Annotated in this window: 50 protein-coding genes, 1 tRNA gene, 1 rRNA gene, 3 pseudogenes and 1 riboswitch (1 of these 56 running past the window's edge); of the genes and pseudogenes, 31 read left to right on the top strand and 24 right to left on the bottom strand. The window is 71.1% G+C overall.

Translation table 11 applies throughout. The features are described 5' to 3' along the window. From J7E91_RS34700 to J7E91_RS34660, 9 genes are all read left to right on the top strand, one after another. Positions 1–262 carry the end of a polyprenyl synthetase family protein gene (locus J7E91_RS34700; RefSeq protein WP_214911295.1) on the top strand. 833 nt of this gene lie to the left of the window's left edge, so only the last 262 of its 1095 coding nucleotides appear in the window; its start codon lies off the left edge, out of view; it ends in the stop codon at positions 260–262. A gap of 121 nt (positions 263–383) precedes the next feature. After that, on the top strand, positions 384–2417 hold the full coding sequence (shc, locus tag J7E91_RS34695; RefSeq protein WP_214911293.1) for a squalene--hopene cyclase: 2034 nt from the start codon (positions 384–386) through the stop codon (positions 2415–2417). Beyond that, positions 2417–3067: a 1-hydroxy-2-methyl-2-butenyl 4-diphosphate reductase gene (locus J7E91_RS34690; RefSeq protein WP_214911291.1), complete on the top strand. Its 651-nt coding sequence runs from the start codon at positions 2417–2419 to the stop codon at positions 3065–3067. Before shc ends, J7E91_RS34690 begins: the two co-directional genes overlap by 1 nt. Before the next feature lie 5 nt (positions 3068–3072). Then, positions 3073–4095, top strand: coding sequence for an adenosyl-hopene transferase HpnH (gene hpnH / locus J7E91_RS34685; protein ID WP_028815585.1), 1023 nt, complete (start codon positions 3073–3075; stop codon positions 4093–4095). Between the two features lie 4 nt (positions 4096–4099). Next, entirely contained in the window at positions 4100–5266 is a 1167-nt protein-coding gene (gene ispG, locus J7E91_RS34680; protein WP_214911289.1) for a flavodoxin-dependent (E)-4-hydroxy-3-methylbut-2-enyl-diphosphate synthase, read from the top strand. Positions 5267–5289: 23 nt separating this feature from the next. After that, on the top strand, positions 5290–7203 hold the full coding sequence (dxs, locus tag J7E91_RS34675; RefSeq protein ID WP_214911287.1) for a 1-deoxy-D-xylulose-5-phosphate synthase: 1914 nt from the start codon (positions 5290–5292) through the stop codon (positions 7201–7203). Next, positions 7200–8597, top strand: coding sequence for an aspartate aminotransferase family protein (locus J7E91_RS34670; protein ID WP_214911285.1), 1398 nt, complete (start codon positions 7200–7202; stop codon positions 8595–8597). The genes dxs and J7E91_RS34670 overlap by 4 nt, the downstream gene beginning before the upstream one ends. Before the next feature lie 57 nt (positions 8598–8654). Further along, on the top strand, positions 8655–9257 hold the full coding sequence (locus tag J7E91_RS34665; RefSeq protein ID WP_214911283.1) for a helix-turn-helix domain-containing protein: 603 nt from the start codon (positions 8655–8657) through the stop codon (positions 9255–9257). A gap of 1 nt (position 9258) precedes the next feature. Then, a complete protein-coding gene (locus tag J7E91_RS34660) occupies positions 9259–9411 on the top strand; it encodes a DUF6126 family protein (protein ID WP_214911281.1) in 153 nt (50 codons plus the stop codon). Between the two features lie 15 nt (positions 9412–9426). Here the strand turns inward: J7E91_RS34660 and J7E91_RS34655 are convergent, their stop codons facing one another. Next, the gene (locus J7E91_RS34655) at positions 9427–10251 is read right to left on the bottom strand and encodes a tyrosine-protein phosphatase (protein WP_308377563.1); all 825 of its coding nucleotides are present in this window, start codon (positions 10249–10251) and stop codon (positions 9427–9429) included. Positions 10252–10417: 166 nt separating this feature from the next. On the opposite strand from J7E91_RS34655, the gene J7E91_RS34650 reads away from it, so the two are divergent. From J7E91_RS34650 to J7E91_RS34640, 3 genes are all read left to right on the top strand, one after another. Then, positions 10418–12514: an alpha-galactosidase gene (locus tag J7E91_RS34650; RefSeq protein ID WP_214911277.1), complete on the top strand. Its 2097-nt coding sequence runs from the start codon at positions 10418–10420 to the stop codon at positions 12512–12514. 327 nt (positions 12515–12841) lie between these two features. After that, positions 12842–13014, top strand: a riboswitch (cyclic di-AMP (ydaO/yuaA leader). Positions 13015–13016: 2 nt separating this feature from the next. After that, positions 13017–13949, top strand: coding sequence for a LysM peptidoglycan-binding domain-containing M23 family metallopeptidase (locus tag J7E91_RS34645; RefSeq protein ID WP_214911275.1), 933 nt, complete (start codon positions 13017–13019; stop codon positions 13947–13949). Positions 13950–14129: 180 nt separating this feature from the next. Further along, a complete protein-coding gene (locus J7E91_RS34640; RefSeq protein WP_214911273.1) occupies positions 14130–14921 on the top strand; it encodes an SGNH/GDSL hydrolase family protein in 792 nt (263 codons plus the stop codon). On the opposite strand, the gene J7E91_RS34635 is transcribed toward J7E91_RS34640, so the two are convergent. The 6 genes from J7E91_RS34635 to J7E91_RS34610 are packed head-to-tail and all read right to left on the bottom strand — an operon-like array spanning position 14874 to position 21021. Continuing rightward, entirely contained in the window at positions 14874–15779 is a 906-nt protein-coding gene (locus tag J7E91_RS34635) for an STM4011 family radical SAM protein (protein WP_214911271.1), read from the bottom strand. The genes J7E91_RS34640 and J7E91_RS34635 overlap by 48 nt on opposite strands. A gap of 8 nt (positions 15780–15787) precedes the next feature. Next, positions 15788–17131 carry an STM4012 family radical SAM protein gene (locus J7E91_RS34630; RefSeq protein ID WP_214911269.1) on the bottom strand — a complete coding sequence of 448 codons (1344 nt, stop codon included), beginning with the start codon at positions 17129–17131 and terminating at the stop codon, positions 15788–15790. After that, positions 17128–17940, bottom strand: coding sequence for an STM4013/SEN3800 family hydrolase (locus J7E91_RS34625; protein WP_214911322.1), 813 nt, complete (start codon positions 17938–17940; stop codon positions 17128–17130). Before J7E91_RS34625 ends, J7E91_RS34630 begins: the two co-directional genes overlap by 4 nt. A 1-nt stretch (position 17941) precedes the next feature. Continuing rightward, positions 17942–19108 (bottom strand): STM4014 family protein, encoded by a 1167-nt coding sequence (locus J7E91_RS34620; RefSeq protein ID WP_214911267.1) that lies wholly within the window; start codon positions 19106–19108, stop codon positions 17942–17944. Further along, complete coding sequence (locus tag J7E91_RS34615) at positions 19089–20060, bottom strand: STM4015 family protein (protein WP_214911265.1); 972 nt, start codon at positions 20058–20060, stop codon at positions 19089–19091. The genes J7E91_RS34620 and J7E91_RS34615 overlap by 20 nt, the downstream gene beginning before the upstream one ends. A gap of 7 nt (positions 20061–20067) precedes the next feature. Further along, positions 20068–21021 carry an STM4015 family protein gene (locus J7E91_RS34610; protein WP_214911263.1) on the bottom strand — a complete coding sequence of 318 codons (954 nt, stop codon included), beginning with the start codon at positions 21019–21021 and terminating at the stop codon, positions 20068–20070. Between the two features lie 174 nt (positions 21022–21195). On the opposite strand from J7E91_RS34610, the gene J7E91_RS34605 reads away from it, so the two are divergent. Continuing rightward, complete coding sequence (locus tag J7E91_RS34605) at positions 21196–21522, top strand: hypothetical protein (RefSeq protein ID WP_214911261.1); 327 nt, start codon at positions 21196–21198, stop codon at positions 21520–21522. A 72-nt stretch (positions 21523–21594) separates the two neighbouring features. Continuing rightward, positions 21595–22596 carry a DUF6745 domain-containing protein gene (locus J7E91_RS34600; protein ID WP_214911259.1) on the top strand — a complete coding sequence of 334 codons (1002 nt, stop codon included), beginning with the start codon at positions 21595–21597 and terminating at the stop codon, positions 22594–22596. Between the two features lie 18 nt (positions 22597–22614). On the opposite strand, the gene J7E91_RS34595 is transcribed toward J7E91_RS34600, so the two are convergent. Next, positions 22615–23529 carry a carbohydrate kinase family protein gene (locus J7E91_RS34595; protein WP_308377562.1) on the bottom strand — a complete coding sequence of 305 codons (915 nt, stop codon included), beginning with the start codon at positions 23527–23529 and terminating at the stop codon, positions 22615–22617. 71 nt (positions 23530–23600) lie between these two features. Continuing rightward, entirely contained in the window at positions 23601–24221 is a 621-nt protein-coding gene (locus J7E91_RS34590; RefSeq protein ID WP_214911257.1) for a TetR/AcrR family transcriptional regulator, read from the bottom strand. Between the two features lie 189 nt (positions 24222–24410). Here J7E91_RS34590 and J7E91_RS34585 point away from each other — a divergent pair, with 189 nt between their 5' ends. From J7E91_RS34585 to J7E91_RS34580, 3 genes are read left to right on the top strand one after another with little or no spacing between them, the layout of a single operon-like run. Then, positions 24411–25526, top strand: coding sequence for an APC family permease (locus J7E91_RS34585; protein WP_308377561.1), 1116 nt, complete (start codon positions 24411–24413; stop codon positions 25524–25526). Beyond that, a complete protein-coding gene (locus J7E91_RS36605) occupies positions 25523–25981 on the top strand; it encodes a hypothetical protein (protein WP_308377560.1) in 459 nt (152 codons plus the stop codon). The genes J7E91_RS34585 and J7E91_RS36605 overlap by 4 nt, the downstream gene beginning before the upstream one ends. Positions 25982–26005: 24 nt before the next feature. Beyond that, positions 26006–26581 (top strand): hypothetical protein, encoded by a 576-nt coding sequence (locus tag J7E91_RS34580; protein ID WP_214911255.1) that lies wholly within the window; start codon positions 26006–26008, stop codon positions 26579–26581. Positions 26582–26864: 283 nt separating this feature from the next. On the opposite strand, the pseudogene J7E91_RS34570 reads toward J7E91_RS34580, so the two are convergent. The 5 genes and pseudogenes from J7E91_RS34570 to J7E91_RS34550 all read right to left on the bottom strand — a co-directional run bounded on the left by J7E91_RS34570 (position 26865) and on the right by J7E91_RS34550 (position 33553). After that, positions 26865–27680: pseudogene (locus J7E91_RS34570) on the bottom strand (SDR family oxidoreductase). Beyond that, the gene (locus tag J7E91_RS34565) at positions 27677–29845 is read right to left on the bottom strand and encodes an acetate--CoA ligase family protein (RefSeq protein WP_308377559.1); all 2169 of its coding nucleotides are present in this window, start codon (positions 29843–29845) and stop codon (positions 27677–27679) included. Before J7E91_RS34565 ends, J7E91_RS34570 begins: the two are co-directional and overlap by 4 nt. After that, a complete protein-coding gene (locus J7E91_RS34560) occupies positions 29842–31020 on the bottom strand; it encodes a Glu/Leu/Phe/Val dehydrogenase dimerization domain-containing protein (RefSeq protein ID WP_214911251.1) in 1179 nt (392 codons plus the stop codon). Before J7E91_RS34560 ends, J7E91_RS34565 begins: the two co-directional genes overlap by 4 nt. Then, positions 31017–32627: a thiamine pyrophosphate-dependent enzyme gene (locus J7E91_RS34555; RefSeq protein WP_214911248.1), complete on the bottom strand. Its 1611-nt coding sequence runs from the start codon at positions 32625–32627 to the stop codon at positions 31017–31019. Before J7E91_RS34555 ends, J7E91_RS34560 begins: the two co-directional genes overlap by 4 nt. Next, positions 32624–33553, bottom strand: a complete 930-nt coding sequence (locus J7E91_RS34550) for an acyl-CoA dehydrogenase family protein (protein WP_251016704.1) — start codon at positions 33551–33553, stop codon at positions 32624–32626. Before J7E91_RS34550 ends, J7E91_RS34555 begins: the two co-directional genes overlap by 4 nt. 274 nt (positions 33554–33827) lie before the next feature. Between J7E91_RS34550 and J7E91_RS34545 the strand changes: the two genes are divergently transcribed. Further along, the gene (locus tag J7E91_RS34545) at positions 33828–35030 is read left to right on the top strand and encodes an MBL fold metallo-hydrolase (protein WP_214911246.1); all 1203 of its coding nucleotides are present in this window, start codon (positions 33828–33830) and stop codon (positions 35028–35030) included. A 672-nt stretch (positions 35031–35702) separates the two neighbouring features. After that, positions 35703–36656: an NAD(P)/FAD-dependent oxidoreductase gene (locus tag J7E91_RS34540; RefSeq protein WP_308377558.1), complete on the top strand. Its 954-nt coding sequence runs from the start codon at positions 35703–35705 to the stop codon at positions 36654–36656. 207 nt (positions 36657–36863) lie between these two features. On the opposite strand, the gene J7E91_RS34535 is transcribed toward J7E91_RS34540, so the two are convergent. Beyond that, on the bottom strand, positions 36864–37190 hold the full coding sequence (locus tag J7E91_RS34535; protein ID WP_214911245.1) for a hypothetical protein: 327 nt from the start codon (positions 37188–37190) through the stop codon (positions 36864–36866). 151 nt (positions 37191–37341) lie between these two features. Here J7E91_RS34535 and J7E91_RS34530 point away from each other — a divergent pair, with 151 nt between their 5' ends. The 6 genes from J7E91_RS34530 (at position 37342) to J7E91_RS34505 (ending at position 44337) form a co-directional block, all read left to right on the top strand. Further along, positions 37342–40209: a BTAD domain-containing putative transcriptional regulator gene (locus J7E91_RS34530; protein WP_214911243.1), complete on the top strand. Its 2868-nt coding sequence runs from the start codon at positions 37342–37344 to the stop codon at positions 40207–40209. 252 nt (positions 40210–40461) lie between these two features. Further along, positions 40462–42312, top strand: coding sequence for a sensor histidine kinase KdpD (locus tag J7E91_RS34525; protein WP_214911241.1), 1851 nt, complete (start codon positions 40462–40464; stop codon positions 42310–42312). A gap of 67 nt (positions 42313–42379) precedes the next feature. Then, on the top strand, positions 42380–42814 hold the full coding sequence (locus J7E91_RS34520) for a roadblock/LC7 domain-containing protein (protein ID WP_214911239.1): 435 nt from the start codon (positions 42380–42382) through the stop codon (positions 42812–42814). Next, positions 42814–43188 (top strand): DUF742 domain-containing protein, encoded by a 375-nt coding sequence (locus tag J7E91_RS34515; protein ID WP_214911237.1) that lies wholly within the window; start codon positions 42814–42816, stop codon positions 43186–43188. The genes J7E91_RS34520 and J7E91_RS34515 overlap by 1 nt, the downstream gene beginning before the upstream one ends. Continuing rightward, a complete protein-coding gene (locus J7E91_RS34510) occupies positions 43166–43771 on the top strand; it encodes an ATP/GTP-binding protein (RefSeq protein WP_214911235.1) in 606 nt (201 codons plus the stop codon). The genes J7E91_RS34515 and J7E91_RS34510 overlap by 23 nt, the downstream gene beginning before the upstream one ends. Next, positions 43768–44337, top strand: coding sequence for a GAF domain-containing protein (locus tag J7E91_RS34505; protein ID WP_214911233.1), 570 nt, complete (start codon positions 43768–43770; stop codon positions 44335–44337). The genes J7E91_RS34510 and J7E91_RS34505 overlap by 4 nt, the downstream gene beginning before the upstream one ends. Positions 44338–44341: 4 nt before the next feature. Here J7E91_RS34505 and J7E91_RS34500 read toward each other — a convergent pair. Next, positions 44342–45208 (bottom strand): annotated as a pseudogene (locus J7E91_RS34500) (hypothetical protein); the annotation flags it as partial. A gap of 300 nt (positions 45209–45508) precedes the next feature. On the opposite strand from J7E91_RS34500, the gene J7E91_RS34495 reads away from it, so the two are divergent. Both J7E91_RS34495 and J7E91_RS34490 read left to right on the top strand, forming a co-directional pair. Continuing rightward, a complete protein-coding gene (locus J7E91_RS34495; RefSeq protein ID WP_214911231.1) occupies positions 45509–46435 on the top strand; it encodes an alpha/beta fold hydrolase in 927 nt (308 codons plus the stop codon). Positions 46436–46516: 81 nt separating this feature from the next. Then, positions 46517–46593, top strand: a tRNA-Pro gene (locus tag J7E91_RS34490). Positions 46594–46672: 79 nt separating this feature from the next. Here the strand turns inward: J7E91_RS34490 and J7E91_RS34485 are convergent. Genes J7E91_RS34485 through J7E91_RS34470 form a run of 4 tightly spaced genes read right to left on the bottom strand, consistent with a single transcriptional unit; the run spans position 46673 to position 49222 of the window. After that, complete coding sequence (locus J7E91_RS34485; protein ID WP_214911229.1) at positions 46673–47443, bottom strand: metallophosphoesterase; 771 nt, start codon at positions 47441–47443, stop codon at positions 46673–46675. Continuing rightward, positions 47440–47694, bottom strand: coding sequence for a hypothetical protein (locus tag J7E91_RS34480; protein WP_214911227.1), 255 nt, complete (start codon positions 47692–47694; stop codon positions 47440–47442). The genes J7E91_RS34485 and J7E91_RS34480 overlap by 4 nt, the downstream gene beginning before the upstream one ends. After that, positions 47691–48398, bottom strand: a complete 708-nt coding sequence (locus J7E91_RS34475) for a nucleotidyltransferase family protein (protein ID WP_374224827.1) — start codon at positions 48396–48398, stop codon at positions 47691–47693. The genes J7E91_RS34480 and J7E91_RS34475 overlap by 4 nt, the downstream gene beginning before the upstream one ends. Positions 48399–48418: 20 nt before the next feature. Then, positions 48419–49222 (bottom strand): VOC family protein, encoded by an 804-nt coding sequence (locus tag J7E91_RS34470; RefSeq protein ID WP_214911225.1) that lies wholly within the window; start codon positions 49220–49222, stop codon positions 48419–48421. A gap of 283 nt (positions 49223–49505) precedes the next feature. Between J7E91_RS34470 and J7E91_RS34465 the strand changes: the two genes are divergently transcribed. Next, positions 49506–49835, top strand: a complete 330-nt coding sequence (locus J7E91_RS34465; protein WP_214911223.1) for a plasmid stabilization protein — start codon at positions 49506–49508, stop codon at positions 49833–49835. Positions 49836–49861: 26 nt separating this feature from the next. On the opposite strand, the gene J7E91_RS34460 is transcribed toward J7E91_RS34465, so the two are convergent. The 3 genes and pseudogenes from J7E91_RS34460 to J7E91_RS36600 all read right to left on the bottom strand — a co-directional run bounded on the left by J7E91_RS34460 (position 49862) and on the right by J7E91_RS36600 (position 51955). Continuing rightward, positions 49862–51412: an FAD-dependent oxidoreductase gene (locus J7E91_RS34460; protein ID WP_214911221.1), complete on the bottom strand. Its 1551-nt coding sequence runs from the start codon at positions 51410–51412 to the stop codon at positions 49862–49864. Between the two features lie 102 nt (positions 51413–51514). Next, positions 51515–51628: pseudogene (locus J7E91_RS37480) on the bottom strand (DUF6766 family protein); the annotation flags it as partial. A 120-nt stretch (positions 51629–51748) separates the two neighbouring features. After that, entirely contained in the window at positions 51749–51955 is a 207-nt protein-coding gene (locus J7E91_RS36600; RefSeq protein ID WP_251016703.1) for a hypothetical protein, read from the bottom strand. A 408-nt stretch (positions 51956–52363) separates the two neighbouring features. Here J7E91_RS36600 and J7E91_RS34445 point away from each other — a divergent pair, with 408 nt between their 5' ends. After that, positions 52364–53773, top strand: coding sequence for an NADP-dependent succinic semialdehyde dehydrogenase (locus J7E91_RS34445; RefSeq protein WP_214911217.1), 1410 nt, complete (start codon positions 52364–52366; stop codon positions 53771–53773). Between the two features lie 148 nt (positions 53774–53921). Then, positions 53922–54440, top strand: coding sequence for a GNAT family N-acetyltransferase (locus J7E91_RS34440; RefSeq protein ID WP_214911214.1), 519 nt, complete (start codon positions 53922–53924; stop codon positions 54438–54440). On the opposite strand, the gene J7E91_RS34435 is transcribed toward J7E91_RS34440, so the two are convergent. Next, on the bottom strand, positions 54427–55569 hold the full coding sequence (locus tag J7E91_RS34435) for a PP2C family protein-serine/threonine phosphatase (protein WP_214911212.1): 1143 nt from the start codon (positions 55567–55569) through the stop codon (positions 54427–54429). The two genes, J7E91_RS34440 and J7E91_RS34435, sit on opposite strands and share 14 nt — an antisense overlap. A 767-nt stretch (positions 55570–56336) precedes the next feature. Between J7E91_RS34435 and J7E91_RS34430 the strand changes: the two genes are divergently transcribed. Then, a 16S ribosomal RNA gene (locus J7E91_RS34430) occupies positions 56337–56435 on the top strand; the annotation flags it as partial.

Below are 56435 nucleotides of genomic sequence, written 5' to 3'. Positions count from 1 at the left end.
TGCCGGCGGTCCGGCGTCGGAGCGGCTCGGCGAGCTGCTCTCCGCCGACGCCAAGAGCAACGACTTCGAGAGCTTCTCCGAGAAGGAGTTCGCCACCAGGGCGGCTCTGATCGAGGAGGCGGGCGGCCGTGACTGGACGGCGCAGGAAGCTCGCAGGCAGCATGCGGTCGCCATCGAGGCGCTGGACGGTGTCGACATGCCCCCGCAGGTTCGTGCGCAGCTCACGGCGCTCGCGGACTTCGTCGTCGTACGAAAGAGATGATCAGCATCCGCCTCATATAACTCGCAAGTCGCCGTCCGGTGCCGGGACCCGCCGTAAACCCCGCACCGGACGACGTCGGACCCCAGCACAGCAGATGACCAACTGCCACGGAGGGGAAACCATGACAGCGACGACCGACGGAAGCCCTGGGGCCATGAAGCCCTGCGCGGCCGCGGCCAGCGAATTTACCGACAACAGCACCACCAACACCCCAGACGTCACCCGTCACGGGCCGGTCACTGCCGGCGTCCTGGACGCCGCGCGGCGGGCCACGGACCGCGGGGTCGCGCATCTGCTCGCACAGCAGGACGACCAGGGCTGGTGGAAAGGTGACCTCGAAACCAATGTGACCATGGACGCCGAGGACCTGCTCCTCCGTCAGTTCCTGGGCATTCAGGACGAGAAGACCGTCCGGGCCGCCGCGCTCTTCATCCGCGGCGAGCAGCGGGGCGACGGCACCTGGGCCACCTTCTACGGCGGCCCCGGCGACCTCTCCACCACCATCGAGGCGTACGTCGCCCTGCGGCTCGCCGGAGACCTGCCGGACGATCCGCACATGGAGCGCGCCGCGGCCTGGATCAGGGCGCGCGGCGGCATCGCCGCGAGCCGCGTCTTCACCCGGATCTGGCTGGCGCTGTTCGGGTGGTGGAAGTGGGGCGATCTGCCGGAGCTGCCGCCCGAGCTGATCTTCCTTCCGTCGTGGTTCCCGCTGAACATCTACGACTTCGGCTGCTGGGCCCGGCAGACCATCGTGCCGCTGACCGTGGTGTCCGCGAAGCGGCCCGTGCGTCCCGCGCCGTTCGCGCTCGACGAGCTGCACACCAACCCACGCGTGCCGAACCCGCGCAAGAGGCTTGCCACGCCCACCAGTTGGGAGGGCGCCTTCCAGCGGCTCGACAAGGCCCTGCACGTCTACCGCAAGGTCGCGCCGGCCAGGCTGCGCGGCGCCGCGATGAAGAGCGCGGCGCGCTGGATCGTCGAGCGGCAGGAGAACGACGGCTGCTGGGGCGGGATCCAGCCGCCCGCCGTGTACTCCCTGATCGCGCTCCACCTGCTCGGATACGACCTGGATCACCCGGTGATGCGGGCCGGCCTGGAGTCGCTCGACCGGTTCACGGTGTGGCGCGAGGACGGCGCCCGCATGATCGAGGCCTGCCAGTCGCCGGTCTGGGACACCTGCCTCGCCACCATCGCACTCGCCGACGCGGGGGTACGGCCCGACGACCCGGCGCTCGTCAAGGCCGCCGACTGGATGATGAGCGAGCAGATCGTACGGCCCGGGGACTGGGCCGTACGCCGCCCCGGAGTCGAGCCGGGCGGCTGGGCGTTCGAGTTCCACAACGACAACTACCCGGACATCGACGACACCGCCGAGGTCGTCCTGGCGCTGCGGCGCGTCGCGCACCCGGACCGCGCGCGGACCGAGGCGACCGTCGACCGCGCCGTCCGCTGGAACCTCGGCATGCAGTCGAAGAACGGCGCCTGGGCGGCCTTTGACGCCGACAACACCAGCCCCTTCCCCAACCGGCTGCCCTTCTGTGACTTCGGCGAGGTCATCGACCCGCCGTCCGCCGACGTCACCGCGCACGTGGTGGAGATGCTGGCCGTCGAAGGCAAGGCACACGACCCGCGCACCCGGCGCGGCATCGAGTGGCTGCTGGCCGAACAGGAGCCGGACGGTTCCTGGTTCGGACGCTGGGGTGTCAACTACGTATACGGAACAGGGGCGGTCGTGCCGGCGCTGATCGCTGCCGGGCTGCCGACCGGCCACCCCGCCGTCCGTCGCGCCGTCGGATGGCTGGAGTCCGTCCAGAACGACGACGGCGGCTGGGGCGAGGACCTGCGCTCGTACCGTGAGGCCGGCTGGGCCGGGCGCGGTGCTTCGACCGCTTCGCAGACCGCCTGGGCGCTGCTCGCCCTGCTCGCGGCGGGGGAGCGGGACGCCAAGTCCGTCGAACGGGGCGTCGCCTGGCTGGCCGGGACCCAGCGGGAGGACGGCTCCTGGGACGAGCCGTACTTCACGGGCACCGGATTCCCGTGGGACTTCTCCATCAACTACCACCTCTACCGGCAGGTCTTCCCGCTCACCGCTCTCGGGCGGTACGTCCACGGGGAGCCCACCTACCCGGACCTGGCCACCCGGGAAGGGACCTGATGGCCCCCATGGACCCGGCCGAGCCCGCACCGCTGCTGATCGCCTGCGCGCTCGGCATCGAGCAGTTCGCGCTGCGCAGCGGACACCGCAAGGAGGCGCCGGGGCCCGTGACCGTACTGCGTACGGGGATGGGCCCCAAGGCGGCAGCGACGGCCGTCAGGCAGGCGCTCGCCCACGGCGGCCCGGCCCCGGACGCCGCCGTCATCGCGTCCGGCTTCTGCGCGGGGCTGGTCCCCGGAATGCACCCCGGGGACCTGATCGTCGCCGACGAGACGCGCGGGCCCCACGGCACTTCGGCCTGTACGGGCGTGGAGCTGCTCGCGAAGGCGCTGGACCGGGTGGTGCCCGGACGCACCGTGCACACCGGCCCGTTGCTCGGCTCCGCCCATGTCGTGAGGGGACCCGAGCGGGCCCGGCTGGCGGCCACCGGGGCGATCGCTGTGGACATGGAGTCCGCCGCGACGCTCGGCAGCGCGCTGCGGGCCGGACCGCGTCCGGTTGCGGCCGTTCGGGTGGTCGTGGACGCTCCGGAGCACGAGCTCGTACGCATTGGAACGCTTCGCGGTGGAATATCGGCATTTCGTGTTCTTCGCGCAGTGCTGCCTGCCTTTTTTGAATGGCACCGTTCTTCGCTGCTCCCCAGGAGGTGAGCCAGATGGCCATGCCGCTCCGTCAGACCATCAGGGTCGGGACGTATCTCGTCGAACAGAAGCTCCGCAAGCGAGAGAAGTTCCCGCTCATCGTCGAGCTCGAACCGCTCTACGCCTGCAACCTCGCGTGCGAGGGCTGCGGCAAGATCCAGCATCCGGCGGGGGTTCTGAAGCAGCGCATGCCCGTGGCGCAGGCCGTGGGAGCGGTCCTGGAATCCGGTGCTCCGATGGTCTCCATCGCGGGCGGCGAACCGCTGATGCATCCTCAGATCGACGAGATCGTGCGGCAGCTGGTGGCGAAGAGGAAGTACGTATTCCTCTGCACCAACGCGATGCTGCTGCGCAAGAAGATCGAGAAGTTCACGCCGTCGCCGTACTTCGCCTTCGCCGTGCACATCGACGGGCTGCGGGAGCGGCACGACGAATCGGTCGCGAAGGAAGGCGTCTTCGACGAAGCGGTGGAGGCGATCAAGGAGGCCAAGAAGCGCGGCTTCCGGGTCACCACCAATTCCACCTTCTTCAACACCGACACCCCGCAGACGATCATCGAGGTGCTCAACTACCTCAACGACGACCTGGAGGTGGACGAGATGATGATCTCACCCGCCTACGCGTACGAGAAGGCTCCCGACCAGGAGCACTTCCTCGGTGTCGAGCAGACGCGGGAGCTGTTCAAGAAGGCGTTCGCGGGTGGCAACCGGCGGCGCTGGCGACTTAACCATTCGCCGCTCTTCCTGGACTTCCTGGAGGGCAAGGCGGACTTCCCGTGCACGGCGTGGGCGATCCCCAACTACTCCCTCTTCGGGTGGCAGCGGCCCTGCTACCTGATGAGCGACGGGTACGTCCCGACGTACCGGGAGCTCATCGAGGAGACCGACTGGAGCAAGTACGGGCGGGGCAAGGACCCGAGGTGCGCCAACTGCATGGCGCACTGCGGCTACGAGCCGACGGCCGTCCTCGCGACCATGGGCTCACTCAAGGAGTCCCTGCGCGCGGTCCGCGAGACGGTCTCGGGAAACCACGGGTGACGTGATGACCGTTGGTGAGCCTGTCGCACTGGGGCTCCCCGGGCTGCTGGCCCGGCCCCTGGCGGTGCGCCGCGCTTCGCGGCGTGTCCAGGTCGGGTCGGTGGCGGTCGGCGGGGACGCGCCCGTCTCGGTGCAGTCGATGACGACCACCAGGACGTCCGACGTCGGCGCGACGCTCCAGCAGATCGCGGAGCTGACGGCCTCGGGCTGCCAGATCGTACGGGTGGCGTGTCCCACCCAGGACGACGCGGACGCGCTGGCGACCATTGCGCGCAAGTCGCAGATCCCGGTGATCGCGGACATCCACTTCCAGCCGAAGTACGTCTTCGCCGCCATCGACGCCGGCTGCGCGGCGGTCCGGGTGAACCCGGGCAACATCAAGCAGTTCGACGACAAGGTCAAGGAGATCGCCAAGGCGGCCTTGGAGACGCGCACCCCGATCCGCATCGGTGTGAACGCCGGGTCGCTCGACGCGCGGCTGCTGCAGAAGTACGGGAAGGCCACCCCGGAGGCGCTCGTCGAGTCGGCGCTGTGGGAGGCGTCCCTCTTCGAGGAGCACGGGTTCGGTGACATCAAGATCTCGGTCAAGCACAACGACCCGGTCGTGATGGTCAACGCGTACCGGCAGCTCGCCGCGCAGTGCGACTATCCGCTGCACCTGGGTGTGACGGAGGCCGGTCCGGCGTTCCAGGGCACGATCAAGTCCGCGGTGGCCTTCGGCGCGCTGCTGAGCGAGGGGATCGGCGACACCATCCGGGTCTCGCTGTCCGCGCCGCCGGTCGAAGAGGTCAAGGTCGGCCTTCAGATCCTGGAGGCGCTCAACCTCAAGCAGCGGCGTCTGGAGATCGTGTCCTGCCCGTCCTGCGGGCGCGCGCAGGTCGACGTCTACAAGCTCGCCGACCAGGTGGCCGCCGGTCTCGACGGCCTGGAGGTGCCGCTGCGCGTCGCCGTCATGGGCTGTGTCGTCAACGGTCCTGGTGAGGCGCGTGAGGCGGACCTCGGTGTCGCGTCCGGCAACGGCAAGGGCCAGATCTTCGTCAAGGGCGAGGTCATCAAGACCGTGCCCGAGTCGAAGATCGTCGAGACGCTCATCGAAGAGGCGATGAAAATCGCCGCGGACATGGAGGGCGAGGGCATCACTTCGGGGATGCCCGCCGTCACTGTGAGCTGAAGGACCAGAGAGGGGGCCCGAGCGTGACGATCTTGGAAGGTATCCGGGGGCCGCGCGACCTGAAAGGTCTGACAGACGCCGAGAACTGTCAGCTGGCATCCGAAATCCGGGAGTTCCTGGTCCGGGCCGTGGCCCGGACGGGCGGACACCTCGGGCCCAACCTCGGGGTGGTGGAGCTGACCATCGCCCTGCACCGGGTCTTCGACTCGCCCGCCGACCGCATCCTGTGGGACACCGGCCACCAGAGCTACGTACACAAACTGCTCACCGGCCGGCAGGACTTCTCCAAGCTGCGCCGCAAGGGCGGGCTCTCCGGCTATCCGTCGCGCGAGGAGTCCGCGCACGACGTCATCGAGAACTCGCACGCCTCTACGGTCCTCGGCTGGGCCGACGGGCTCGCCAAGGCCAACCAGGTGCTCGGCCGGAGCGACCACGTCGTCGCGGTGACCGGGGACGGCGCACTCACCGGCGGCATGGCCTGGGAGGCGCTCAACAACATCGCCGCCGTCCGTGACCGGCCGCTGATCATCGTCGTCAACGACAACGAGCGTTCGTACGCCCCGACCATCGGCGGGCTCGCCGACCACCTCGCCACTCTCCGTACGACGGACGGGTACGAGCGGTTCCTCGCCCGGTGCAAGGACGTGCTCCAGCACACCCCCGTCATCGGGCAACCGCTGTACGGGTCGCTGCACGGCGCGAAGAAGGGCTTCAAGGACTTCATCGCCCCGCAGGGGATGTTCGAGGACTTGGGGCTCAAGTACGTCGGCCCGATCGACGGCCACGACATCGCGGCAATCGAGTCGGCACTGAGCCGCGCGAAGCGCTTCCACGGGCCGGTGCTCGTGCACTGCCTGACCGAGAAGGGTCAAGGTTACGCCGCAGCCGAGCAGGACGAGGCGGACCGCTTCCACGCCGTGGGCGCGATGAACCCGCTGACCTGCGAGCCCCTCGCACCGGCCAACGGTCCTTCCTGGACTTCCGTGTTCGGCGACGAGATGGCGAAGATCGGCGCGGAGCGGCCCGATGTCGTCGCGATCACGGCGGCCATGCTGCATCCCGTGGGGCTGGGCAAGTTCGCCGCGGCGTTCCCCGACCGGATCTGGGACGTCGGGATCGCCGAACAGCACGCCGCTGTCTCCGCCGCCGGGCTCGCCACCGGCGGGCTCCACCCCGTCGTCGCCGTCTACGCCACCTTCCTCAACCGCGCCTTCGACCAACTGCTCATGGACGTGGCGCTGCACAGGTGCGGCGTGACCTTCGTACTGGACCGGGCGGGCGTCACCGGGGCCGACGGGCCCTCGCACAACGGCATGTGGGACATGTCGCTCCTCCAGGTCGTACCCGGCCTGCGGATCGCGGCGCCGCGCGACGCCGACCAGCTGCGTGCCCAGCTCCGCGAGGCCGTGGACGTCGACGACGCACCGACCGTCCTGCGGTTCCCCAAGGAATCCGTGGGACCGGTGATCCCGGCGGCCGGCCGGGTGGGCGGCATGGACGTGCTGCGCCGGGCCGCCGGACCCGACGTACTCCTGGTCTCCGTCGGCGCGCTCGCGCCCGTCTGCCTCGAAGCGGCCGGGCTGCTGGCCGAGCGGGGCATCGGCTGTACGGTCGTCGACCCCCGCTGGGTCAAGCCCGTCGACGAGCAGCTCGCGCAGCTCGCGCAGCGGCACCGCCTCGTCGCGGTCGTCGAGGACAACAGCCGCAGCGGCGGGGTGGGTTCAGCCGTCGGGCAGGCGCTCCGGGACGCCGGAGTCGACGTACCCCTGCGGACGTACGGCATCCCGGAACAGTTCCTCGCGCACGCCAAGCGGAGTGAGGTGCTGGCCGACATCGGGCTCACCCCCGCGTCGATAGCGGGTCGGATCAGCCTCGCCCTGGCGGCCGGGGAAGCCCGGTCCGTCCCACTGCCGAACGCCAAGGAGACAGCGGAATGACGGACGGCGCGCCGAAGGAGTTCGACCTGGCGAAGCTCCTCGCCGAACGCGGGGCCGAGCGCTACGAGCTGCATTCCAGGCACCTGAACCACCAACTGCCCCGCATGCTGCGCACCATCGGCTTCGACAAGGTCTACGAGCGGGCCGAGGGCGCCTACTTCTGGGACGCGGAAGGCAACGACTACCTCGACATGCTCGCGGGCTTCGGCGTGATGGGCCTCGGCCGGCACCATCCCGTCGTACGCAAGGCGCTGCACGACGTCCTCGACGCCTCGCTCGCCGACCTGACGCGCTTCGACTGCCAGCCGCTGCCCGGACTGCTCGCCGAGAAGCTGCTCGCCCACAGCCCGCACCTGGACCGGGTGTTCTTCGGCAACAGCGGCACGGAGGCCGTCGAGACCGCGCTGAAGTTCGCCAGGTACGCGACGGGCAGGCCCAGGATCCTGTACTGCGCGCACGCCTTCCACGGCCTGACGACCGGCTCGCTGTCGGTGAACGGCGAGGCGGGCTTCCGCGACGGATTCGCGCCGCTGCTGCCCGACACCGCGATCGCGCTGGGTGACCTGGACGCACTGGAGCGGGAGCTGAAGCGGGGTGACGTGGCCGGCTTCGTCGTGGAGCCGATCCAGGGAAAGGGCGTGCACGAGTCCCCGCCCGGGTTCCTGCGCGCCGCCCAGGAGCTCCTGCGCCGCCACAAAGCACTGCTGATCGCCGACGAGGTGCAGACGGGCCTGGGCAGGACCGGGGACTTCTACGCGTACCAGCACGAGGAGGGCGTCGAACCCGATCTGCTGTGCGTCGCGAAAGCGCTCTCGGGAGGCTACGTACCGGTCGGCGCGACCCTCGGCAAGGACTGGATCTTCAAGCGCGTCTACTCGTCGATGGACCGGGTGCTGGTGCACTCGGCCAGCTTCGGCTCGAACGCGCAGGCCATGGCGGCGGGCCTCGCCGTCCTCTCGGTGATGGAGGACCAGGAGATCGTCGCGAACGCGCGGCGCTCCGGCGATCTGCTGCGGGAGCGGCTGACCGCGCTCATCGGCCGTTATGAGCTGCTGCACGACGTACGGGGGCGCGGGCTCATGATCGGCATCGAGTTCGGCCGGCCGAGCTCGCTGAAGCTGCGCAGCCGCTGGACCATGCTCCAGGCCGCCCGCAAGGGACTCTTCGCGCAGATGGTCGTCGTACCGCTGCTCCAGAAGCACCGCATCCTCACCCAGGTCTCCGGCGACCACCTCGAAGTGATCAAGCTCATTCCGCCGCTGATCGTGGGGGAGAGGGAGGTCGAGCGGTTCGTCGGCGCGTTCACCGCGGTGATGGACGACGCGCACAGCGGCGGCGGTCTGATGTGGGACTTCGGCAAGACCCTGGTGAAGCAGGCGGTCGCCAACCGCTGATTTGCCTCGGAGGTAATATTTTTGCCTGTTGGGTAATTCATCTGGCCCAATGGGTGCATGACACCCCGCCTCGAAGAGCCGGCCGAAGGAGCGCTGCCCTCGGTCGCGCCGAGACTGCGCGACCTGCGGCGGCACAGCGGTCTCACGCTGGAGGCGGCCGCCCGGCGCGCCGGTCTTTCACCGGCGCACCTGTCCCGCCTGGAGACGGGACAGCGCCAGCCCTCGCTGCCGATGCTGCTCACGCTGGCCCGTGTGTACGGGACGACGGTGTCCGCGCTCCTCGGTGAGACTCCGGGTGAGCGGGACGCCGTACTGCGGGCGGACGAGGCCGAGGCGCGGGTGGCCGACGGGTGGACGTACCACCGGGCCGGCGGCTCGGGGCGCGCCATGCAGGCGCTGCGCGTGCACGTCCCGTACGGCGCCCAGGGTGACATGGTGCGCGTCCATCCCGGCGAGGAGTGGCTGTACGTCCTGTCGGGGCGGTTGCGGCTGGTGCTCGGCGAGAGCGTCCACCGGCTCGATGCCGGGGACAGCGCGCATTACGACTCGCTGACCCCGCACCGCATCGCGGCCGCCGGCCCGGACGGGGCCGACCTGCTGTTCGTTCACACGTTGTTGCAGAGCGCCGCCGCCGGGCTGTGCCTACCCCAGGAGACCTGACATGCCGCTGCCCGGGGGAAAGACCGCCGCCCGCCGCTTCGTGGAGGACAAGATCCCCAGGGGCCTGGCGATCCGCGTCTTCATGTACGTCGTCGCGGGTCACCTCTTCGCGGCCTTCGTCTACCTGCTCTTCACGCTCGGCGGCCAGCGCTGACACCGGCCGCGTCGCTCAGCTCCCGTCGAGCAGGCGCGTCCGCAGTCGCTCGCGGGTCTCGGGAGCGAGGTTCAGCCCCTCTGCGAGGTAGCGGTCGGTGGTGCCCCAGATCTCCTCGATCGTCTCGAAGGCGGCGTTCAGATACTCCGCGCGGGCCTCGAAGAGCGGGCTGAGCAGCTCCATGACCTCGGACGACATCCCGGTCGGCGAGTTGTCGCTGCGGTGGACCTTGTAGCGGCGGTGCGGGTCGTTCGACTTCAGGTAGTCGGCCTCGATGGCCTCGCGCTCGACGCCGACCGCCAGCAGAGTCACCGCTATGGACAGGCCCGCGCGGTCCTTGCCCGCCGCGCAGTGCATCAGCGCGGGGACGGAGTCCTCGGCCAGGGCGTGCAGCACCTGGCTGTGCTCGGCCGTACGCTCCTTGATGATCATGCGGTACGTCGCCGACATGCGGTCCGCGGCCTTGCCGTCCGAAAGGATCTCGCGCAGCTCGTCGAGGTTCCCGTCGCGGACCATTTTCCAGAACACGGCACCGTCGGCCGGGTCCGTCAAGGGCAGGTTGACGTTGCGCACCCCCGGCAGCTCCACGTCCGGGCCCTCCAGCTTCTGGTCCGCCTCGTTGCGGAAGTCGAAGATCGTGTGGAGGCCGAGCGAACCGAGGAACGCCGCGTCGACGGCGGTGGCGTGCGCCAGGTGACCGCTGCGGAAGAGGGCTCCGTACCGGACCCGCCGCCCGTCCGCCGTCGGCAGGCCGCCCACGTCGCGGAAGTTGCGCACCGCGGCAAGCTCGGGCTCGTGCTCGGGCTCGGTCGACGGGACCTGCGGCAGCTGCTGTGTCACGTGGGCTCCTGAAGTCTGCCGTCGGCGCTGCTCGCCGACTTCGGCGCGTTTCGACGATACGACACGGGTTCCCGGGGCAACCATCTCGGCCGACCCCGTCCGGTCATTGCAACAGGGAGGCCGGACGAACGAAGATGTTCGTACCTGTGCGGATCTGGGGGACTTGATGATCGAGACCGGCGGCAACGGCCGTACCTGGCTGCTCTCCGGCGCGGCCGGCAGCTACGCGCTGCACCTCACCGGCCACGACGAGCTGGTTCACCTGCACTGGGGGCCGCGCATCTCCCTCGCCGCCGCCGAGTCCCTCGCCGCCGAACCCCCGCCACCGTACTGGCCGTTCGAGTCGCAGCTCGACGGGCGCGAGGAGTACCCGGTCGAGGGCGGTCCCCGTTTCGTACGGCCCGCCCTGTCCGTACGTACGCCCGTCGTGCGCGGCACCGAGTGGCGGTACTCGGAGGCGGCCACGGCCGGCGACGAACTGCGGCTGCGCTTCACCGACCCCGTCCACCACCTCGGCCTCACCCTGCACTACCGGATGCGCGAGGACTCCGACGTCGTCGAGCGGTGGGCCACCGTCGCGCACGAAGGACCGGCCGACGCCCCGGCCCTGGAACTGCTGCGGGCCGACGCCGCCGCCTGGACGCTGCCCCGGCGCGAGCGGTGGCGGCTGAGCCAGCTGCACGGCCGGTGGGCGGCCGAATCCCGGCTCGTACGCTCGGATCTCGCCCCCGGCGAGAAGGTCCTGGGCAGCCGCCGCGGCCACACGGGGCACCAGCACCTGCCCTGGGTCGCCCTCGACGCGGAGGGCGCCACGGAGGAGAGCGGTGAGGTGTACGGCTGCGCGCTCGGCTGGTCCGGGTCGTGGCGCATCGCCGTACAGCAACTGCCCGACGGGACGGTGCAGATCACCGGCGGAGCGGGACACGACGACTCGGGGCTGCTGCGGCTGGCGCCCGGCGGAACGTACACCACACCCGTCTTCGCGGGGCTGTGGAGCGACGGCGGGTTCGGCGGGGCGAGCCGGGCCTGGCACGCCTGGCAGCTCGCGCACGTGATCCCGGACGCCGAGCGCTCGCGGCCCGTTCTCTACAACTCCTGGGAAGCGACCGGCTTCGACATCTACGCGGAGCAGCAGCGCGCGCTCGCGCGACGGGCCGCGGACATCGGCGTCGAGCTGTTCGTGGTGGACGACGCGTGGTTCGGTGCGCGCGTCAGCGACCGGGCCGGGCTCGGGGACTGGACGCCCATCCCCGAGCGCTTTCCCGGTGGGCTGAAGCCGCTCGCCGACGAAGTGCACCGGCTGGGTATGCGGTTCGGGATCTGGGTGGAGCCCGAGATGGTCAACGCCGACAGCGATCTGTACCGGGCGCACCCCGACTGGGTGCAGCACCATCCGGGGCGCACCCGCACGGAGTTCCGCAACCAGCTCGTTCTCAACCTCGCGCGGGACGACGTCCAGGCGTACCTCTGGGAGCAGCTCGACGGCCTGCTGTCGAGCGCGCCCGTCGACTATGTGAAGTGGGACTTCAACCGCTGCTTCACCGACGCGGGCTGGCCGGGCGAACCGTACCCGCAGAGGCTGTGGACGGAGCACGTGCACGCTCTGTACGCGCTCCTCGACCGGCTGCGGGCCGCGCATCCGGGCGTGGCCTTCGAGTCCTGTTCGGGGGGCGGCGGACGGATCGACCTCGGGATCCTGTCCCGTACCGACCAGGTGTGGACCTCGGACAACACCGATCCGCTGGACCGGCTCGCCATCCAGCACGGCTTCAGTCAGCTGCACCCGGCGCGGGCGATGGCCGCGTGGGTCACCGACAGCCCCAACACCCAGCTCAACGGGCGGGTCAGCTCGCTGCGCTTCCGCTTCGTGAGCGCGATGGCGGGCGTGCTCGGCATCGGCGGCGATCTGACCGGGTGGGGGGAGGACGAGATCGCCGAGGCGCGCGAGTGGGTGGACCTGTACAAGGAGATCAGGCCGGTCGTGCAGCACGGCGAGCTGTACCGGCTGCGCGCCCCCGACGGCGGGCTCAGCGCGGTCCAGTACCTGCGCGGCGACGACATCGTGGTCCTCGCGTGGCTGCAGGCCCAGCACTACGGCGAGCAGCAGCCGCCGCTGCGCCTGCGGGGGCTCGACCCGGAAGCGGCGTACGCCTGCCTGGACACCTCGGCCGTGCACCGGGGTTCCGTACTGCTCCACCGGGGGCTGCGCACCGCGCTGCGCGGGGATCTCGACGCGGCGGTCTTCCGGTTGCGGAGGATTTGACGCCTTTACGGGCATAAGGGGGGATGTGAGTCACGGTTGGGGCGAAACGGGCTATTTCCTACTAACTCCCCTGGTGGGTACGGGAAATGGCGGGACCGCTGGTGAGCAGGATCATATTCGTGACGGTGCGTGGCGAAGCGCCGTGAGCAACTACCAGTTCACGCGCGGGGCGCGATGATCCGTAATCCACAGAGGGTGACGGGAATTGCGCCGTGAATTCTCTCGGGGCAATGGCGGAACGAATGGACTGGCTTGTACGGGGCAGCCCCGTCGGCTTACGGTCACCGTCAATCCGGGAGGACCGCCGAATCCTGCCACCTCCCGGGGTCCGCACTCACACTCACTCACGCGTGGCAGGAGCGGGGGACCCAGGTAAGTACGCCGGCCACCGGATGTTCCATTGTCCGGTCCGGCTTTGGGGTTAAGTCGCGCAACAGCGCGGCCGGGCATCTCCAGTCCGAACCCGACAGCTCACCTCGTAGGCGCCGGAGAGGAATGTTCCATGCCCGCAAAGGGTAAGCACCGCCGCCCGAGGTCCAACCCGCTCACGCGCGGATTCGTCGCCGCGGGAACGGGCGGAGCCGCACTCGCACTTCCCCTCATCGCCGCCACCGGCGCGAACGCCGCGGAGAAGGCCGCTCCGGCCCCCGCGTCCGCCGGCAAGGCCGCCCCCGACTCCTCGGCCGCTTCTGAGAAGGCGACGCCGAAGAAGAAGACCGGCACCAAGACCTACTCCGTGGTCTCCGGCGACTACCTGTCGAAGATCGCCGACGAGCAGGACGTGCGTGGCGGCTGGCAGAAGCTGTACGAGGACAACCGTGAGGTCGTCGGCGGCAACCCCTCGCTGATCCTGCCCGGCATGAAGCTGACCATCGGGGCGAAGGCGGCGGCCCCGGCCAAGCCGGCCCCCGCGAAGGCCGCTCCGGCGAAGCCCGCCCCGGCGAAGGCCGCCCCCCAGCCCGCCCCCAAGGCAGAGGCCGAGAAGCCTGTCTCCGCCCCTGCCCCGGCCGCTGCCGCGCAGAGCGCCGGATCCGGCTTCACCGCCCCCGTCTCCGCAAGCGTCACCACGCCGTACCGCGCCGCCGGCGGCAGCTGGTCCAGCGGCTACCACACGGGCGTCGACTTCGCCGCGGCGAGCGGTACCCCGGTCAAGGCGGTCGGTGCGGGCACCGTCGTCTCCGCGGGCTGGAGCGGCTCGTACGGCAACGAGGTCGTCATCAAGCACGACGACGGCCGGTACTCGCAGTACGCCCACCTGTCCTCGCTGTCCGTCTCCTCCGGCCAGAGCGTCGGCGGCGGCACGCAGATCGGCTTCTCCGGCAGCACGGGCAACTCCACCGGCCCGCACCTGCACTTCGAGATCCGGACCGGCCCGAGCTACGGCTCGGACGTCGACCCGCTGGCCTACCTCCGCGGCCACGGCGTCATTGTCTGACCTGTTTGAGCGCTCCCCGTACGCCTCCTTTTGCTGCCACACACGGCGGCAAAAGGGGGCGTACGTGCGTTTTCGGTCTATTCCGGGTTGGGTGAATCTTGACCGGTGTCGTATATCACGCCGCGTCAACCCCTCCCTACGGTGGCGTAGGTCACTTGCTCCAGTGGAGGATGTGCCGACGTGGCAGACGATTCGAGATCATTCAGCGCAGGCACCATCGGGTCGTACGCGGCGATCGGCGACAGCTTCACCGAGGGCGTCGGAGATCCGGGACTCGACGGTGCGTTCATCGGCTGGGCCGACCGGCTCGCCGTACTCCTCGACGACCGCGTCCCCGAGCACACGTTCCGCTACGCCAACCTCGCCGTACGCGGCCGCCTGCTCGACCAGATCGTGGCCGAGCAGGTCCCGCGCGCGAAGGCACTGGCTCCCGACCTGGTGAGCTTCTGCGCCGGCGGCAACGACATCCTCCGGCCCGGCAGCGACCCCGACGACGTGGCCGAGCGCTTCGAGCGGGCGGTCGCCGACCTCACCAACGCCGTGGGCACCGTCATGGTGACCACCGGCTTCGACACGCGCGGCATTCCCGTGCTGCGTCATCTGCGCGGCAAGATCGCGACGTACACGGCGCACGTACGGGCGGTCGCCGACCGCTACGACTGCCCGGTGCTCGACCTGTGGTCGCTCAAGTCCGTCCAGGACAGGCGCGCCTGGGACGGCGACCGGCTCCACCTCTCGCCCGAGGGTCACACCCGCGTCGCGCTGCGCGCCGCCCAGGTGCTCGGCCTCGACGTACCGGCCGACCCGGACCAGGCGTGGCCGCCGATGGCCCCGCGCAACTCGCTGGAGGCGCGCCGGGACAACATCCAGTGGGCGCGGGAGCACCTGGTGCCGTGGATCGGGCGGCGGCTGCGCGGTGAGTCGTCAGGTGATCACGTCGAGGCGAAGAGGCCCGATCTGCTGCCCTTGTGAGGCCTCGGCAGGTCCGCGCGGTATGCGTTCCAGGACGCCGCCCGCGAACACGTCGTACAGCGGCAGCGTCTCCAGATGGACGTACCCGATGTGGCAGTCGCAGGTGGCGAGCGGGCAGGCGCGGGGGCGCAGTGCCCGGCGGTAGGAGCCGTCGTACAGGTTGCCGAGTCCGGCGCGTACGAAGTGGCAGCGGCGCACCGTGCCGTCGCCGTCCACGGAGATCACCGACTCGCCGGTCCGGCAGGGCAGACCGGCCGAGCGGTGCGGGTGGCGGCTGTACGGGAAGAGGGGGTCCAGGGCCGTCCATTGGGCCGCCTCCGCGTCCGTATAGGTGCGGCCCTCCGCCGCGTTGACCCACAGGTAGACCTCGGAGGGGAGCGCGGCGCGCAGTCGGCGCGCCTCTTCCAGATGCTCGGGGAAGCCGACCACACCGACGCTGAAACGCACGCCACGGGCGGTCAGGTCGCGGCACTTGGCGAGAAAGCGGTCGTACGGTGTCTGACCGGGGTGGTAGGTGCACCACAGCGCGAGCGTGCCGAGGTCGGCGCCGGATTCGGTGAGCCAGTCGGTGCGGCAGCTCAGGTTCGTCTGGATGGCGACGCGCCGGATGTGCGGCAGCCGGGACAGCTCGGTGAGGGCGCGGCGGTACCAGGAGCGGACCAGGCCCTCGCCCCAGGGGGTGAAGAGCACCGAGAGGCGGTCGCCGGTCTGCGCGGTGGCCCACTCGGTGAAGCGTTCCAGTGCGGCGCGGTCGGCGCGCAGCCGGCCGGAGCTGTCGCGCCGCTTGGCGAACGGGCAGTACGGACAGTCGTAGTCGCAGGAGGCGAGCGGGCCGCGGTAAAGGATCGTCAGGTCCATGGCCGGGCTCATTTCAGTTCGTACGCGGCCATGGCGGCCCGTACAGCGGGCGAGAACAGCTCGGGGCCCAGCGCGTCCGAGTGCGCGAGGCCCTCGGGGGAGAGCCGCAGCAGACCCTTCGGCGCGCTGTCGTCGAGCCAGCCGCGGGCCGCGAACCGGTCGAGTTCGGCGGGGAAGTCGTCGGCCGGCGCTGTGCCGAACCGCTCGCCGTACTCGGCCAGGCGCATGCCCTCGGCCTGGAGGAGCGACTGGAGCAGATGGCGGCGGCGGGCCTCGTCGGCGTCGACGTGCCGGCCCGTCTCGGCACGGGAGAAGTCCTCCGTCGTGGTGTAGTCGTCGATGATCTTGCGGATCTCGCTCATGCCCACTGCGTAGTCGAAGGAGTAGTGGAGCGCGGGGGTGTACGAACGCGCTCCGCAGCCGAGGCCGATCATGCCGTCGGTCTGGCAGGCGTAGTCGTCGGCCGTCTCGTCCGCCGCCTGCTTCGGCGCGTCCGCGCGGCGGAACATCCGCATCGAGACCTGCTCGTACCCGTGGGCGAGGAGGTGGTCCCTGCCCTGGCGGTAGAGCCGCAGCCGCTGGGTGTCCCAGGCTGCGTCGGCCTCGGCGCCGATCCTGCCCAGGCCGGTGAGGGGGCGTACGTACAGGGGATAGAGGTAGAGCTCCTCGGGACGCCAGGCGAGCGCCGCGTCGAGCGAGGTGCGCCAGGTGTCGGCGGTCTGGCCCTCGATGCCGTAGATGAGGTCGATGTTGAGGACGGGAATGCGGGCGTCGCGGACGGCGGCGAGGGCCGTCTCGACGTCGGCGCGGCGCTGGGGGCGCACGGCCGCGCGGGCCTCGGAGTCGACGAAGCTCTGGACGCCGAGGCTGAGGCGGGTGGTGCCGCGGTCGGCGAGGACGGCGAGGCGGTCGGGGGTCGCGGTGGCCGGGGAGGCCTCGACGGACAGGGGGACGGCGGCCAGGTCGGCGCCCATCCGCTTCTCCGCGATGTCGCAGAGCCGTTCGAGCTCGCCGGCATTGAGGAAGGTGGGGGTGCCGCCGCCGAAGGCCGCGGCGGCGAAGTGGACGCCGGTGTCGCCGAGGGCGTCGCGGACGGCGGTGGCCTGGCGGTCGAGCGCGTCGAGGTACCGGCCGGTCAGTTCGTCGGGGGCGCCGATGCGGGTGAAGAGATTGCAGAAGCCGCAGCGGACCTCGCAGAACGGTATGTGGAGGTAGAGGGAGAGGGCGTTCTTGGGCTCGTCCGCCCAGAGGTCGCGCAGGGAGGGGCGGTTCTCCAGCTCGCGGTACGCCGTCTTGTGCGGGTAGGCGTAGACGTAACTCTGGTAGGGGCGGGGCGCGGTGGTGCTCATCATCGGGTGGCCCCTTGATCGAGGGTGAAGTGGGCGTAGGGGACGGTCCAGACGGCCTCGTGGCCCAGGCGGTGACCGGTGTAGCCGTCGTCGCCGTACGCCGTCCCGTGGTCGGAGCAGACGATCGCGAAGCAGGGGCGGCGGCTGCTCGCGGCGGCGAACAGGCGGCCGATGTGCCGGTCGACGTACTCCAGAGCGGCCGCGTGGGTGGCGCGCGAGTCACCGGCCGCACGGGTGGCACCGGGCAGATGGAACCAGTTGGGCTGGTGGAGAGCGGAGACGTTCACGAACAGGAACAGCCGCTGCTCGACCGGGAGTTCGGCGACGACCTGCTCGGCCCTGACGACCTGCTCCTCGAAGGACGTGGACGACGCCACGCCGAACTCCGGCTCCCAGTGGCTCTCCTGGAACATGCCCGGCAGGACCGAGCCGAGCGGGCCCTGCCGGTTGAAGAAGCCGACGCCGCCGATGCAGACGGTGCGGTAGCCGGCGTCCGCCAGGCCGGAGACGAGATCGGGCGCGTCGAAGACGAAGGTGCGCTCCGCGGTGGTCTCGCTGCCCGCGAAGCGCGCGGCGAACAGCCGGGGATGCGGACCGGGGGCGGCGGGTGTGGGCAGGAAGCCCGCGAAGATCGCCTGGTGCGAGGCGTAGGTGAAGCTGCCGGGCGCGTGCCGCTTCTCCCACACGCCGCCCGGCAGGTGCCGGACCAGGTTCGGTATGCGGCCGGTGGCCGCGAGTTCGGCGGCGACGTCGTGGCGCAGGGTGTCGAGGGTGACGAGCAGCAGATCGTGGCTGCCGATGATCTCGTTCATGTCAGGTGATCGCATGGTGGTTCCTTGTCGTGCGCGGTACGGCGTGCTGTGCGGCGGCGACCTGCGCCGCGTAGGTGTCCAGGCCCTCGGCGCCGCTGCCGGGCAGGCCGGTGAGGCGCGGCAGCAGATCGCCGAACGCGTTGACCTCGCAGACGGCGAAGCGGCGCCAGCCGACGGCGGGCAGCAGGTCGACGCCCACGCAGAGGGTGCGGGGGAAGCAGGCGGCGGCCCGCTCGCACACCTCCACGGCCTCGTCCCAGCCGCCGCCCGCCGCGGCCATGGCGGCGCGGGCGTCGTCCAGGTTCCCGCGCGCGCCGCCGAGGTGGAGGTTGGTCATGGGGGAGCGGCTGGTGCGTACGACGGCGTGCGTCGCCCTGCCGCCGACCACGACCACCCGCAGGTCGGCGGCCCGGCCCCGCTGCGCGGCCTTGGGCAGCCAGCGCTCGATGTGGAGTCCGTCCTGTGCGAGCGCGTCCACGATGGCCGCGACCTCGCCCTCGGTCGTACAGCGGCGTACCCGCAGGGAGTTGAAGAGCCGGCCGCCGGGGTCGCGCTCCACGGACGTGGTGGCCCGTACGCGGCCGGGGCCCGCCATTTCGACGGCCAGCACGCCGGAGGCCGACGAGCCGTGCGCCAGCTTGACGAAGGCACGTGGCATACGGTGCGTGCGCAGCAGATCCCGTACGTCGTCCCAGCCGCGTACGACCGGTCCCGTGGCGCCCGAGGTGGGCGAAGCCGGAACGGGAACTCCCGCCTTGTGCAGGACGGCATGGCACAGCCGCTTGTCGAACAGCACCGCCAGCTCGTCGGGGTCGTCGAGCAGCGTGCAGCCCGCGGCCGCCCGGCCCACTTCCCGTACGGCCGCCGTGAACCGCTCGTACCAGAGCGCCGAGCCCTCCACGCGGGTGCCGTCGCCGGCACCCCGCAGCAGCCGTTCGACCTCCGGGTCCTCACCGGGCGAGTCGATCCGTACGGTCTCGCCCGGACGGAACGAGGCGGCCCGGCCGCTGAGCACGTCCAGCCAGGGGACAACCCGTGCGGCGGGCAGCCCGGCGGCGGCCACGGCGTCCTGGAACAGCGCGACGCGGCGGTTGGCGGGGTTGCCGACGACCGCGAAGCGCGGCTGGGCGCCGCAGGCGCTGTTCGCTCTACTCGTCGACGGCGACATAGCGGGGTTCGTCGTCCTCGGGGTCCCAGTAGTCGGGACCGTCGAGGTTCAGCCGCACGCCGTGCGGTTCGAGCGCTTCGCGTATGCGCTGCTGGATGGGTTCGGTGATGTAGTGGTGGTGCAGGTCCAGTTCGGTGAGGTGGGTGAGCGGCTGGCCGTCGAGCAGGGCCTGCGCTCCGGTGTCGCTGAGGGTGCCCATGGAGAGGGCCAGCGAGTCCAGTTGGGCGACGACCGGCGCGGCTGCCACGGCCGCCGCGATCTCGTCCTGGATCTCGCTGTTCTGCACGCCCAGGTGGCGCAGGCGCGGAAGGGCGCCGCCGGACAGCAGGGGCGCGAGGTCGGCGACTGTCGCGTCGCCTCCGTAATGCGTGACGCCCAGCCACAGCTCCAGGCGCTCCAGGGCGGGCAGGCGGGAGGCGGCCACGGCCCGGACGACGGAGCCGGGCAGGCCGCCCGATTCGAAGCGCAGCGTCTTCAGCGCGTTGTGGCGGACCGGCCGCAGGGAAAGCTTTTCCATGTCGGTGAGCGACTCGCCGCACCCGCGCACCGTCAGCTCCTCAAGCCGCGGAAACGCTTCGAGGCACGGGGTGATGTCGGTCATCTCCAGCCACGACAGCTCGCACTCCTCGCTGATGACGTCGGCGAGGAAGAGGCCGCGCAGCGCGGGGAAACGGTCCGCGTCCGCGAGAATCCGGTCGAGGACGGGGCGCAGGTGCTCGTAATCACCGTGCCACCAGGGGCCGATCAGCAGCGCGCGCACCTGTGTGGAATCGACGCAGTCGAGGAAACGGGGCCACAGTTCGGCGAACGGATTGTCCTCGTTCCACAGACAGTCGAGGCGCCAGGCCACGGAGTCGGCGGGTGGCAGGGGCGGTGCCTGCGAGGTGCCGGGCTCGGGCAGGGTGAAGACGGGCAGCCCGTGGAAGGTTTCGGGGTGTTCGATGTCGGTCATGGCCGGGTCACTCCGCCACAGCCGTGTAGCGGCCCTCGGCGCCGCGGTTGTCCCACGGTTCCAGCCGGTCCGACAGGTCGACACTCACGCCCTGGGGCTCCAGGGCCCCGGCCACCCGCTGCTCCATTTCCTGGGAGAGGAAGTGGTGGTGCAGGTCGAGGTGTTCGAGGTGGGTGAGCGGCTGACCTTCCAGAAGCGCTGCCGCGCCCTCGTCGCCGAGGGTGCCGTTCGACAGGTCGAGGGTGTGCAGCCGGGCGACGACGGGAGCCGACGCGACGGCCGCGGCGATCTCGTTCTGGATCTCGCTGTTGCGCAGGCCGAGATGGCGCAGTCCGGGGAAACGGGTGCCGGAGAGAAGTGGGGCGAGGTCGGCGATCTCGGTGTCGCCGCCGTACTCGGAGACGCCCAGCCACAGGTCCAGATGGTCCAGCGAGGGCAGCTCGCTCTCGGTGATGCCGCGCACGACCGCCGCAGGCAGACCGCCGGACTCGAAGACGAGGGAGCGCAGCCGATCGTGCCGCGCAGGCGGAAAGCGCAGGCCCTGACCGCCGCGCACGCCCAATTCCAGCAGACGGGGGAACGCGCTGAGCAGGCCCGTGACGTCGGACTGCTCGATCCAGGAGATCTCGGCCTGCTCCTGGGACACGTCACCGACGAATATGGCCTCCAGGGAGGTGAGCCGGTCGGCCGCGGCGATGACCAGGTTGATGGGGTAACTGGAGTCCGCGTCGTAGGACTCGCCCCACTGGCCGATGATCAGCGCACGTACCCGCGCGGGATCGACGGCCTCCAGGAACTCGTCGAACCTCTCGCCCCAGGGCCCGTCCTCGTCCGCGTACGGGTCGACGGAGACGCGCCATGCCGCGGCGTCCGCAGCCGGCAGCGGCGAGGCGGAGTCGTCGGGACGGAAGTCGACGGCCGGGAGGCCGAGCAGTTCCTGCAGATGGTCCACACCGGACATGGCCCTGGTCTCCTGACACTGTGCGAGCGACTGACGTGCGAAAGGTTTATCAAGCGGCACTGACAATCCCGCGAGTGGGTTCCTTTTCGCAGGTCAGGCCCGATTGTCAGACCCGGGCCGTAGCGTTTTCGACGTGGTCGGCACAGGGTGTGCGGCCTGGGAGGGGAGACAGCCATGTACCGGCAAGGGGACGTACTCATCGTGCCGTTGGACGAGTCGGCGGTGCCGGCGCACCTGGCGGACGCCCCGGGGGAACGGCGGGACGCGCGGGGCCGGCTGGTTCTGGCGCTGGGCGAAGTCACGGGGCACGCGCACGCGGTGCAGGGGCCCGGCAGGCTGCTGCGGGAGGCGGGCCCGCTCGATCCGATGCTGCTCCATCTGCCCGACGGCGGGCGGGTCGTGCACGAGGAGCACGCGCCGATACCGCTGCCCAAGGGCTGGTACCGGGTGGTGCGCCAGCGCGAGTACGTACCGGGCGCGGTCCGCATCGTCGCCGACTGACCGGCCGCCCGGCGCTCGAAGCGGCACGCGGCACACAGACCACGGATCAGGGATCAGAGGGCAGGGAATTCGATGCAGCATGTGAACACTTGGCGGGCCGTCGCGGTGGCGACCGGCGCGGCGGACCGCGCGGCCGCGGAGGACGGTGTGCGGCTCGTCTACCGCACAGCCGGTCTCGCGGAGCCGGAGCGGATCATCTGGGCAGCCTCGCCCAAGGCGGCCGTCGAGACCGTCGAAAGGCTCTCCGGTGAGGGACGGTCGGTGCGCGACGAGGTACGCACCGGGCCGTGGGCCGAGGAACGACGGCGCCTGCACGACGAGTTGGGGCCGACGGGCTGGGCGGCGCTGTGGTCCGCCACCGGAGCCCAGTTGTGGGACACCACCAGGGAACTGGCCGAGCGGATACGGGCGGGGGTCGTCGCCGAGCTCATGGAGCGGCCGGAGGACGAGGCCGACGTCCGGCTGGTTCTGCTCGACGCCGTCCTCGGCCAGCACGACGCCGCCTGGCTCGCGGCGTTCGACGGCCAGGGGGAGCGGCTCGCGGGGCTGGCGCAGGTGGCCAGGAACGCCGGCTGGTGGTGGCCGTACGAGAACGCCGTGGTGATCAGCGAACGGCCGGCGGAGCTCCACCGCGACGAGGCCGGACGGCTCGACCGGGGCGACGGACCCGCCCTGGCCTTTCCCGACGGCTTCGCGCTGTACGCCTGGCGCGGTATGCCCGTACCCGCGGCGTTCCTCGACGAGCTGACATCGCTGACACCCGCCCGCATCCGGGCCGAGGAGAACGCCGAGCTGCGGCGCGTGATGCTCGAGTACTACGGCTACGACCGCTATCTCACCGAGTCCGAGGCCCAGCCCGTGCACCGCGACGAGACCGGCGTCCTGTGGCGTATAGCCCTGCAGGGCGACGAGGACGTGGTGATGGTCGAGGTCGTCAACTCCACCCCCGAGCCCGACGGCACACACCGGACGTACTGGCTGCGTGTGCCGCCCTCGACGCGAACCGCGAAGGAAGGAGTGGCCTGGACGTTCGGGCTCGGCCAGGAGGCGTACGAACCGGTGCGCCAGACCTGAGCGTGGCCCACGCGCGTTCTAGGCGGAGAGCAGGGCCTCCGGTCCGATCAGGTCCGTGTTGCCCTCCGTCGTGCAGGCGTGGGCGCCTGCACGGGCGCCGAGGCGGGCGCATTCCTCCAGGTCCCGGCCGGTGAGGCGCCCGTACAGGAATCCGCTGACGTACGCGTCCCCGGCGCCGTTGGAGTCCACCACCGGGCCGGGCGGCACGGTCGCGGGAATCGGGCGCGGGGTGCGGCTGCCGTCCCGCGTCAGCAGGTACGAGCCGCCCGCGCCCGCCGTGGCCACCACGGCCTCGGCGCGGCCCTCCCGCAGGATGTCGCGCATCACGGCGGCAATCCGCTCACCGGCGCCGGCCGCGCTCAGGAACACCAGGTCGCAGCGCAGGGCGAACTCCCGGTGGTGATCGGCGAGTCCGTCCCAGTCGTGCAGATCGGTCGAGACGGGGATGTCCAGCTCCTCGATGTCGTCGAGCAGGTGCCGCGCGAAGTCCATGATGGACAGGTGGACATGCCCGCTCCGCCGCAGGTGGGGGAGGTAGAAGTCGCGGGGCATCCGCAGATCGCCGGGGTCGCGGGCGTCGTAGAAGGACATCCGGCGGCCCGTCGCGGTGTCGACGAGGTTCACCGCGCGTCGCGTGCCCGTCGGAGAGATCAGCGGCTCGAAGTCGACACCGCCCTTGGCGAGCCGCTCCCTGACCTGCCCGCCGATCCAGTCGTCGCCGATGAAGTCGAGGAATTTCACCTCCAGTCCAAGCGCCCGGCAGCCCAGCGCGACATTGCCGCCCGTGTGCCCCGGCCACTCGCGGATGGCCGGCACGCCGAACGAGTCGGCGAGCGGTACGGGCAGCGAATCGACGCGGACGACTGTGTCCACCCCGCTGCCGCCGATGACCAGGACGTCGTACACCGCGTGCTGAGACCGCTGTTCAGACACCGCAACCCCTTCCGGCTCCACTGGAGCACAGTATGGCTGGCACGGCGAGGCGACCCGGCCGGACCAGGGCTTCAACGTGCCGCAGCCGCCAGCTCCGCCCGGTCGATGCCCAGCTCGCGCGCGAGCGCTTCGTCCGTCCACTCCAGCATGGCGGTACGGGACAACGACCCCGCGTACGAGGTCATCTGGACGGCGAGGCCGTCCAGCAGGGCGGTCAGCCGCCAGGCCGCGGAAGCGGGGTCCTCGCACCGGAACTCACCGGCCTCCGCGCCCTCCGTGATGACCTCCGTCAGTGCCGCCTTCCACCGCTGATCGAGGTCACGCGCCACCTCGCGGAGTGCCGGCTCACGCAGCGAGGCCGCCCACCCCTCGATCCACAGCTTCCACCCCTTGGCCTGGCCGGTCGGCGCGTACCACCGGACCGCCGAGCGCAGCCTGCGGACCGCGGTGGTACGACGGCCGAGCAGCTTGCGCAGCTGGGCGAGATCGCCTTCAGCGGCGTATGCGAAGGCGGCCGCGACGAGCTTTTCCTTGGTCGAGAAGTGGTAGAGCACCAGCGCGTTGCTCACGGAGAGGGCCGAGGCGACATCGGCGATGCGCACGGCGCTCACGCCCCGGGCCTCGATCTGTTCGACTGCGGCGCGCAGCATTTCCTCGCGCCGTTCCTCCACGCTCAACCGGACTCTTGCCACGCGGTAACCCTACACACGGGCCACCTCGCCGGGCCGGTCACGCGGGCCGACGAGCCCTTGGCAGCGCGCTGTGGCGCGGGCCACAGTCGCCTCTACTGACTGGCCATTCAGTCAGTGTGAAGTGTGTCGCCCGTGTGAAGTGTGCCGCGCCTGTACGCATCCCCCCGTACCGCCGTAGGAGTCAGCCCCGTGACCCATGCACCTCCCTCCCGATCAGAAACGACAGCGGCATCAACAGCGGCCGTCGCCGACGCACCCGACCTCTCCGAGGGCTGGGGCGAACAGCGGGGCAGGCTCCATAAGGACTTGCGCCGCCTCGATGTCCTGTTCTTCCTCATATGTACGCTGGTCGGCCTCGACACCATCGGTTCGGTGGCGGCGCAGGGCCCCCAGGGCCTGACCTGGATGGCGATCCTCGCCGTCGCCTTCTTCCTCCCGTACGGGCTGCTCGTGGCCGAGCTCGGGTCCGCCTTCCCGGTGCAGGGCGGCCCGTACGTCTGGACGCGGCTCGCCTTCGGGCGGCTCACCGCCGGGATCAACCAGATCCTCTACTGGATCTCCAACCCGGTGTGGGTGGGCGGCAGCCTGTGCATCATCGCCCTCACCACCTGGGAAGAGTTCTTCACCCCGCTCCCCGGCGGCTGGAAGTACGCGGCCGGACTCGTCTTCATCTGGGGCGGGGCGCTCGCCGTCGTACAGTCCGTACGCATCGGCAAGTGGGTGCCGATTGCCGGCGCGATCGCCCGGATCGTCCTGCTCGGCTTCTTCCTCGTCTCCGTCGTCGTCTTCGCCGTCGCACACGGCGTACACACCCTGCCGGCCGGTGAGTTCGCCCCCACTTACGTCGGCTTCGTCGCCCTCGTCCCCGTCCTGATCTTCAACTTCGTCGGCTTCGAACTCCCCAGCTCCGCCGCCGAGGAGATGAAGAACCCCCGCCGCGACATCCCCCTGTCCATCCTCCGCTCCGGCCTCGCCTCGCTCGTCCTGTACGGCGGCCCGATCCTCGGCATCCTCTTCGTTCTCCCCAGCCAGGACATCGGCAGCCTCGGCGGCTTCATCGACGCCTGCAAGGCCGTCTTCACCGTCTACGGAGGTTCGATCGCCGCCGACGGTACGGTCACCCTCACCGGCGCGGGCTCCGTGTTCGGCGGGATCGCCGCGGCCGGACTCATCATCGGGCTGCTGACCAGCGGCGTCACCTGGGCCATGGGCGCCCACCGGGCGCAGGCCGTGGCCTGCGCCGACGGAGCGGCCCGGCCTGGCTCGGCGCGATCTCCGAGAAGCACGGCACGCCGGTACGGGTGAACCTGCTGTCCGCCGTCCTCGCGTCCCTCCTCTTCGTCGTCGCGCTCAATCTGTCCGGTGGCGACGGCGAGAAGTACTTCGCGGCCGGGCTCGGCCTGACGATCTGCACCACCTTCATCTCGTACGTCATCACCTTCCCCCGCCTGGTCGTGCTGCGCCGCAAGTACCCGGACGTCACCCGTCCGTACGCCGTTCCGGGCGGCCGCGCCGGAGCGTGGTTCGTGACAGCGCTCGCGACCGGCTTCGTGGCCTTCACCGTCGTCGTACTGATCTGGCCGGGCTTCGGCGTCGGCTGGTTCGGCACCGAGGGGTCGGCCGCGGCCTCACTGCCCGAGGCGTTCGCGGGCGAACGCCTCCAGTACACGCTCAGCCAGGTCCTACCGCTGCTGCTGTTCCTGGTGACCGGTCTCGTCTTCTACGCACTGGGTGCGAAGACGCGGCGCGCCAAGGGGTGAGCACCACGGGATAGCGTGCGGCGCATGGGCGATGCGTACGTATGGGTGGCCGATCTCGACGCCCGGCCGGAGGAAGCCGCCGTGCTCGCCGGCCGGGTCATGGACTGGTTGGAGCACCGTGGCATCGTCCAGGGCGAGCTGACGAACTGCCTGCCCGGCGACGAGCTCGGCAGGGCGCCGGGACCGCACGCCGCGCGCGCCGTCACCGAGGACGAGGTGGCGTCGGGCGCGGCGTGCGGCGTCGGCATGGAGATCGAACGCCGTGTGTACCTGTGCGCGGACCTCTGGACGGCGACGTGCCCGGCGTGCGGCGCGACGACCGAGCCGGCCGACCGGGGGCCCGACATGTGGACGCGCGCGTGGGCCCCGCTGCTCGACGACCTGTACGCCTGGTTCGGGGGTACGGGGCCGGGCAGCGGGGCCTGTGTGCGGTGCGGTGAGCGGTCCGGGTTTCCCGCCTGGACGATCGATCCGCCGGTCGCGGTGGCGCACTTGGGGCTGGTGCTGTGGAACTGGCCCCTGCTGGCGGAGCCGTTCCTGGGGGAGCTCTCGGCGGTGCTGGGCGGCCACCGGCTGGTGACGGCCAGAACCACCGTCTGACGCCGTGCGGCGTCGGCGTCCCTGCGGGGCTGTTCCCCACCCCGCCCCTTCCCGAACCGGGGGCAAGCCCCCAGACCCCCGGACGCCCTGCGGGCGTGTCCTCAAACGCCGGACGGGCTGGATGGCTGCCGCAGCACTTGCCCCTGCCCGGCCCACTCCAGCCCGTCCGGCGCTTGAGGACCGGGGTCTGGGGCGGAGCCCCAGTTCGGGAAGGGGCGGGTCGGGGAAAGCCCGCCGCAGGCGCCCCCGCACCCCCGCGTCCCGCGCTAACCGCGTCCCCGCGCTACCGCGCCGTCGGCGTCGGCGTCGCCCCCCCGTACACCTGCTTGCCGAGCCACTGTCCGCCGTCCACCGTCAGGCACTCGCCCGTCAGGTACGACGCCCGGTCGCTCAGCAGGAACAGCGACGCGTCCGCGATCTCCGCCGGGTCCGCGAAGCGGGCGGCCGGAACGGTCGCGAGTACCTCGGCCCGCGCCTCGTCCGTGGCTCACAGCGCGGCGCCCGCGCCCGCCGTTTCCGTCGGCCCCGGCGCGACGCAGTTCAGCCGGATACCGAGCGGGGCGAGTTCGACCGCGAGCGTACGGGTCATGGCGAGGACCCCGGCCTTCGCGGCGGCCGAGTGGACCGTCCCCGGGTGGCCGTGCCAGGCGTACGTCGCGATCACAGAGAGCACCGAACCCCCGGTGCCCTGTTCGCGCAGCTGCCTGGCGACGGCGCGGGTGCAGTAGTACGAGCCGTTGAGGACGATGTCGACGACCGCGCGCCAGCCGTTCGGGCTGATGTCGATGCCGGGCGCGACGAAATTGCCCGCGGCGTTGTTGACCAGGCCGTCGAGCCGGCCGAAACGGTCCGTGGCCGCTGTCACGAGAGCGTCGACAGCCGCCGGGTCCCGTACGTCCGTCGGTACGGCGAGGGCCCGGCCCGCATGGCCCGCCGCCTGATCGATCAGGGCGACCGTCTCCTCCAGCTTCTGGGGCGTACGGCCCGCGACGACGACCCGGGCGTCCGCCGCCCCCAGCGCGAGGGCGATCGCACGGCCGATGCCGCTGCCGCCGCCGGTCACGACGTACGTACGACCCGCGAACCCGGAACCATTCATCGGAGCACTCCATGCGCATCGAGGGCGATCGCGCCGCCCGGGTGTACCAGCAGGGGATTCACTTCGAGCTCGGACAGCTCCGGATGCTCCGCGCTCGCCCGCGTCAGCGCGCACAGAGCGGCGGCGGCCGCGTCGAGATGTACCGGTGGCGCGCCGCGCCAGCCGGTCAGCAGCGGGGCGTGGCGCAGCGACAGCAGCGACTCGCGGGCGCGGTCCGGCGTGAGCGGTGCGAGGGCGACGGCCGTGTCGGCGAGCAGTTCGGCGGTGACTCCACCGATGCCGACCATGGCTACGGGGCCGAAGGCCGGGTCGTGCCGTACACCGGCGATGAGTTCGACGGCGTACGGGGGAGATGCCATCGCCTCCACGGCGTAGCGGGTGGCGCCGGTGGTGGACCGCATCCGCGCGAAGGCGGCGCGCAGGCGGTCCTCGTCGCCGACGCCCAGGGCCACGCCGCCCGCCTCCGTCTTGTGCGCCAGGCCCATCGCCTTGAGGACCAGCGGATAACCGGTGCGGTGTGCGGCTTCGGCTGCCTCCTCGGCGGTCGTCACGAAAGCGGCCGCCGGGAAGGTGAGGCCGTACGAGGCGAGCAGCTCCCGCACGCTCTCGTAGCCGCCGTCGGGAACGGCGAACGAGGCCGTCGGCGGCGACGCGGCGGGTGCCGCCACCACGCGGGCGCGCAGCCGGGCCGTGGAGGCGAGGGCGGTCGCGGCCTGCTCGATCCGCTCGTACACGGGCACGGCCTGCGCGCGCAGTACGGCGAGCGCGGGCGTGTCGCGCGCCATGGTGTGCACGACGAGCTGCCGCCCGGACTGCCGTGCCGCTGCCGCCAGTTCACGCGCGACCTCGCATTCGCGGTCCGCCTGGGCGGGGTTGGCGGTGGCGTAGTCGCCGAAGTACCCGGTGAGTACGACGGCGTCGGCGTCCCCGCCGAACAGCAACGTGCGTGCGATACGGGCGTAACTGCCCAGATCCGCCTCGCCGGCCCCCGCGAGATCGACGGGGTTGGCGCAGGCCGCACCTGGCGGCAGGTGAACGGTGACCTCGTGCGATGTGCCGACGGACAGCGCGGGAACGCAGAGCCCACGCGTCACCAACGCGTCTGCCGCAAGGGCCCCTTGCCCTCCACTGTCCCCCACGACGGCGACCCGCAGGGCACCACGCCGACGCGCGGCCGCGGACTCCCGGCCCGAGCCGGGCGGCGGCGCCCCGCCATGGGCGTGGCGCGGCAAGCCGGTTCCCGCAGACGGAAAGCCAGACGTTGCCCCCAGCAGACATATCGCTGTGTCGACCAGTTCGCCCGCCGTGTCCAGCAGCAGCGCCCCCGCGTCGCGGCACACCGCCTCCACCGTCGCGCGGGCGCTGACCAGGGCCCCCGTGTGGGACGCCGCCGCGCGGCCCGAGGCCTCGCTGCGGCCGACCGTCAGCAGGAGCACGGGTTTGCCCGCCGCGTGGGCCGCGGCCAGGGTGCGGGCCAGGTGGCGGCCGTCGCGGAAGTCCTCGACGTACGCGGCGACGATCCGCGTGGGGCCGTGCGCGATCAGCGCGTCCAGCGCGTCCGCCGCGTCGATGTCGCGCTGGTTGCCCAGCGACACGAAGCGCGAGAATCCCTGCCCGGCGCGCGCCAGGAGCCTGCCGATCTCCAGTGCCAGATTGCCGCTCTGCGATACGAGGCCCACCGCGCCGGCCGGGAAGTCGCCCCAGCTGAGGCGCAGCCCGCTCGTCGTGTCCACGACGCCCATGCAGTTCGGGCCGAGCAGCCGCGCCCCACCCGCCGTGACCAGGGCGGCGAGTTCGCGCTCCTCGTCCGCGCTCGTACCGCCCGACGTGATGACGGTGAAGCAGCGGGCCCCCGCCGCGAGACCCTGCACCACCAGAGGCCTGACCTGCTGCGGTGGTACGGCGACGACCACGTGCTCCGGCGGGTCCGGCAGGCCGTCCAGGCTGGGCAGGAAGCGTACGCCGTGCAGTTCGCCGCCGCGCCGGTTCACCAGGTGGACCGTACGGCGGTCACGTCCTTCGAGGGCTCCGGAGGCCAGCCAGTACCCCCACTTCTCCGGATTGCCGGAGGCGCCGACGACGGCGACGGACCTGGGGTCGAAGAGCGCGTCCAGGCCGCCGGGGTCGGTGAGGTCGAGGTGTTCGGTGTGTTCGGTGCGTGTCACCTGTACCACCCGAACCGTTCCGCGATCACCGGCAGCCGGTCGGCGACGATCGCGTGCGCCGCGGCGCGCGGCGTCGAGCCGTCCGCCTCCGCCCTCGCCAGCATCTGGTCGATCAGCGCGCGCATCGAACGCCGCGTGTACGCGAACGCCTCGTCCGCGTCGGCCCCGATGTCCCCGAACAGGGTCCACCACCACCAGGCGTTCGTACCGGAGTTGACGACCACGTCCGGCAGGACGGTCACCCCGCGCCGCGCCAGCAGCGCCTCCGCGTCCGCCAGCACCGGCATGTTCGCCGCCTCGACGATCCAGCGGGCGGTGATCCGCCCCTCGTTCGAGGCGTCGACGGCGTACGAGACGGCAGCCGGAACCAGCACCTCCGCCTCCGCGGACAGCCAGGCGTCACCCGGCAGTTCGAGGTCTCCCGGACGCAGCACGCCCCGGTCCACGGCTCCGTACGCGTCACGCGCGCCGAGCAGCGCTTCGACGTCCAGGCCCTTTGGATTGGCGACGGTGCCCTTCACATCGGCCACGGCGACGATCCTCAGCCCCGCGCGGGAAAGGAAGCGTGCGGTCGCACCGCCCATGGTGCCCAGGCCCTGTACGGAAACACGTGTCCCCTCGTGCGCGACCCCCGCGCGGTCGAGCGCCGCGAGCACCGACTCGGCGACCCCGCAGCCGCCGACCAGCTCGTCGAGCCCGATGCCGTCGACCTCGACGGCGAACGCGTCGGCGAGCCGCTGCCGCGCCGCCACCTCGTCGTCCAGCAGCGGATAGACGGCCTGAATGGACGAGAGAAGACCGGCCTCGGCCGCCGCCTTGTCGACGATGTCCTGGGTCAGGCCGAGATCCTCGCCGGTGGTCCAGAAGTTCTCGATGTGCGGACGCATCGCGCGCAGGTAGCGCACCAGAATGCCGTACGCCTCAGGGTCCTGCGGGTCGCAGTCGATGCCGCCCTTGGCCCCGCCGAGCGGTATGTAACGGCCCTCCGCGTTGTAGTGGAGTGCCTCCTTCATCGTCATGCCACGCGCCAGGCCGGCGACCTCGTCGAGCGTGCAGCCCTCGCGCATGCGCAGACCGCCGCTGGACACACCGCGCACGAGCCGGTCGACGACCAGGAAGCCCCGGCGCCCTGTGACGTGATCGGTCCAGGTCTGCGAGATCAGGGGGGCGTTCATACGGTGCTCTCCTCGGGAACGGTGATGACAGTGGGGCCGGGGGTGTTCAGCGCCCGCGCCAGCGCCTCGGCGAGGGCGCCCGGGGAATCGGCGTGCGTCCCCGCGCCGCCGTACGCCCGGCACAGTGCGGGCAGGTCGACGCGTGGCAGGTCGACGGCGGTCGGGGTGTCGCCGCGCGCGTTCATCTCGTCGCGGATCTCGCCGTATCCGCCGTTGTCGAACACGACGACGGGGAGCGGCAGTCCGACCTGTGTCGCGGTCGCCAGTTCCTGCACGGTGAACTGCAGCCCTCCGTCGCCGCTGAGCGCCACGACCTGCCGTCCGGGGTACGCCGACTTCGCGCCGATGGCGGCGGGCAGGGCGTATCCGAGCGTGCCGAACCCGGTCGGATGGAGGTAGCGGCCGCGCGGGCCGACGGGCAGGTGCGGGAGCGCACCGTAGTAACAGCACTGGGCGCTGTCCGAGGTGATCACGGCGTCCTCGTCCAGTACGCCGCGGATCGCGCGCAGATACGGGATCCACCGGGCGTCCCGCTCCGCCGTCTCCGCGTCCCGCTCACCGCGCAGCGCCACGACGCCGTCAGGACCGTTCCCGAGCGCGACCGTGTCACCGCGCGACTCGCTCCTCTGTCCGGCGACAGCCTCGCGCAGCGCCCTGAGCGCGTCGCGCGCGTCGCCGACCAGCGCGACGTCCGCGGGCAGTCCGGCGTACATCTGCGCCGGGTCCACATCCACTCTGATCAGCGTGCCGGCGAGGGCCGGCGGCGCCGACCACAGGTCCGACTCGGCGAGCTCGGTCCCGACGGCCAGGACGACGTCGCAGTCCGTCAGCGCCTTCTGTACGGACGGGCTGTGCAGCGAGACACCGAGCGAGAGCGGATGGGACTCGTCGACGATCCCCTTGCCGTTGGCCGTGGTGACGACCCACGCGCCGAGTTCCCCGGCGAGGGCTCCGCACTCCGCCGCCGCGCCCCGGGCGCCGCCGCCGAGCACCAGCGCGGGCCGACGGGCCGCCAGCAGGGCCGCGGCGGCTTCCCGGACGGGCTCCGCGCCGGGCCGCCGCCCGGCGGACGGCGGTGCGAGACGTACACTGCCCACCCGCTCCGCGGCCTCCAGAAGGTCCAGCGGTACCTCGATGTGTACGGGGCGGGGGCGTTCGGTGCGAAAGAGCGTGAAGGCCCGCGCCACCGCCGCGCCGGTCTCCTCCACGGTCGACACCCGGTGGCTGAAGGCGGCGACCCCGCGCAACGCCTCCGTCTGGCTGCGCATTTCGTGCAGCATGCCGGTCGGCTGCCGGGGGTGGCGCAGCGGCATCCCCGGCGAGACGATCAGCAGCGGCACGCTGTCGGAGTACGCCTGCCCTGCCGCCGCCGCGATGTTGAGAAGGGCGGGCCCGGTGGTGGTGACGGCGATGCCGGGGCGGCCGGTGACCCTGGCGTAGGCGTCGGCGGCGTACCCCGCGCCCTGCTCATGACGGGGCGTCACATGCGTGATGCCGTACGGTCCCAGATGCCGGTAGATCTCCAGGTTGTGGGTGCCGGGGATGCCGAACGCCGTGCGGGCGCCGTGCGCGGCCAGCGCCCTGACGAGGGCTTCGCCGCCGGTCATCGCCAGGTCATCAGCCGGGCCTGCTCGACGCGCGTACGCATGTCGGCGAGCCGGAACGCCACCGCCTGGTGCTCGATGATGGGCTTGCCGAACTGCTGCCGGGTCTTCGCGTAGTCGCGGGCGTATTCGTACGCCGCCCTGGCGACGCCCGTCGTGGCCGCGCCCAGCACGGCGCGCGAGATGTCGAACGTACGCATCAGGCCGCTGAATCCCCGGCCCTCGGCACCGAGGCGGTCGGCCTCGGGCACGAAGGCGTCGGAGAAGAAGATCTCGCGGCAGACGATGGCGCGCTGCCCCATCTTGCGCATCGGCTCACCGAACACCACCCCCGGCGTGTCCTTGCGGAACAGGAAGGCCGTCACGCCGCGCGAACGGAGGGACGGGTCGGTCTTGGCGAAGACGACGTACTGCTCGGCCTCTCCGGCGTTGGAGATCCACGACTTCTGGCCGTTGATGCGGTATCCGCCGGTGGTGCGGGTCGCCGTCGTGACGATGGAGGCGGCGTCGGAGCCCGAACCGGGTTCGGTGGTCGCCAGGGACGTCATGGGAGTGTCGGGCCCGGTGAGCGGGGTCAGCCATTCCCGTTTCTGCTCGGGGCTGCCCAGCTCCATCAGGGGGTCGGCGAAGAAGCCGTTCGAGCAGAGCAGGTTCCCGATGCCCAGGTCACCGACGCACAGTTCCTCCTGGACGAGGCACTGGGTGAAGACATCGGTGAAACCGCCGCCCCCGTACTCCTCCGGGAGCATGAACCCGGTGATGCCGACCTTGGCGGCCTTGCGCCACAGGTCCCAGGGCGTCTCGATGTCCGCCTCGTCCACGGCGCGTGCCCGGGGCCTGATCTCCTCACGCGCGAAGGTGCGGGTGAGTTCGACGATGTCGCGCTGCTCCGCGCTGAGCGGAACGAGTTCGGTGGGGAGGTCGGACATGGGTGCCTCCAGGCACGACGACGATGTCTCAACGGCGGATTAACTGAACCGCCAGTCAGTATCTGGACCCGGAAGCGCACCTGTCAACGAGATCTGTTATTGAACCGTCGATCAGTTCAAGCCATGCTCCGCGACCGCTCCGCGCCCGGTTCCGTACGACGTCCCGCACGACGCCCCGTACCGCTCGGCGTACCCCGTCCCGCAACGGTCCCGTCCCCGCGCTGTCGTACCCGGCGCCCATAATGGGCAAAGACGCTGAGCCCCTGGAGGTCCTGTGACCGGCGCTGACGCCCTGCTACCGCTGCGCTCCCGGCTGCGCTCGCTGCGGACCGCCCCCTTCGGCGCGGACCCGGCAGGGGAGCGGATGGAGCGCATCCGCCGCTCGCCGAACTTCGCCGACGGGGTCTTCCAGAACCCGGTGGGCGCGCGGACGCGGCCCTCGGGGTCGGCGCTCGAACTGATGAAGGTCTACTTCCGCAAGGAGGAGCGGCGCCACAGAGCGCCGGCCGGCCCCGTGCCGCTGCACGCCACGACCCTCGCCGACCTGGCCGCACCACCCGCCACAGGACTGCGCCTCACCTGGATGGGCCATTCGAGCGTGTTCGCCGAGATCGACGGGCGGCGCGTGCTCTTCGACCCGGTGTGGGGCGAGCGCTGCTCCCCCTTCTCCTTCGTCGGCCCCAAGCGGCTGCACCCCGTCCCGGCCCCACTGGCGTCGCTGGGCCCGCTCGACGTGGTCGTCATCTCCCACGATCACTACGACCACCTCGACATGCCCACGATCCGCGCGCTCGCCGGCACCCGCACGGCCTTCGCGGTGCCGCTCGGCGTCGGAGCCCACCTGGAGCGCTGGGGCGTACCCGCCGAGAGGGTGCACGAGCTGGACTGGAACGAGTCGGTGAAGATCGCCGGCCTCAGCCTGACCGCGGCCCCGGCCCGCCACTTCTGCGGCCGCGGCCTGCGTAATCAGCAGCACACCCTCTGGGCGTCCTGGGCGGTCGCGGGACCGGAGCACCGGGTCTACCACAGCGGCGACACCGGCTACTTCGAAGGCTTCAGGGACATCGGCGCCGAGCACGGCCCGTTCGACGCGACCATGATCCAGATCGGTGCGTACAGCGAGTACTGGCCCGACATCCACATGACGCCGACGGAAGGCGTTCAAGCCCACCTCGATCTGCAGGGCTCCAAGCCGCACGGTGTGCTGCTGCCCATCCACTGGGGGACGTTCAACCTGGCGCCGCACGCGTGGGCGGAGCCTGGGGAGTGGACGAGGGACGCCGCGCGGGAGGCAGCGCAGGCGACTGCGTTTCCCCGGCCCGGCGAGCCCTTCGAGCCTGCCGGTGTTCTCCCCGTTGATCCCTGGTGGCGGGCGGTATGCCGGCCTCTTGCCCATCCCTGGCGCGTCCGGAAGGCGGCGACCGCCGCTCCGGAAGCGGCTCCCCGAGGCGATCTCGACCTCGCCGGCGAGCGGTGACGCCGGGCTGTTCCTCGGCTTTCGCCGCACGGCGCAACCTGTGCCTCATTGGCATCAACGTGTATTCGCCAGGGTGCGCCACCCTTCCCATCAGGGGTTTTATGCAGCAGGTTTTGGGTTGCAGCCCTGCAAAGCGTTCAGGGCGATCGGTGGGAGGTATTCGCATGACGGCTTTATGGTGCGGTGTGCGTTTCGGGTACTCGGCGCTGTCGGTGACCCCCCGGGGACGACTACTGAGACATTATCTGTCGGAAAATCTTCGGCGATTCTTATGTTGGCTTTCGTTTCCCTTGCAGACGATTGCCGACATATATCGGAGAGATGAAGGCGCGAAATTCGGCACGAGCGCAGCAATTAATCTGATTCCGTCGGCGCTGCTTCATGATGAATACCGGACAGGGTTCAGGGCCTCGGTTCCTGCGGAGGCGGACCAGTTTTCCGACCAGGCTGCACAGTTCGAATGCCCGCTGTGCCGAAAGCTCACAGAGGACACGGAGCCGGGTGAATGACGACCTTGCTGGTTCGGCAAGAGTAGTGGCGGTTTCCGGCGGGCGGCGCGCACGGTGGGCCCATGACTGCATCGAAGGTTTCTGACGAACTGGACGTCCTGGTGGTAAGAGGGGTGTTGCCGGGCTGTCGGGGGCGTTGACCCTGGCGCGTGCCCGTCGTTCCGTGCTGGTTGTCGATTCCGGTGAACCGCGGAGCGCGCCTGCTGCGGCGGCGCACGGTTTGCTGTCCCGGGACGGCATTCCGCCGCTCGAGCTGTTGCGCCTCGGCCGGGAGGAGGTTGTCGGCTACGGCGGGCAGATCGTCTCCGACCGGGCGGTGTCCGCACGGCCCGTGGAGGGCGGCTTCGTCGTCGAGACCGGGAGCGGTCCCACCTTCCGGGCGCGGCGTCTGCTGGTGACGACGGGCCTGGTCGATGAGCTCCCGGAGGTGCCGGGACTGCGGGAGCGTTGGGGGCGCGACGTACTGCACTGCCCGTACTGCCATGGCTGGGAGGTCCGCGACACCCCGATCGGTGTGCTCGGCGGCAGTCCGGCTTCTGTGCATCAGGCGCTGCTGTTCCGGCAGTGGTCGCGGCAGGTGACACTGTTCCTGCACACCGGCGCAGACTTGACCGAGGAGCAGAGGGAGCGTCTGGCCGCGCGCGGGATCGCCGTGGTCGACGGCGAGGTGACCGGTCTGGCCGTGGTGGACGACCGACTGGCCGGGGTCCGGCTGGCGTCGGGCCGGCAGGTTCCGGTGGAGGCTTTGGCGGTCGCGCCGCGGTTCGTGGCGCGCGGCGAGCTGCTCGCCGGCCTCGGTCTGGGCACGACGGAGCACCCCATGGGCGTGGGGGCGTACGTCGCCTCGGACGCCGGCGGGCTGACGGAGGTGGCGGGCGTCTGGGTGGCGGGCAACGTCACCGACTTGATGGGCGGCGTCGCGGCCGCGCAGGCGGCCGGTGTGCAGGCCGCAGCGGCGATCAACGCCGATCTGGTGAACGCGGACACCGACGCCGCCGTGGCCCGCCGCAAGTCAGCCGCCTCCGGGGGTCCTTTCAGTGCGGCCGGTGAGGCCGACGTCAGCACGCGGGTACTGGGTGAGCGCCGCCATGGTCTCGCATCGCATCTGCGCTCCTAGGGAGCGCGTTTGAGGCGCGGCCTTGGAAGGCGGGGTGGTGTGAGGACCGCTCCGGCCACGGCCAGCTGCCGTGCGCGACGCCGAAGGGGCCGCGGAAGGGCGGCGAGGACTGGGCGCTGGTGTCTGCTCGGCCTCGCCGCCTTCCGTTCCCCCGCCCCGCGACCCCCTGACCCCCGTCCCCGCCCCCGGGCCCCCCGTTCCTGCGAACTAGCCGATGAAGATGTCGTAGTCCACGATCGTCGTGCCGCTCGGGCACTTGGCGTACGAGCCCCGCCGGTCACCCAGCCACGGCGCATTGCCGGGAGCCAGCCTGCTCTGCGTGCAGTACAGGACCAACTGGTACCTGGTGGGGCCGTTCCCGTCGCAGAACACCCGCGCCGACGTAGTGGTCCTGGACATCCAGCTGCACCCGGCCGCCGCGCTCGCCGTCGGCCGCACGCTCTCGGGGGCAGCCGCTGCCGTCGCCGGCACCGCCGCCATCGCGCTGCCCATCACGCCGATCACGGCGGCTGCGCGGGCCACACTCTTGATCATCTGCTTTCCCTCCGTTGTGGTGACTGGACACGCCCATCGTGCGGGCGGGTCATTGCGTAGACCGGGAGTGATCCTTGAACGATGTCTTGGATATTCCTTGAGTCCACGCCCTGCGCTGCGAAGACTGGGTCCGACAGCAGGGGGGAGCGCCATGCAGGCCGCGGAGTTCTGCGTGCTCGGCGGGGTCCGGGCTCACGTGCGGGGCCGGGACGTCGACCTCGGTCATGCCCGGCAGCGTCACGTGCTGGTTGTGCTGCTCGTCGAGGCCAACCGGCCCGTTTCCCTGGACCAACTGCTTGACCGGGTCTGGGGGGAGAGAGCTCCACGCTCCGCCGTTACCACGCTGTACAGCTATCTGTCCCGGCTGCGACGGGCGCTGTCCACGACGGAGTTACGCCTGGTGCGCCGTCCCGGGGGATACACCGCGGAGACGGACCCCGACGCCGTGGATCTGCACCGCTTCCGTGCCCTGGTCCACCGGGCCCGCGGGGCGTCGGACCAAGTGGCAGCAGACCTGCTCCAGGAGGCGCTGCGGTTATGGGCCGGTGAGGCGTTCCCTGCCGCGGACACACCATGGTTCACCCATCTCCGGGAAGTCCTGACGTCCGAACGCCAGGCGGCCGAACTGGACCTCAACGACGTACTCCTGCGGCAGGGGCGCGAGTCGGAGGTACTGCCGCAGCTGATCTCCGGAGTGTCCACGCACCCCTTCGACGAACGACTGGCCGGACAGCTGATGCTGGCGCTGCACAGGCAGGGCCGTACGGTTCGGGCGCTCGAGCACTACCAAGTACTCCGGCAGAACCTTGACGAGGAACTGGGCCTCACCCCCGGCGCATCGCTGCAGCGGCTTCACCAGGAGCTCCTCCGGGCGGGACCGGCCGGACCGCCGCCCGCCGCCCCGGCCTCCGTACCCACCGAGGCGTCGACCGCCGCGCCACGGCCACCGGTCGCACCGCCCCGCCAACTCCCCCTCGCCCCCGTCGGCTTCATCAGCCGTCATTGGGAACTGGACGAGCTGGCCGACCTCCTCGTCCCGCGCCGGCCGGAGCCGGGACCGCGCCCAGGTCCGGCGCCGGCGCCGGCGCCGGAGTCGGAGCCGGGGCGCATCGTGGTCATCTCGGCGGCGGGCGGAGTCGGCAAGAGCTGGCCGGCCGTCCGCTGGGCCCACGATCACGCCGACCGCTTCCCCGACAGCCAGCTCTATGTGGATCTACGCGGCTTCGACCCCGCCGGGGAGCCGATGTCACCGGTCGAGGCCCTGCGCGGATTCCTCGACGCGCTTGGGGTGCCGCCCGGCGCCGTCCCGGAAGACCCCCAGGCCCAAGGCGGCCTCTACCGCAGCCTGCTCGCGGACAAGCGGATCCTGGTCGTACTGGACGACGCCCACGACGCTCAGCAGGTCGTCCCCCTCCTGCCAGGGAAAGGCCAGTGCGCCGTACTGATCACCAGCCGCAACCGGCTCACCCCCCTGCTGGTCACCCACGGCGCTGTGACCGTCTCACCCACCCCCTTCCACTCGTCGCAGGCCCGCGAACTGCTCGCCCACCGCCTGGACTCCAGCCGGCTCGACGCCGAGCCGCAGGCCGTCGCGGCCATCGTCGATTACTGCGCGGGCCTCCCGCTCGCGCTGAGCCTGATGGCCGCCCGTGTCGCGTCGCACCCGCAGTTCCCCCTCGCCGCCCTGGCCGACGAACTCGCAGACGCGTCGAGCCGCCTCGACGTGCTGGACGCCGGCGGTATGACGGTGAGTCTGCGGACGGTACTCGCCACATCGCACCGAGCCCTCAGCAGCTCCGCCGGCCGGCTCTTCGCGCTGCTGGGACTGGTGACGAGCACGGACATCGGCCTGGACGCCGCCACAAGTCTCGCCGGCATCACCCGCAGCCGTGCGAGGACACTGCTCGCCGAGCTGGAAGCCGCACACCTCGTCCAGCAGCACCGGCCCGGCCGATACCGGATGCACGACCTCGCCCAGCTGTACGCCGGTGAACTGGCCGCCCTGGACCGCGCTCAGGAGAACGCCGAGGCCCGGGCGCGACTGATCGACTTCTACCTCCACACCGCGTTCGCAGCCAACCTGCTCCTCGACGGCCCCCACACCCCCTTCCGGCCCGATCCGGAGCCACCGGCCCAGGGATGCGCGCCCCTCGCGCCCGCGAACACCACGGACGCCCTGCGGTGGTTCACCGAGGAGCACGCCTGCCTCCTCGCGGCCCAGGAATCAGCCCTGACCGCCGGCCTGCCGACCCAGGCCGTGCAGCTCGCCTGGGCCCTGATCTCGTACCAGCTGGGGTCACATCACCTGGAGGAGTACTCCCGTGTCTGGCACACGGCTCTGGCAGCGGCCGAACAGCAGCCGGAGAATGTCCTCCCGCGGGTGCTCGCCCACTGGCGGCTGGGGCACTTCCACGGCCTGAGCGGACGTCGCTCCGAAGCGCTGGACCACCTGCACGGTGCTCTGGACCTGTCGGAGGCGGCCGGTGATCCGACGGCTCAGGCGCACATCTGCCGTACGCTCGGCAGGCTCTGGGAGATGAACGGCGACGACCGGAAGGCCCTTTCGTACGCCACCCGCGCGCTGCGGCTCTACCAGACGCTGGACAACCCGATCTGGCAGGCGAACCAGTTCAACGCGGTCGGCTGGATGCACGCCCAGCTCGGTGCGTACGACGAAGCACGCGACCACTGCGAGCGGGCGCACGGACTCTTCCTGAAACACGGACGTCCCGGCGACGAGGCGTCCACGCTCGACAGCCTCGGCTACATCGCCCACCTCACCGGCGACCACGCCGCGGCCCTGGACTACTACCGGCAGGCGCTGGCGCAGTTCCGGACACTCGGCAACGGCTACGACGAGGCCGACACCCTGGCCAGGATCGCCGAATCGCACCGCGCCCTGAACCGGCCGGACGAGGCCCGCGCCGCCTGGGCGCAAGCTCTCGTCCTCTATCGCGAGCAGGAGCGGGAGGCCGAAATCAGCCACGCCGAGGAAGCGCTCGGAGGCCCGGCAGGATGAGCTGATCTCGACCGTTACGAAGGGGAGACGCGGGTGCCGTCTGCTTTTCGGTCTGTAGTACGACGCGTCATACCAGAGCGGGACGCCGTGCGGGCAAGTTTGGCAACTGCGCGTCGATCATGAAAGGTTGCCGACTACTGTGAGTGCCCGGTGATCAACATGGGGCCACATCCCCCAAGTTGAGCCCAGACCGACAGTGGTCGAACAGACGCAGTAAGCCGATCCCTGGGGCCCCACGTACCGAGGACACTGATGTCTCAACTTCGCGCACCCGCCGCGCGTGCAGACCGCCGTGAGGGCGGGCGGCACGGACGGCCGGGCGCCCGGCCTCTTCCCGTACAGCCGATGCCCGACGTCCACATACGCCCCCAGATACTGCGCGCCGCCGTACTCCCGGCCGTCGTCGTCGCCCTCAGCGGCGCCGCCGCCGTGCTGTTCACCCTCCGCGCCACCGCCGCCGAGCCGACGCGCAACTTATGGGTCGCGCTCGCCGGGGCCGGTGCCCTCGTCATCGTGTCGCTGGCGGCAGCCGTCGTGGGCGCGGACCGGGCCGCCAAGACCGTGCTGGACCGCTGCAACGCACTGCGCAGGGCCACCGCGCGCGGGCAGGCCGACCTGCGCGCGGTGGTCGAGCAGCTGCGGCGTGGCGAGGGGCCGCCCGCCCGGCGTACGCCGCCCCCCGGAACGCAGGACGGCGACGAATTCGACCGGCTGGAACTGGACATGGCGCGCGCGCACGACGCCGCCGTGGGCGCCGTCGTACAGGCATCGCAGCTGTCCAGCAGCGCGGGTACGGACCAGAAGGTCGAGGTCTTCGTCAACCTGGCCCGCCGGCTCCAGTCGCTCGTACACCGGGAGATCCAACTGCTCGACGAGCTGGAGAACGACGTCGAGGACCCCGAGCTGCTCAAGGGTCTTTTCCACGTCGACCATCTCGCCACCCGCGTCCGCAGGCACGCGGAGAACCTCGCCGTCCTCGGCGGCGCGGTCTCCCGCCGCCAGTGGAGCAACCCGGTGACCATGACCGAGGTACTGCGCTCCTCGATCGCCGAGGTCGAGCAGTACTCACGCGTCAAACTGGTGCCGCCCATCGACGGCACCCTGCGCGGCCACGCCGTCGCCGACGTCATCCACCTCCTCGCCGAACTCGTCGAGAACGCCACGGTGTTCTCCGCCCCGCACACCACCGTGCTGCTCCGCGCCCAGCACGTCAGCGCGGGCCTGGCCGTCGAAGTCGAGGACCGGGGCCTGGGCATGCCCGTCACCGAGCAGAACAAGATGAACGCCCTGCTGCGCGACCCGGAGAACGTCAACGTCGGCCGCCTTCTCCAGGACGGTCGCATCGGCCTCTTCGTGGTGTCGGCACTGGCCCGCAGGCACGGCATCACGGTCCGTCTCCAGGCCAACATCTACGGCGGTGTACAGGCCGTACTCGTCCTGCCGCAGGTGCTGCTGGGCGGAGAGGACCAGGACGGTCCCGGCCGGACGGCGGCCGCCGGGGCCCGGCACGCGGTCCCGGCCCCTGCGGCGCCGACGGGGAGCGCGTCCCCCGTCACGTCCCCCCACGTGCCCGCACCGGCTGACCACGGCAGGAGTCACGCGCCCCTGCCCGTGCGCGGCGCGCGGGAGGACCGGCCCACCCCGGCCGCCGCCCGCCCGGGCATCGACCGCGCCACGCGCCCCGGTCTCTCCTCAGAACCGGCCCACACCCAGGTCCAGCCGCGCGCCGCCGGATACGTACGCGACACCACGAGCCGCCCCAGCCTGCCCAGGCGCCGCAGCCAGGAAAATCTGGTGCCCCAGCTCAGAGAAGCCCCCGCCGCGCGCCAGGACGACGAATACCCCGCCCTTCACGACCCGGGTCTGATGGCGGCCTTCCAGCGAGGCATCGGCCTGGCGGAGGCCCAGCCGGACCCGCACCCCGTACCCCACCCCGCACCGCCCCTTGTCCCGCACCAGGACCAGGCGCTGGACCCCGCCACTACCCCGGCAGTCGCACCCGCGCCCGCCCCCGGAGCCGCGCTCGCGCCCGCCCCGGCCCCCCGCCCGGCTCCGGAGCACCATCCGCAGTCGTACCCCCTGCGCGAGGGCGACGCCGGCTGACGACTGCCTCCGCCCTCCCGCTCCCTCCCCACCCTTCCACCGCAGTACCCCAAGGAGTAGATGCACCATGGCGAGTGATGCGCCGACCGGCCAAGTGACGGATCTCGACTGGCTGTTGAGCGGGCTGGTCCAGCGTGTTCCCTTCACACGCAACGCGGTTCTGCTCTCCTCCGACGGTCTGGTGAAGTCGGTCCACGGCCTCGACAACGACAGCGCCGACCACATGGCCGCCCTCGCCTCCGGCCTGTACTCGCTCGGCCGCAGCGCGGGCGCCCGCTTCGGCGACGGCGGCGAGGTACGCCAGGTCGTCGTGGAGCTCGACTCCACCCTCCTCTTCGTCTCCACCGCGGGCTCAGGCACCTGCCTCGCCGTACTCGCGGGCCGCGAGGCCGACGCGGCGGTGCTGGGTTACGAGATGGCGATGCTCGTCAAGAGCGTACGGCCGTACCTCGTCACACCGGCCAGGCAGCGGGCGGGCGTACCGAGCGCCACGGGACGCTGATGGGGCCGCTCCCGCAGGACGGGCCGTGGCTCGACGACGCGGCCGGCCGGCTCATCCGCCCCTACACGGTGAGCGACGGCCGCACCCGCCCCACGACGGACCTCGACCTGCTGTCCATGGTGCGGGTCACCGGGGTGGAGCCCCTCATGCACATCGGCCCCGAGCACGCCCAGGCCCTCGGCCTGTGCGCACACCCCACCTCGGTGGCGGAGATCGCGGCGTACCTGCGGCTTCCCGTGGTCGTCACCAAGGTGCTGCTTTCCGACCTGGTCGACTGCGGAGCGCTCACCACCCACGCGCCCCGCTTCGACGACCAGCCCAACGACCTCACCCTGCTGGAGGCAGTGCTCGATGGCCTACGACGACGGCTCTGACCTGTTTCCCACCGCGCTCAAGATCCTTGTCGCCGGCGGGTTCGGCGTCGGTAAGACGACCTTCGTGGGCGCGGTCAGCGAGATCGCACCACTGAGTACCGAAGAACTGCTCACCCAGGTGAGCGTGGGGACCGACAGCCTGGAAGGCGTCGAGGACAAGGCCACGACGACCGTCGCCATGGACTTCGGCCGGATGACCCTCGACGAGCAGCACGTGCTGTACCTCTTCGGCACACCCGGCCAGGAACGCTTCTGGTTCATGTGGGACGAACTCTCCAAGGGCGCCCTGGGCGCCGTCGTGCTCGCCGACACCCGCCGCCTCCAGGACAGCTTCGCGGCCCTGGACTTCTTCGAGCGACGCGGCATCGAATTCGTCGTGGCCGTCAACGAGTTCGACGGCGCGCACCGCTACGCACCGGAAGAGGTACGGGCCGCCCTCGACCTCCCGCAAGAGGTCCCGGTCGTGCTGTGCGACGCACGTATCGCCAGCTCAGGGATCAAGACGCTGGTCACCCTCGTCCGGCACCTGCTCACCATCACCCCGGCCGCACCGGGCCACGGAAACCACGGAGCACCCACATGACATACGACCGGATCGGCCAACTGCTGCTCACCCCCGTCGACCCGGAGGCACCCGCGCGCGTCCGGAGGCTGCATCAGCTCGGAATCGGCGACCGGGCCGTGCCCGCCTTCGACACGTTCGCCGACCGGCTCGCGGAGGTGACCGGAGCGCCGTACTCCATGGTCAACTTCATTGATGAGAACCGGCAGTTCTTCGCCGGACTGCACACCCCGACCGGGACACACAGCGGCACCGACCTGGGCGCGGCCGCCGCCACGAGCCGCATCGGCCGCTTCCTCGCCCGCGATCACGGGTACTGCCCGCATGTCGTCGCGCGGCGCAAGGCACTTGTCCTGGACGACGTGTGCGACTACCCGCGGTTCGCGGGCAACCCGGTCGTCGACGAGATCGGCATCCGGTCGTACATGGGGGCTCCCGTCATCGACCGTACGGACATCCTGCTCGGCACGGTCTGTGCCGTCGACACCGAGCCGAGGCGGTGGGGGCGGGCGGGCCTGGAGACGATCAAGGCGATGGCCGCGGAGCTGGCGGAACTGATCCGCCGCCGCGAGGACGGCGCCGTCTGACCGGTCATACGTCCGTGACCGTGCCGTCGGGGAAGGTCAGCCGGACCACCGGTCCGTCCAGGACCTCGACGGTGACGGAGTCGCGCAGCGCCCGGGGACGGACCGTGTCACGGGACAGGGCGATCAGGGACACGTGCACGCTGTGCCCGCCCGGATGGGCTCCGAGCCGCAGGTACGGCGTCGCTGAGTGCGGGCCGTACGCGTTGGCCTGTACGTCGCGCGAGACCCCGGCCGCCTCCTCCGCATCCCAGCCGTGCAGGGCGACGACCGCACTGGTGAGGCCGTCCGCCGTACGGACCAGGGCCCACCCGGGGCCGGTCTCCGCCCGCGGGCGTTCCGTCGCCGCCACCGCGTGGCCGCCCTCGCGTACGCCCGCGCCCTCCGGCGGGTGCACCCGTACCTCCCACGGCCCGAACAGCACACTGGTCGTGTCGACGCGGAACTCGCGCTCGTCGCCCGGAAGTCGCGCGTGGTGCCAGGAGGACGCGGTACGGCCCGCGCAGGTGCCCGGGTGGATCCGGCGCCGGCGGGAGGGGGCGCCGTCGGCGGGTGCGAGGAGGGCGAGGTGGTTGTCGACGGCACGCGACCAGGCGTGCGGAGCCGCGTCGGGCGCCGTCGCCGAGGAGTAGCCGAGCTTCGCGTAGTGCGGGTCGTCCTCGGCGTCGCCGGTGAGTGGATTGTGGTCACTGCCGTGGTTGACGAGGCGCACGATGCCGTCGTGGCGGGTGCCGTGGAGCAGCCGGCCGGGGGCGGGGAGCGCGGTGTACTGGTCGGACTCCTCGACCGGGAGCGGCAGTTCGCGCTCGGTCGACGTGGGGTGGTCCGCGGGCAGGAGCAGGCCGAGGAACCCCTTGCTCGCCCAATAAGGGGAGGTGCGGGTAGGGGGCGGGCATGGGGGGGCTCCTCGGGAGTGCGGGTGGGGGAGTGGGGCCGGGATCGTGCGCCTGCGGCGGGCTTGTTCCCCACCCCGCCCCTTCCCGAACGGGGGCAAGCCCCGGACCCCGGGTCCCAGACCCCGGACGCCCTTCGTCACCATCCACGGCCACGGGCGGCCCCTCGTAGGGGCAACGGGCCGGCGCCGGTCCGGTGTGAGGCGCTCTCCCTTGGGGAGGGTCAGCCCCAGTACCCCGACCGAGCACAGACACCAGCAGACACCCAGGAGGCGTGCCCGATGAGCACCGCACACCGCACGGGAACGGCGACCGCAGGCGACGGCGCACAGATCGCCGCGTACACCTGGCTGCCGGACAACGGCAGGCCCCGCGCCCTCGTCCAGATCGCCCACGGCGCGGCCGAACACGCCCTGCGCTACGACCGCTTTGCCCAGCATCTGGTCTCCCGCGGCTACGGGGTGATCGCCTCCGACCACCGCGGCCACGGTGCGACCGCCGCCGCCACCGGTGGCTACGGCGTGGCCGGCGAGAACAGCTGGCGGGCGATCGTCGACGACCTCAAGGCGGTCGGCGACCAGGCCAGGGCGCTGCACCCCGGCCTGCCGGTCGTGCTGCTCGGCCACAGCCTCGGCTCCATGCTCGCCCGCGACTACGCGCAGGAGTACCCGGACGGCCTGGCCGGCCTCATCCTCTCCGGCACCTTCCGTACGCTCCCGGGAGCCGAGCTGCAGGAGTCGATCACCGGTCTGGAGGCGGAGATCGCGCAGCACGGACGCGCGGCGATTTCCTCGTACATCCCCACCCTCTTCGCCTCCTTCAACGACCCGTACCCGCACCGCACGGGCTTCGAGTGGCTCTCGCGCGACGAAGCCGAGGTGGACGCGTACGCGGCGGACGAGCGGTGCGGCTTCGCGTTCAGCGCGGGCCTCGCACTGGACTGGGTGCACGCGGTCCGCAAGATCAACGACCCGCGGAATCTCGCCCGTATCCCCGCCGACCTGCCCGTCCACATCGCCGTCGGCACACAGGACCCCTGCAACCAGGGGATGACCCTCGTCTACGAACTCCTGGAGGACTTCCGCTACCTCGGCACCGAGGACCTCACCTGGAAGGGATACGAGGGCGCCCGCCACGAGATCCTCAACGAGACCAACCGGGACGAGGTCCAGGACGATCTGACCGCCTGGCTCGACAAGCGGGTCTGAAAGCGGTTCGTGACCACCGGCCCAAGTGCGGTATTGTTCTCAAGCGCGTTCAGCCAGGGAAACCCCAGGCCGCACGGGCACCGGGACGTGGCGCAGCTTGGTAGCGCACTTGACTGGGGGTCAAGGGGTCGCAGGTTCAAATCCTGTCGTCCCGACCAGCGTTTCTTCGCAGGTCGGAGGTCGTATCGGAGCAATCCGATACGACCTTTTCCGTTTCCCGGGGCCGGGACCAGCGGGTCATTCGGCCGCGACAGGGACGCTGTCGGCGGCGGTGCCGACAGCGGTGTGAACCGCCAGGTGGTAGACGGCGAAGGCGCGGTCGATCACCGGCTGGGCGACATTGCGCACGCGCACTCCGCCGCTGGTCATCCCGTGCTCGGTGCCCAGATGCGCGTGGCCGTGGACCGCGAGGTCGGCCCCGGACTCGTCCATCGCCTCGGCCAGCAGATAGCTGCCCAGGAACGGGAAGATCTCCGGCGGCTCACCCGCGAGGGTGTCCGGCACCGGCGCGAAGTGCGTCAACGCGATGCGTACGGCGCAATCGCGCTCCTTCAGCCCGTCCAGGGAACGCCGCAGGCCCTCGGCGCACCGCCGGGTGTACCGGATGAACTCCTTCATCTCCGGTTCGCCGAACTCGCCACCGCTGCGGCCGGCGAACCCGCCGCCGAAGCCCTTGGTCCCGGCGACACCGACCCGTACACCGCCGATGTCGAGCACGGTCCCCTGGCCCTCCAGCACGGTCACGCCCGCCTCGGCGAGCACCGCCGTCACCTCGTCCTGCTGGTCACTGTGGTAGTCGTGGTTGCCGAGGACGGCCACCACCGGCACGTCGAGCCCGGCCACCTCTTGGGCGACCACCCGCGCCTCCCCGGCCGTGCCGTGCCGCGTCAGGTCCCCTGCGAGCAGCAGCACGTCCGCGGAGTCCCTGATGGTTTCGAACGCGGGCCGGAGCACCCCCGCACTGTCCAGCCCCAGATGAATGTCGCCGACGGCCGCGATCCGGATCACGCGAGCTCCTCGGGGTGGTCGGGGGCGGTCGCGGAGACCACGATCAGGTCCTCATGCAGGGGCAGCCCGGCCAGTTCGTCCTTGGCCATGCGCAGGATCTCGTCCCGGCAGGCGGCACTGGAGACGGTGCCGGCGATCAGCACGCTGTTTCCGCGCAGCTCTATCCGTACGCCCATCTCGGCGTAGTCCCCACTGGCCAGATGCTCCCGCAGATGGGCGATGCGGTACTCGGCGGCGGATGTGTCGTTCACGGCCCTGCCTCCCGCGGGTCGATGACGTGCAGACGTTCGAGAAGGTAGAGAAACGCGTCCGGCATGGGCGAGTCCTGATGCTCGCGGCGCAGGCGGGCCCAGTCGATCTTCTCCCGCAGCGTCCGTGCGATGGGCAGTACGGCCCCGAAGTCGCAGTGGTGCTCCGAGAAGGCGTGGAGCTGGCTGCCCATGAGATCGGTGGGCGACAGCACGGGCATGTGAACGGAGTCCACCGGAAGGGTCTGCGCCCGGCTCAGCAGCTCCCTGGTCACCGGCTGCCGGGCGAGTTCGAAGATCAGGTCGATCTCCTCGCCGTGACTGCGCGCTTTGATCAGCCAGTCCTCCGGCGGGACACGCACCTCGATCCCGGCGGCCTCCAGAGCCTCGGTCACCGCCTCCGCGTCCTCGCGCAGGATGCAGAAGTCGGCGTCGTGCTGGAAGCTGGCCGGCACCCCGTGGGCGTACGCCGCGACGCTCCCGACCAGGGCGAACGGGAACCCGCTGCTCTTGAGCCTGGCCGCCACATGCTTGGTGGCCTCCAGAATCGCCTGCGTGCGGTCCGGCGGCAGCGGCCAGGTGCCCTGCGACGCTCCGGCGAGCGGCCCGACGGGCCCGCTGTCCACAGCTCGCCCCGCCGTCAGCCGCAGACCGGCCGGCTCGGGCCGGCTGCCGGGCTGAGGGGCCTCTTGTGAGTAACCGCGCACGGGTGCACCTTCCTCGTCGCCTATCCGGGCCCTGCGCTGGTGACGGTGAACAACGCGCCGTCCGGGTCGCGCAGTGTCGTCTCCGTGCCGTACGCGGTGGGACCGTGTCCGAGGGCCGTGCCGCCGTGGCGGAGCGCTGCCTCGACCGTGGCTTCGACGTCGGGCACGGGGAAGTGGGCGTGCCACCGGGGCTGGATCAGGGGATCGGGGGCGGTGTCGACGGCGCCGGAGCTCAGCCGCGCCAGGATCTGCCCGTCCTGCAGCAGTACGACTTCGTCCTCCTGGTACTCGACCTCGCAGCAGCCGGGCCGGCCACTGGCCCATTCGAGGACCTGCCCGTAGAAGATCGCCGCGTCGAACGCGTCCCGGGTTCGCAGACGCAGCCACACGGGTGCGTTCTTGCGCCAGACGTGCCAGTCGGAGAAGAGCTGCCCCTCCCAGATGCCGAAAACGGCCCCGTCACGGTCCGCCGCGATGGCGCCGCGGCCGGTCGCGAACCGCAGCGGCCCCACGGCGACGGTGGCGCTTCGCTCACGGATCCGGCTCGCGGTGTCGTCCACACTGGCGACGGCGAAGTAGGGCGTCCAGGTGACAGGCGCCCGCAGGGCGGTGTCGAGGGACCCGATTCCGGCGACGGGGTCACCGTCGAGCAGAGCGATGCTGAAACCGCGACCGAGCCCGGCGCGCCGGAATTCCCAGCCCAGCACCGCGCCGTAGAAGGCCTGGGCGGGCTCCAGGTCGCGCGCCATCAGAGTGATCCAGCACGGAGCGCCGAAGATCTCGTGGCTCGAAGTTCTACCGGTGGCCGTCGTTTCCATTTCCATCGCACGTGTCCAGGTCGAATGGGGGCATGTGAGGCCAGTTTCGTAATCCATCCTGCCCCCGGGGGGCCGCACTGGCGAACCGCGTGAACACCCGGAGCAGGCTGACGATCATGGAGTTGTGTGTCGGATCCCGTGCTTGGAGGGTACTCGTCGCGCGCTTCGGGAAGCGGGCGACAGGAGTGACGCGGTACTGCGTTTGCGGAGAGATCACACCGGACGCAGGGTGGGCGGAGGCTGCCCATCGCGAGCAGCGGACCACTGATTCACGTTCGAAGGAGTAGCAATGCCCAAGGGTTCGAGCTCCAAGCGGGAACGTCAGTACGAGCACATCAAGGAAAGCGCCGAAGAGCGCGGCGCGGGCACCAAGCGGGCCAAGGAAATGGCCGCGCGGACGGTCAACAAGGAGCGGGCGCGCTCCGGCGAGTCCAGGACGGCGAGCAGGAGCTCGACCCAGGACAGGTCCTCCTCCAAGCGCGGCGGACAGCGTTCCGGGAGCAGCGGCTCGGAGGGACAGACGTACGACGAGCTGTACGCGGAGGCACGGCGCCGCAACATCCAGGGACGCTCGTCGATGAACAAATCCGAACTCAAGCGCTCGCTCGGACAGTCCTGACCGACCAGTCCTGACCGACGCGGCCCTCAGCCGCGCGGCTCACCCGGCTCGCGGGGCTCCAGAGGCCGGGTGGCGGGGCCGTGCAGCACCGCACCGTCCGTCCCGAAGCGCGATCCGTGACAAGGACATTCCCAGACCTTCTCGGCGTCGTTGAACTGCACCAGGCACCCGAGGTGCGTACAGCGGGCCGATACGACGCGGGCCTCGCCGGACTCGTCGCGGTACACCGCACAGCGGTGCCCCTCAAGGCGGACGACCGCGCCGCTGCCCGGCGGGACCTCGTCCATCGAGTCGACGTGACCGGTGTGCAGACGGTCGCCCACGAAGTGCCGGGCGACTGCGGTCTGGAACTTCGCCACCTCCGCCGTCTCCCGCACCTGGGGCAGGCGGCGCGGATCGTACAGATCCGTCCACGCGGGGCGCGGTCCGCCCACGATATGGGCGGCGAGCAGGCGGCCGGTCATCACGCCGTTGCTCATGCCCCAGCCGCCGAACCCCGTCGCCACGAACACGTGCTGGGTGCCCGGGTGCGCGTATCCGACGTACGGCAGATGGTCGCTGGAGTCGTTGTCCTGCGCCGCCCAGCGGTACGCCAGCTCCGCCTCCGCGAAGCCCGGCATCCGTTCGCGCGCCCAGGCGTCCAGCCGGGCGAACCGCTCCCGTACGCCGCCCGCACCCGGCTCGAACTTCTCGCCCGTGACGATCAGCAGCCGCCGATCCTCGTCGTACGGCGCACTGCGCACCGAACGCACCCGGTCGGCCGGGCTCATGTACATGCCTTTCGGCGCGTCACCGGCAGGCACCGGCGCCGCGAGCACCAGCTCCCGTCTCGGCTTCAGCCGGGTGAACAGGAGCGTGCGGTCGAACACCGGGTAATGCGTCGCGATGACGGCGTCGCGCACCGTGACCATCAGCCCGCTCTCGGTCGACAGCCGGCAACGCGCACCGTCGTGGAGCCCGGTGACGCGGGTGCGTTCATGGACGCGTCCGCCCGCAGCGGTGATCCGCTCGGCGAGAGCCACCAGAAACCTCCGCGGGTGGAACTGCAGCTGCCGCTGCACCCGCACCGCTCCGGCCACCGGGAAGGGCAGCTCCGTGTCGGCCACGAACGACGCGTCGAGGCCGGCCCGCCGGGCGGCCGCCGCCTCGTCCCTGAGCTCGTCCGCCCGCCGGGGATCTTCCAGATACGTGCAGGCGGCCGCGCGCTCCAGGTCGGCGTCGATGCCCAGCTCCTCGCAGAGTGCCGCCGTACGTTCGACGGCGTCCTGCTGCGAGAGCGCGTACAGCGCGGCGTTGTCGGCGCCGTGCGTGGCCTCCAGCCGGGCGTACCCCAGACCGTGCAGCGCCGTCAGCTTGGCCGTGGTGTAGCCGGTCACTCCGGCGGCGATCCTGTCCGCCTCCAGGAGTACGACGTCCAGGCCCGCCCGGACCAGCTCCCAGGCGGTGCACAGGCCCGCGATGCCGCCGCCGATGACGGCGACATCAGCGGTCAGGTCCGTGTCCGGCGGCGAAAATCGGGTGCCGGGGACAGTAGCCATCCAGTACGACTCGTCGACGGTCGGACGCTCTGCAGCCATGGCTTTCGGCTTCCCCTTCTGCGGCCCGGATAACGGCCGCGCCGAAGCCGCGGAACGGCGCGCAGGTCAGCCCTCGACACCCGTGGAGGCATGGGGCGAGCCGACGGGCTTGGACTCCGGTGAGCCGCGCTGCAGCAGCCACACGGTGCCGAAGACGTAGAGGAAGAACTGCAGGAACTCCGACTGCAGAAAGCCGCCACCGAACGCCAGCGTCAGGCTGTTTTCCCGTACGAAGCGGGGGAGCGCGCTCACCGGTGCGTCACCCCGATCACGATGGCGTAGGCCAGGCCGCCGAACACCACGAGAAGGCACAGCGTGAACATCAGCCGCACCGCCTCACCCGCCCTTCAGGTCGCACCGGTACGGAACCTCCGACTCGGGCCGGGGCTCGCAGCCCGCCGCGACGACCTTCCAGCCGTCCGGGAAGGACGACAGGAAGAGCGTGTCGGAGTCGAGCACGACACGCGCCTGACCGCCGTACACGTCCACCCGGCGCACCTCACGCGCCGACGGCAGTCCCAGGTCCACAGGGCCGGCGGGCACCGGGACCTCGCTGTTTTCTCCAGCTCCTCCCGGGTACCGGGAGCCAGGCCGTCGCATCCCGACAGGACCCGCCCTCCACGCAGGTTCTCCTCGAAACGCAGAGCGGCCGCCGCCGCGGCGTCTTCCCGCACGCCGACGGAGGAACAGCCCGAGAGAGCGAGCAATGCCAATCCCGCGAACACACCAGCACCCACACCCCCAGCGCGCACCGCGGCAACCACCTCCCGCCCCCGGTTCCCGGGAAGGGTCCGAGGGAGTCCCAGGAGCCTTCCACTGTGCTTCCCCCGGACGCGCCGCACCCGGCGGGACTTCCACCTGACAGGTGAAGCAAACGGGGCACCCGCCGCGTTGCGGGACCGCCCGTACCGCGCAAGTGTCGAAAAGACCGAGTCCGAGGAGGACGGCAGCATGCCCATCGCCACGGTGAATCCCGCCACCGGAGAGACCCTCAAGACATTCGACGCGCTCGGAGCCGAAGAGATCGAGCGGCGCCTGGCACTCGCCGCCAACGCCTTCGCGCAGTACCGCACCACCGGCTTCGACCGGCGGGCGGAACTCCTGAACCGCGCCGCCGACCTGCTGGACGAGGACCGGCAGGACATCGCCCGCACCATGACCGCCGAAATGGGCAAGCCCATCACGGCCGCCCGCGCGGAGGCGGCCAAATGCGCGAAAGCGATGCGCTGGTACGCCGAGAACGCCCGGGAACTCCTGGCCGACGAGTACCCGTCCGCCGACGACGTGACGGACTCCGGGGCGTCCCGCGCCATCGTCCGCTACCGCCCGCTCGGCGTCGTCCTGGCCGTGATGCCGTGGAACTTCCCGCTCTGGCAGGTCGTACGCTTCGCCGCCCCCGCACTCATGGCCGGCAACGTGGGCCTGCTCAAGCACGCGTCGAACGTTCCGCAGACCGCCCTCTACCTGGAGGACCTCTTCCGCCGCGCCGGATTCCCCGAAGGGTGCTTCCAGACGCTGCTCATCGGATCCGGCGCCGTCGAGAACATCCTGCGCGACCCCAGGGTGGCCGCCGCGACGCTCACCGGCAGCGAGCCGGCCGGACGCTCCGTCGCGGCCGTCGCCGGGGACGAGGTGAAGCGGACCGTTCTGGAGCTCGGCGGCAGCGACCCCTTCGTGGTCATGCCGTCGGCCGACATCGAGCGGGCCGCCCGGACTGCCGTGACGGCACGGGTGCAGAACAACGGCCAGTCCTGCATCGCCGCAAAGCGTTTCATCGTCCACACCGATGTCTACGACGACTTCTGCGAGCGCTTCACCGCCGGAATGCGGGAACTGACCGTCGGTGACCCGATGCAGGAATCCACCGACGTAGGACCGCTCGCCAGCGAACAGGGACGTACCGACCTCGAAGAGCTCGTCGACGACGCACTGCGCCTCGGTGCCACGGCGCGGTGCGGAGCACAGCGGCCGGAGAAGCGGGACCAGGGCTGGTTCTACGAGCCCACCGTCCTCACCGGAATCACGGACGGCATGCGCATCCACCACGAGGAGGCCTTCGGCCCCGTGGCCACGGTCTACCGGGTGTCCGGTCTCGACGAGGCGGTGACCCTCGCCAACGACTCGCCCTTCGGGCTGAGCTCCAATGTGTGGACGCGCGACGACGGGGAAGTCGAGCGGTTCGTGAGGGACCTGGACGCCGGCGGCGTCTTCGTCAACGGCATGACAGCCTCCCACCCCGCGCTGCCCTTCGGCGGAGTGAAGCGCTCGGGCTACGGCCGGGAGCTGTCGGGCCACGGCATCCGCGAGTTCTGCAACGTCACCACGGTGTGGCACGCCGCCGAACCGGCCGACAAGACCTGACCCCGACGGCCCCGTGACCGACCCCCGGCACCGGCGGACCCGGCCGAACTGCCGCGCCGCCACCTCCCGGACCGCACGGATCTGCCGGAAGCCACCGACTGGACGTAGGGCCTGTGACGGCCGGGCGGCCGGCGCTAGCGTGCCGCGTATGGAGAAGACCCTGTACGGCGCCCAGGTCGTGTTGCGCCCGGCCACGCCGGACGACATCCCCGTACTCGTCGGCATCCGCGCCGAACCCGAGGTGCGGGCGATCTGGCGAGGCGGCGACGACCTGGTGGCGGCGGTCACCCAGGACCTCGCCGATCCGGACGTCACCACCCTGGTGATCGTGTACGAGGGCCGTACGGCCGGCGCCATCCAGTGGGGCGCCGAGCAGGACCCGGACTACCGTCACGCCAACATCGACATCTACCTGGACCCCGCGGTGCACGGCCGCGGCCTGGGCACGGACGCGGTACGTACGCTCGCCCACCACCTGATCACCGGCCTCGGCCACCACCGCATCGTGATCGACCCGGCAGCGGACAATGCCGCCGCCATCCGCTGCTACACCAAGGCCGGTTTCCGCCCCGTCGGCATCATGCGCGACTACGAGCGCGGCCCGGACGGCACCTGGCACGACGGGCTGCTCATGGACCTGCTGGCCGCCGACCTCACGACGGCGTGAGCGCGCCGGGCGCCTGAGGGCTGTGACGGACGAGGGCCAGAGCGGCGGCGTCGTCGCGCAGCCTCCCGCCGGCGGCGTGCCTGGAAACCTCGGCGAGCAACGCCTCGGTGAGGGCCTGCGGACACGGGCCGAAGTCCTGCCCTGTCACCGCGGTCTCGAGGTCGAAGAAGTCACGGTCGCCGTTACGGGCCTCTGTGACGCCGTCGGTCACCATCAGCAGCGAGGTACCAGGGGCAAGCGTGTGCGTGTCCACCCGCAGGGGCTCGTCCTGGGCGAACTCGAAATAGCCCAGCGGACAACCGGGCCACAGGCTCAGTTCCCGGGAGTGTTCCGGAGAGACGAGGATCGGCGGCACGTGCCCGCAGTTGACGAGCTCAAGAGTGCCGTCCGGGTCCGCCTGCAGCAGCAGAGCCGTCGCATACCGGTCGTCACCGCTGGCGCCCTGACGGCGACGCAGCGAGAGGTCCATGCGCCGGGCCACGGCGGCAAGGTCGGGCTCGTCGTACGCCGCCTCACGGAAGGCACCCAGCAGCGTCACCGTGGCGTCCACGGCCGGGAGCCCCTTGCCGCACACGTCCCCCAGCACAAGGCGCAGCCCGTAAGGCGTCTGGAGCGCGTCGTAGAAGTCACCGCCGACCCGGGCCTCCGCCTCGGCGGCACGGTAGAAACCCGCCAGACGGTAGCCCTTCGTCGCCTGCGGCAAGGGCCGCAGCACCGCGCGCTGAACCCCGCCCGCCAGGGAACGTACGTGATCCAGGGTGCGCTCCCTGGCCTCCCGCGCGACGGCGGCGGCAATGCCCGCGACGGTGACCACCACGATGGCGATCGTCACCATCGGCAGGGCCGAGCCGCCCAGGGGCGTGCTGCCCCAGCGCAGCACCGTCTGCGTCGCGGCGGCCAGGACCCCGAAACCGAGGATCCCCAGCCACCGGTGAGCGATGGCCGCCAGTGCGGGAACGGCGGCGAGCACCGGCCCGACCGAGACGTCCGGTCCCGTCAGCAGCGCCAGGACCAGCGCCGCGGACCACACCAGCCAGGGCATCGCCGCCGCCAGTGTGCTGCCGCGCGGAGAAAGGGCCGCCGGGACGCACACGGGCAGCAGCGAACGAAGCAGACGGTCCGACGGCATACCCGGGGGCCTCTCGAAAGTGGACGACCCGTCCATCGTGACGGGCGCCAGGTACCCCTCGCCAGTGGAACTTGTGCCGGTACGTACCCGTACGTGCCCGTACGCCCGTGCCCGTGCGCCCACGGAGGCTCGTCCTCGCGGCCAAGTCGACCAGCAGGGGCGGGGACTGTCCGGCAGTTTCGCGACATGGTCGTCGGCCCCGGTGGGCCGGTTTGACTCGCGGGTGGTGGATCCGTAATGTTCTCCGAGCTGTCGCGGAGCCGGAACGGTTCTGCGGCTGCCACTACGTCGCGAGAGCGGCATTCCCAAACCCAGCACGTTTCCCGGTCCGGGAGAATTTCGGCATGCCGGAATTCATTCGACAGGCTCGATTATGAGCCGCCCGGGAAATCCGCTAGAGTTCGGGACGTCGGAACGGCCCAACAGCCGGAAAGACAAAGACACACCCCGCCGCCGAGGAAGTCGGACACGAAAGAGTCTGATAGAGTCGGAAACACGAAATACCGAACGAAAGCCCGGAGGAAAGCCCGCGAGGGTGAGTACAAAGGAAGCGTCCGTTCCTTGAGAACTCAACAGCGTGCCAAAAGTCAACGCCAGATATGTTGATACCCCGGCCCACCTTTGGTGGGTTGGTGGTTCCTTTGAAAAGTCCTGGTCGTCACTTGTGACGGTCAGGCGAACACAGCGAGGACGCTGAGAACAGCGGACCATATTCCGGTCCGATCTGTTCCGCTCTTTCGTGGTGCTAGCTCGATTACGAGCAAACATTCATGGAGAGTTTGATCCTGGCTCAGGACGAACGCTGGCGGCGTGCTTAACACATGCAAGTCGAACGATGAAGCCCTTCGGGGTGGTTTAGTGGCGAA

The sequence above is a fragment of the Streptomyces sp. ISL-99 genome (assembly GCF_018614005.1).
Taxonomy (GTDB): domain Bacteria; phylum Actinomycetota; class Actinomycetes; order Streptomycetales; family Streptomycetaceae; genus Streptomyces; species Streptomyces flavidovirens.
The sequence above is the reverse complement of the archived record's forward strand: the minus strand, read 5'-3'. Positions and strand labels throughout refer to the sequence as shown.

Excerpts from the sequence above, each read along its gene's own strand:
- shc (WP_214911293.1), top strand. The coding sequence starts at position 384 with ATGACAGCGACGACCGACGGAAGCCCTGGGGCCATGAAGCCCTGCGCG.
- J7E91_RS34690 (WP_214911291.1), top strand. The coding sequence starts at position 2,417 with ATGGCCCCCATGGACCCGGCCGAGCCCGCACCGCTGCTGATCGCCTGC.
- hpnH (WP_028815585.1), top strand. The coding sequence starts at position 3,073 with ATGGCCATGCCGCTCCGTCAGACCATCAGGGTCGGGACGTATCTCGTC.
- ispG (WP_214911289.1), top strand. The coding sequence starts at position 4,100 with ATGACCGTTGGTGAGCCTGTCGCACTGGGGCTCCCCGGGCTGCTGGCC.
- J7E91_RS34670 (WP_214911285.1), top strand. The coding sequence starts at position 7,200 with ATGACGGACGGCGCGCCGAAGGAGTTCGACCTGGCGAAGCTCCTCGCC.
- J7E91_RS34665 (WP_214911283.1), top strand. The coding sequence starts at position 8,655 with ATGACACCCCGCCTCGAAGAGCCGGCCGAAGGAGCGCTGCCCTCGGTC.
- J7E91_RS34660 (WP_214911281.1), top strand. The coding sequence starts at position 9,259 with ATGCCGCTGCCCGGGGGAAAGACCGCCGCCCGCCGCTTCGTGGAGGAC.
- J7E91_RS34650 (WP_214911277.1), top strand. The coding sequence starts at position 10,418 with ATGATCGAGACCGGCGGCAACGGCCGTACCTGGCTGCTCTCCGGCGCG.
- J7E91_RS34645 (WP_214911275.1), top strand. The coding sequence starts at position 13,017 with ATGCCCGCAAAGGGTAAGCACCGCCGCCCGAGGTCCAACCCGCTCACG.
- J7E91_RS34635 (WP_214911271.1), bottom strand. The coding sequence starts at position 15,779 with ATGGACCTGACGATCCTTTACCGCGGCCCGCTCGCCTCCTGCGACTAC.
- J7E91_RS34630 (WP_214911269.1), bottom strand. The coding sequence starts at position 17,131 with ATGATGAGCACCACCGCGCCCCGCCCCTACCAGAGTTACGTCTACGCC.
- J7E91_RS34625 (WP_214911322.1), bottom strand. The coding sequence starts at position 17,940 with ATGAACGAGATCATCGGCAGCCACGATCTGCTGCTCGTCACCCTCGAC.
- J7E91_RS34620 (WP_214911267.1), bottom strand. The coding sequence starts at position 19,108 with ATGTCGCCGTCGACGAGTAGAGCGAACAGCGCCTGCGGCGCCCAGCCG.
- J7E91_RS34615 (WP_214911265.1), bottom strand. The coding sequence starts at position 20,060 with ATGACCGACATCGAACACCCCGAAACCTTCCACGGGCTGCCCGTCTTC.
- J7E91_RS34610 (WP_214911263.1), bottom strand. The coding sequence starts at position 21,021 with ATGTCCGGTGTGGACCATCTGCAGGAACTGCTCGGCCTCCCGGCCGTC.
- J7E91_RS34605 (WP_214911261.1), top strand. The coding sequence starts at position 21,196 with ATGTACCGGCAAGGGGACGTACTCATCGTGCCGTTGGACGAGTCGGCG.
- J7E91_RS34600 (WP_214911259.1), top strand. The coding sequence starts at position 21,595 with ATGCAGCATGTGAACACTTGGCGGGCCGTCGCGGTGGCGACCGGCGCG.
- J7E91_RS34580 (WP_214911255.1), top strand. The coding sequence starts at position 26,006 with ATGGGCGATGCGTACGTATGGGTGGCCGATCTCGACGCCCGGCCGGAG.
- J7E91_RS34560 (WP_214911251.1), bottom strand. The coding sequence starts at position 31,020 with ATGAACGCCCCCCTGATCTCGCAGACCTGGACCGATCACGTCACAGGG.
- J7E91_RS34555 (WP_214911248.1), bottom strand. The coding sequence starts at position 32,627 with ATGACCGGCGGCGAAGCCCTCGTCAGGGCGCTGGCCGCGCACGGCGCC.
- J7E91_RS34550 (WP_251016704.1), bottom strand. The coding sequence starts at position 33,553 with ATGTCCGACCTCCCCACCGAACTCGTTCCGCTCAGCGCGGAGCAGCGC.
- J7E91_RS34535 (WP_214911245.1), bottom strand. The coding sequence starts at position 37,190 with ATGATCAAGAGTGTGGCCCGCGCAGCCGCCGTGATCGGCGTGATGGGC.
- J7E91_RS34530 (WP_214911243.1), top strand. The coding sequence starts at position 37,342 with ATGCAGGCCGCGGAGTTCTGCGTGCTCGGCGGGGTCCGGGCTCACGTG.
- J7E91_RS34525 (WP_214911241.1), top strand. The coding sequence starts at position 40,462 with ATGTCTCAACTTCGCGCACCCGCCGCGCGTGCAGACCGCCGTGAGGGC.
- J7E91_RS34520 (WP_214911239.1), top strand. The coding sequence starts at position 42,380 with ATGGCGAGTGATGCGCCGACCGGCCAAGTGACGGATCTCGACTGGCTG.
- J7E91_RS34515 (WP_214911237.1), top strand. The coding sequence starts at position 42,814 with ATGGGGCCGCTCCCGCAGGACGGGCCGTGGCTCGACGACGCGGCCGGC.
- J7E91_RS34510 (WP_214911235.1), top strand. The coding sequence starts at position 43,166 with ATGGCCTACGACGACGGCTCTGACCTGTTTCCCACCGCGCTCAAGATC.
- J7E91_RS34505 (WP_214911233.1), top strand. The coding sequence starts at position 43,768 with ATGACATACGACCGGATCGGCCAACTGCTGCTCACCCCCGTCGACCCG.
- J7E91_RS34495 (WP_214911231.1), top strand. The coding sequence starts at position 45,509 with ATGAGCACCGCACACCGCACGGGAACGGCGACCGCAGGCGACGGCGCA.
- J7E91_RS34470 (WP_214911225.1), bottom strand. The coding sequence starts at position 49,222 with ATGGAAATGGAAACGACGGCCACCGGTAGAACTTCGAGCCACGAGATC.
- J7E91_RS34465 (WP_214911223.1), top strand. The coding sequence starts at position 49,506 with ATGCCCAAGGGTTCGAGCTCCAAGCGGGAACGTCAGTACGAGCACATC.
- J7E91_RS34460 (WP_214911221.1), bottom strand. The coding sequence starts at position 51,412 with ATGGCTGCAGAGCGTCCGACCGTCGACGAGTCGTACTGGATGGCTACT.
- J7E91_RS34445 (WP_214911217.1), top strand. The coding sequence starts at position 52,364 with ATGCCCATCGCCACGGTGAATCCCGCCACCGGAGAGACCCTCAAGACA.
- J7E91_RS34440 (WP_214911214.1), top strand. The coding sequence starts at position 53,922 with ATGGAGAAGACCCTGTACGGCGCCCAGGTCGTGTTGCGCCCGGCCACG.
- J7E91_RS34435 (WP_214911212.1), bottom strand. The coding sequence starts at position 55,569 with ATGCCGTCGGACCGTCTGCTTCGTTCGCTGCTGCCCGTGTGCGTCCCG.